At 64.8% G+C, this 57,671-nt stretch carries 50 protein-coding genes (2 of these 50 only partly in view); 18 read left to right on the top strand and 32 right to left on the bottom strand.

What is annotated here, in order from left to right:
* A protein-coding gene (locus tag H7J73_RS21360; RefSeq protein WP_264069668.1) for an SDR family oxidoreductase crosses the window boundary here: on the bottom strand, nt 1-220 show its start. The gene continues 671 nt to the left of window position 1, outside the view; only the first 220 of its 891 coding nucleotides appear in the window; it begins with the start codon at nt 218-220; its stop codon lies off the left edge, out of view.
* 41 nt (nt 221-261) lie between these two features.
* Entirely contained in the window at nt 262-978 is a 717-nt protein-coding gene (locus H7J73_RS21355) for a TetR/AcrR family transcriptional regulator (protein ID WP_435405552.1), read from the bottom strand.
* A gap of 52 nt (nt 979-1,030) precedes the next feature.
* Between H7J73_RS21355 and H7J73_RS21350 the strand changes: the two genes are divergently transcribed.
* On the top strand, nt 1,031-2,509 hold the full coding sequence (locus H7J73_RS21350; RefSeq protein ID WP_264069667.1) for a cytochrome P450: 1,479 nt from the start codon (nt 1,031-1,033) through the stop codon (nt 2,507-2,509).
* A gap of 70 nt (nt 2,510-2,579) precedes the next feature.
* Nucleotides 2,580-3,047 carry a cupin domain-containing protein gene (locus tag H7J73_RS21345; RefSeq protein WP_264069664.1) on the top strand — a complete coding sequence of 156 codons (468 nt, stop codon included), beginning with the start codon at nt 2,580-2,582 and terminating at the stop codon, nt 3,045-3,047.
* Here H7J73_RS21345 and H7J73_RS21340 read toward each other — a convergent pair whose 3' ends face one another.
* Nucleotides 3,048-3,548, bottom strand: a complete 501-nt coding sequence (locus H7J73_RS21340; protein ID WP_264069663.1) for a 2-isopropylmalate synthase — start codon at nt 3,546-3,548, stop codon at nt 3,048-3,050.
* Nucleotides 3,549-3,785: 237 nt separating this feature from the next.
* On the opposite strand from H7J73_RS21340, the gene H7J73_RS21335 reads away from it, so the two are divergent.
* From H7J73_RS21335 to H7J73_RS21290, 11 genes are all read left to right on the top strand, one after another.
* Nucleotides 3,786-4,142, top strand: coding sequence for a hydrogenase maturation nickel metallochaperone HypA (locus H7J73_RS21335; protein WP_264069661.1), 357 nt, complete (start codon nt 3,786-3,788; stop codon nt 4,140-4,142).
* A 248-nt stretch (nt 4,143-4,390) separates the two neighbouring features.
* Nucleotides 4,391-5,446 (top strand): NADH-quinone oxidoreductase subunit B family protein, encoded by a 1,056-nt coding sequence (locus H7J73_RS21330; RefSeq protein ID WP_264069659.1) that lies wholly within the window; start codon nt 4,391-4,393, stop codon nt 5,444-5,446.
* A 48-nt stretch (nt 5,447-5,494) separates the two neighbouring features.
* Entirely contained in the window at nt 5,495-7,291 is a 1,797-nt protein-coding gene (locus tag H7J73_RS21325) for a nickel-dependent hydrogenase large subunit (RefSeq protein ID WP_264069658.1), read from the top strand.
* A 3-nt stretch (nt 7,292-7,294) separates the two neighbouring features.
* The gene (locus H7J73_RS21320) at nt 7,295-8,182 is read left to right on the top strand and encodes a NifU family protein (RefSeq protein WP_264069656.1); all 888 of its coding nucleotides are present in this window, start codon (nt 7,295-7,297) and stop codon (nt 8,180-8,182) included.
* The gene (locus H7J73_RS21315) at nt 8,182-8,796 is read left to right on the top strand and encodes a DUF5947 family protein (protein ID WP_264069655.1); all 615 of its coding nucleotides are present in this window, start codon (nt 8,182-8,184) and stop codon (nt 8,794-8,796) included. Before H7J73_RS21320 ends, H7J73_RS21315 begins: the two co-directional genes overlap by 1 nt.
* Nucleotides 8,793-9,431 carry a DUF6084 family protein gene (locus H7J73_RS21310; protein ID WP_264069654.1) on the top strand — a complete coding sequence of 213 codons (639 nt, stop codon included), beginning with the start codon at nt 8,793-8,795 and terminating at the stop codon, nt 9,429-9,431. The genes H7J73_RS21315 and H7J73_RS21310 overlap by 4 nt, the downstream gene beginning before the upstream one ends.
* Nucleotides 9,428-10,774 carry a hypothetical protein gene (locus H7J73_RS21305; protein ID WP_264069652.1) on the top strand — a complete coding sequence of 449 codons (1,347 nt, stop codon included), beginning with the start codon at nt 9,428-9,430 and terminating at the stop codon, nt 10,772-10,774. Before H7J73_RS21310 ends, H7J73_RS21305 begins: the two co-directional genes overlap by 4 nt.
* Nucleotides 10,762-10,881: a DUF6893 family small protein gene (locus tag H7J73_RS34025; RefSeq protein WP_435405551.1), complete on the top strand. Its 120-nt coding sequence runs from the start codon at nt 10,762-10,764 to the stop codon at nt 10,879-10,881. The genes H7J73_RS21305 and H7J73_RS34025 overlap by 13 nt, the downstream gene beginning before the upstream one ends.
* On the top strand, nt 10,882-11,346 hold the full coding sequence (locus tag H7J73_RS21300; RefSeq protein WP_276031592.1) for a hydrogenase maturation protease: 465 nt from the start codon (nt 10,882-10,884) through the stop codon (nt 11,344-11,346).
* Nucleotides 11,347-11,349: 3 nt separating this feature from the next.
* Nucleotides 11,350-11,610 carry a HypC/HybG/HupF family hydrogenase formation chaperone gene (locus H7J73_RS21295; protein ID WP_264069649.1) on the top strand — a complete coding sequence of 87 codons (261 nt, stop codon included), beginning with the start codon at nt 11,350-11,352 and terminating at the stop codon, nt 11,608-11,610.
* On the top strand, nt 11,607-12,353 hold the full coding sequence (locus H7J73_RS21290; RefSeq protein WP_264069647.1) for a DUF6390 family protein: 747 nt from the start codon (nt 11,607-11,609) through the stop codon (nt 12,351-12,353). Before H7J73_RS21295 ends, H7J73_RS21290 begins: the two co-directional genes overlap by 4 nt.
* On the opposite strand, the gene H7J73_RS21285 is transcribed toward H7J73_RS21290, so the two are convergent.
* Nucleotides 12,350-13,171 (bottom strand): class I SAM-dependent methyltransferase, encoded by an 822-nt coding sequence (locus H7J73_RS21285; RefSeq protein ID WP_264069646.1) that lies wholly within the window; start codon nt 13,169-13,171, stop codon nt 12,350-12,352. The genes H7J73_RS21290 and H7J73_RS21285 overlap by 4 nt on opposite strands.
* Before the next feature lie 108 nt (nt 13,172-13,279).
* Between H7J73_RS21285 and H7J73_RS21280 the strand changes: the two genes are divergently transcribed.
* Nucleotides 13,280-13,954 (top strand): winged helix-turn-helix transcriptional regulator, encoded by a 675-nt coding sequence (locus H7J73_RS21280; protein ID WP_264069644.1) that lies wholly within the window; start codon nt 13,280-13,282, stop codon nt 13,952-13,954.
* Between the two features lie 2 nt (nt 13,955-13,956).
* Here H7J73_RS21280 and H7J73_RS21275 read toward each other — a convergent pair whose 3' ends face one another.
* From H7J73_RS21275 to H7J73_RS21255, 5 genes are read right to left on the bottom strand one after another with little or no spacing between them, the layout of a single operon-like run.
* Complete coding sequence (locus H7J73_RS21275) at nt 13,957-15,336, bottom strand: neutral zinc metallopeptidase (RefSeq protein WP_264069643.1); 1,380 nt, start codon at nt 15,334-15,336, stop codon at nt 13,957-13,959.
* A gap of 15 nt (nt 15,337-15,351) precedes the next feature.
* The gene (poxB, locus tag H7J73_RS21270) at nt 15,352-17,085 is read right to left on the bottom strand and encodes a ubiquinone-dependent pyruvate dehydrogenase (protein ID WP_264069642.1); all 1,734 of its coding nucleotides are present in this window, start codon (nt 17,083-17,085) and stop codon (nt 15,352-15,354) included.
* A 53-nt stretch (nt 17,086-17,138) separates the two neighbouring features.
* The gene (locus H7J73_RS21265; protein WP_264069640.1) at nt 17,139-18,542 is read right to left on the bottom strand and encodes a FadR/GntR family transcriptional regulator; all 1,404 of its coding nucleotides are present in this window, start codon (nt 18,540-18,542) and stop codon (nt 17,139-17,141) included.
* 10 nt (nt 18,543-18,552) lie between these two features.
* Complete coding sequence (locus tag H7J73_RS21260; protein WP_264069639.1) at nt 18,553-20,718, bottom strand: acyl-CoA dehydrogenase family protein; 2,166 nt, start codon at nt 20,716-20,718, stop codon at nt 18,553-18,555.
* A gap of 42 nt (nt 20,719-20,760) precedes the next feature.
* Nucleotides 20,761-21,519, bottom strand: a complete 759-nt coding sequence (locus H7J73_RS21255) for an SDR family NAD(P)-dependent oxidoreductase (RefSeq protein WP_264069638.1) — start codon at nt 21,517-21,519, stop codon at nt 20,761-20,763.
* Nucleotides 21,520-21,686: 167 nt separating this feature from the next.
* Here H7J73_RS21255 and H7J73_RS21250 point away from each other — a divergent pair, with 167 nt between their 5' ends.
* Nucleotides 21,687-23,228, top strand: a complete 1,542-nt coding sequence (locus H7J73_RS21250; protein ID WP_264069637.1) for a molybdopterin-dependent oxidoreductase — start codon at nt 21,687-21,689, stop codon at nt 23,226-23,228.
* A 17-nt stretch (nt 23,229-23,245) separates the two neighbouring features.
* Nucleotides 23,246-24,775, top strand: coding sequence for an ATP-dependent DNA ligase (locus H7J73_RS21245; RefSeq protein ID WP_264069636.1), 1,530 nt, complete (start codon nt 23,246-23,248; stop codon nt 24,773-24,775).
* A 118-nt stretch (nt 24,776-24,893) separates the two neighbouring features.
* On the opposite strand, the gene H7J73_RS21240 is transcribed toward H7J73_RS21245, so the two are convergent.
* The 7 genes from H7J73_RS21240 to H7J73_RS21205 form a co-directional block, all read right to left on the bottom strand.
* A complete protein-coding gene (locus H7J73_RS21240) occupies nt 24,894-26,531 on the bottom strand; it encodes a hypothetical protein (protein WP_264069635.1) in 1,638 nt (545 codons plus the stop codon).
* A gap of 118 nt (nt 26,532-26,649) precedes the next feature.
* The gene (locus H7J73_RS21230) at nt 26,650-30,867 is read right to left on the bottom strand and encodes an AMP-binding protein (RefSeq protein ID WP_435405550.1); all 4,218 of its coding nucleotides are present in this window, start codon (nt 30,865-30,867) and stop codon (nt 26,650-26,652) included.
* Nucleotides 30,854-31,087 (bottom strand): acyl carrier protein, encoded by a 234-nt coding sequence (locus tag H7J73_RS21225; protein WP_264069910.1) that lies wholly within the window; start codon nt 31,085-31,087, stop codon nt 30,854-30,856. Before H7J73_RS21225 ends, H7J73_RS21230 begins: the two co-directional genes overlap by 14 nt.
* 4 nt (nt 31,088-31,091) lie before the next feature.
* Nucleotides 31,092-32,684: a fatty acid--CoA ligase FadD10 gene (gene fadD10, locus H7J73_RS21220; protein ID WP_264069634.1), complete on the bottom strand. Its 1,593-nt coding sequence runs from the start codon at nt 32,682-32,684 to the stop codon at nt 31,092-31,094.
* 27 nt (nt 32,685-32,711) lie between these two features.
* Nucleotides 32,712-33,278 (bottom strand): FcoT family thioesterase, encoded by a 567-nt coding sequence (locus H7J73_RS21215; protein WP_264069633.1) that lies wholly within the window; start codon nt 33,276-33,278, stop codon nt 32,712-32,714.
* Nucleotides 33,275-34,144, bottom strand: coding sequence for a (3R)-3-[(carboxymethyl)amino]fatty acid oxygenase/decarboxylase (gene scoE / locus H7J73_RS21210; RefSeq protein ID WP_264069632.1), 870 nt, complete (start codon nt 34,142-34,144; stop codon nt 33,275-33,277). Before scoE ends, H7J73_RS21215 begins: the two co-directional genes overlap by 4 nt.
* A gap of 94 nt (nt 34,145-34,238) precedes the next feature.
* Nucleotides 34,239-35,696: a PPE domain-containing protein gene (locus tag H7J73_RS21205; protein ID WP_264069909.1), complete on the bottom strand. Its 1,458-nt coding sequence runs from the start codon at nt 35,694-35,696 to the stop codon at nt 34,239-34,241.
* A gap of 183 nt (nt 35,697-35,879) precedes the next feature.
* Here H7J73_RS21205 and H7J73_RS21200 point away from each other — a divergent pair, with 183 nt between their 5' ends.
* Complete coding sequence (locus tag H7J73_RS21200) at nt 35,880-36,686, top strand: class I SAM-dependent methyltransferase (protein WP_264069631.1); 807 nt, start codon at nt 35,880-35,882, stop codon at nt 36,684-36,686.
* A 14-nt stretch (nt 36,687-36,700) separates the two neighbouring features.
* On the opposite strand, the gene H7J73_RS21195 is transcribed toward H7J73_RS21200, so the two are convergent.
* The 14 genes from H7J73_RS21195 to H7J73_RS21130 form a co-directional block, all read right to left on the bottom strand.
* A complete protein-coding gene (locus tag H7J73_RS21195) occupies nt 36,701-39,580 on the bottom strand; it encodes an MMPL/RND family transporter (protein ID WP_264069630.1) in 2,880 nt (959 codons plus the stop codon).
* Entirely contained in the window at nt 39,577-40,518 is a 942-nt protein-coding gene (eccE, locus tag H7J73_RS21190) for a type VII secretion protein EccE (protein ID WP_264069629.1), read from the bottom strand. Before eccE ends, H7J73_RS21195 begins: the two co-directional genes overlap by 4 nt.
* Complete coding sequence (gene mycP, locus H7J73_RS21185; RefSeq protein ID WP_264069628.1) at nt 40,515-41,897, bottom strand: type VII secretion-associated serine protease mycosin; 1,383 nt, start codon at nt 41,895-41,897, stop codon at nt 40,515-40,517. The genes eccE and mycP overlap by 4 nt, the downstream gene beginning before the upstream one ends.
* Nucleotides 41,894-43,321, bottom strand: a complete 1,428-nt coding sequence (gene eccD / locus H7J73_RS21180; protein WP_264069627.1) for a type VII secretion integral membrane protein EccD — start codon at nt 43,319-43,321, stop codon at nt 41,894-41,896. The genes mycP and eccD overlap by 4 nt, the downstream gene beginning before the upstream one ends.
* Before the next feature lie 15 nt (nt 43,322-43,336).
* A complete protein-coding gene (locus H7J73_RS21175) occupies nt 43,337-44,176 on the bottom strand; it encodes an ESX secretion-associated protein EspG (RefSeq protein ID WP_264069626.1) in 840 nt (279 codons plus the stop codon).
* A gap of 38 nt (nt 44,177-44,214) precedes the next feature.
* Entirely contained in the window at nt 44,215-44,502 is a 288-nt protein-coding gene (locus tag H7J73_RS21170) for a WXG100 family type VII secretion target (protein WP_264069623.1), read from the bottom strand.
* Nucleotides 44,502-44,795, bottom strand: coding sequence for a WXG100 family type VII secretion target (locus H7J73_RS21165; RefSeq protein ID WP_264069621.1), 294 nt, complete (start codon nt 44,793-44,795; stop codon nt 44,502-44,504). The genes H7J73_RS21170 and H7J73_RS21165 overlap by 1 nt, the downstream gene beginning before the upstream one ends.
* A gap of 75 nt (nt 44,796-44,870) precedes the next feature.
* Nucleotides 44,871-45,185, bottom strand: a complete 315-nt coding sequence (locus tag H7J73_RS21160) for a PE family protein (protein ID WP_264069620.1) — start codon at nt 45,183-45,185, stop codon at nt 44,871-44,873.
* Nucleotides 45,182-49,138 (bottom strand): type VII secretion protein EccCa, encoded by a 3,957-nt coding sequence (gene eccCa / locus H7J73_RS21155; protein ID WP_264069619.1) that lies wholly within the window; start codon nt 49,136-49,138, stop codon nt 45,182-45,184. The genes H7J73_RS21160 and eccCa overlap by 4 nt, the downstream gene beginning before the upstream one ends.
* Nucleotides 49,135-50,640 carry a type VII secretion protein EccB gene (eccB, locus tag H7J73_RS21150; protein WP_264069618.1) on the bottom strand — a complete coding sequence of 502 codons (1,506 nt, stop codon included), beginning with the start codon at nt 50,638-50,640 and terminating at the stop codon, nt 49,135-49,137. The genes eccCa and eccB overlap by 4 nt, the downstream gene beginning before the upstream one ends.
* A complete protein-coding gene (gene eccA, locus H7J73_RS21145) occupies nt 50,637-52,484 on the bottom strand; it encodes a type VII secretion AAA-ATPase EccA (RefSeq protein WP_264069617.1) in 1,848 nt (615 codons plus the stop codon). The genes eccB and eccA overlap by 4 nt, the downstream gene beginning before the upstream one ends.
* Before the next feature lie 223 nt (nt 52,485-52,707).
* Nucleotides 52,708-53,295: a DJ-1/PfpI family protein gene (locus tag H7J73_RS21140; RefSeq protein WP_264069615.1), complete on the bottom strand. Its 588-nt coding sequence runs from the start codon at nt 53,293-53,295 to the stop codon at nt 52,708-52,710.
* Nucleotides 53,296-53,479: 184 nt separating this feature from the next.
* Entirely contained in the window at nt 53,480-53,698 is a 219-nt protein-coding gene (locus tag H7J73_RS21135) for a heavy-metal-associated domain-containing protein (RefSeq protein ID WP_264069614.1), read from the bottom strand.
* Nucleotides 53,695-56,028, bottom strand: a complete 2,334-nt coding sequence (locus H7J73_RS21130; protein ID WP_264069908.1) for a heavy metal translocating P-type ATPase — start codon at nt 56,026-56,028, stop codon at nt 53,695-53,697. Before H7J73_RS21130 ends, H7J73_RS21135 begins: the two co-directional genes overlap by 4 nt.
* Before the next feature lie 94 nt (nt 56,029-56,122).
* On the opposite strand from H7J73_RS21130, the gene sigC reads away from it, so the two are divergent.
* Nucleotides 56,123-56,677, top strand: a complete 555-nt coding sequence (sigC, locus tag H7J73_RS21125; protein WP_264069907.1) for an RNA polymerase sigma factor SigC — start codon at nt 56,123-56,125, stop codon at nt 56,675-56,677.
* Here the strand turns inward: sigC and H7J73_RS21120 are convergent.
* Both H7J73_RS21120 and nicT read right to left on the bottom strand, forming a co-directional pair.
* Complete coding sequence (locus H7J73_RS21120) at nt 56,667-57,149, bottom strand: hypothetical protein (protein WP_264069613.1); 483 nt, start codon at nt 57,147-57,149, stop codon at nt 56,667-56,669. The genes sigC and H7J73_RS21120 overlap by 11 nt on opposite strands.
* Nucleotides 57,150-57,188: 39 nt before the next feature.
* Nucleotides 57,189-57,671 carry the 3' portion of a Nickel transporter NicT gene (gene nicT / locus H7J73_RS21115; protein ID WP_264069612.1) on the bottom strand. Its footprint extends 642 nt past the window's final position, so only the last 483 of its 1,125 coding nucleotides appear in the window; the start codon falls outside the window, past its right edge; the stop codon is at nt 57,189-57,191.

Raw genomic sequence — 57,671 nt, 5'->3', positions numbered from 1 at the left:
TCGCCACGGCGTCGTAATCGGAGATGTCGAGAGCCCGGTAGGCAGGCACGTCGGCACCCAACGCGCGGACGTCCGCAACGGTCTGGTCAAGCCCGGCGGCATCCCGGTCGGTCAGATAGAGCTCGGCACCTTCGCCGGCCAACCGCAGCGCCGTCGCCCGGCCGATTCCGCTGGCCGCACCCGTCAGCAAGAACCGCTTCCCCGCAAACGTCTGCGCCATGACGGTGACGATACCGTCGGGTTCAGGAGGGCAGGTACCGGTCAGTGGGCCGTGCCGCCCCACAAGCCGTTGAGCCACAACGCCTCAAGCACCCGCACCGCGCGCCCGATGTCCCCGTCGGGACCCAGGAAGGTGGCATCCCCGGAGAGCATCAGCGCCGTGGTCACTCCAAGCGTGCGGACCAAGGCGGGGATGTCCTCGCTGATCGGATTGGCGGTGCCGGCCTTCTTTTCTTCTTCGACGATCGTGATGATCTGATCGATGACGGTGTCGATCTGCTGATCGAGAATGTGGCGGATCTCGGCGTCGGTGTTCCTGGCGTCGTTACAGGCCGACATCACCGGATCGTTGTGCGCGTAGACCAGGGCAGCGCTGCCGACCATCCGCTTGGCGAATTCCGACGGTGATTCCTCGGCGCCGCGAGGTGCAAAGTAGTGCGTCAGCTCCTCGAGCTCCTGCAGGACTTCCCCGAGAATCTGGGCCAGCACGGCGTATTTGGAGTCGAAATAGAAGTAGAAGCCGGACCGGGCGACGCCGGCGCGATCGCTGATGGTGCTGACCGACAGGTCCGCGAACGGCTGCTCCTGCAGCAGCTCGCGAACTGCGGTCAGGATGGCGTGCCGCTGCTTGTCACCCCGGCGCCGGGGAGCCGGCTCGGCATCGTCTGACTGCGGTTGGACGCTCACCAGTCCACCTTGCACCACGCCGACACCGGAACGAAACTTGACAGGCGTCAAGTTTGGACGTGAGGATGTCATCAGTGGCCTAGGCCACAGCCCACCACCGTGTTCAGTCCGCGAGGAGTCACCGATGGCGACGATCAGTACACCCCGTTACCTGCTCGACCAGGCCAAGCGCCGCCTCACTCCCACGCCGGTCACCATCCCCGGTATGGGGGCGATCGAGAAGCGGCTACTGGACAGGGAATGGGACCAGTTCCCGCTGGCGCCGGCCCCGGCGGGCAGCGACTTGAAGCCGATCTCGGGCGACGGCGGCCTGCCGGTGCTCGGCCACATGATCGAGATGTTTCGTGGGGGCCCGGACTTCGTCCTGCACACCTACCGCAAATACGGACCGCTGCACTACGTCTTCTCCCCCGTGTTGCCTGCGGTGCTGGCCCTAGGACCCGACGCGACGCAGGCGGTGTTCTCCAACCGCAACAAGGACTTCTCGCAACGCGCCTGGGATCCGGTGATCGGGCCGTTCTTCGAAGGTGGCCTGATGCTGCGCGACTTCGACGACCACATGTTCCACCGCCGGATCATGCAGGAGGCGTTCACCCGGTCGCGGTTGTCGGGCTATGTCTCCCACATCGACGCCGTCTCCAGCCGGGTGCTGGCCAACGACTGGGTGGCCAACGACAAGCGTTTCCTGTTCTACCCGGCCATCAAGGAACTGACCCTCGACATCGCGTCGGTGGTGTTCATGGGACACGAACCGGGCAAGGACCGGGAACTGGTGACCACCGTGAACCGTGCGTTCACCACCACCACCCGTGCGGGTAATGCCATCGTGCGCAAGCCGGTACCGCCGCTGAGCTGGTGGCGCGGGATCAAGGCACGGGAGACGCTGGAGAACTATTTCAACGCGCGGATCGGCGACAAGCGGGCCGGCGACGCCAGCGACATGTTCAGCGTGCTGTGCCGGGCCGAGGACGAGGACGGTCAGCGTTTCACCGACGAGGACATCGTCAGCCACATGATCTTCCTGATGATGGCGGCCCATGACACCTCGACATCGACGATGACGACGATGGCTTATCACCTGGCGGCCAACCCGGAGTGGCAGGAGCGGTGCCGCGACGAATCGGCCAGGATCGGCGACGGGCCGCTGGACTTCGAGTCGCTGGAGAAGCTGGAGACCTACGACCTGGTGATCAACGAGTGCCTGCGCATGGTCACACCGTTGCCCTTCAATTTCCGCCAGGCCGTGCGCGATACCGAGTTGCTGGGGTACTTCATCCCAGCCGGCACGAATGTGATGACCTGGCCGTCGATCAACCACCGACTCGAGGAGCTGTGGACCGAACCGGACAAGTTCGATCCCCTGCGCTTCGCTGAGCCGCGCAACGAGCACAAGCAACACCGCTATGCCTTCGCCCCGTTCGGCGGTGGCGCGCACAAGTGCATCGGCATGGTGTTCGGCCAGCTGGAGATCAAGACGGTCATGCACCGTCTGCTGCGGCGGTACCGACTGGAGCTTCCCCACCCCGGATACAAGCCGACCTACGACTACGGCGGCATGCCGGTCCCCGTCGACGGCATGCCTATCGTGCTGCGTCCGCTGTGACCCGACACTGATCGCCGAGCGCACGTAAGCTGATGCGGAAGAATTTCTCCGCATCAGAGATGAGTCGCTCATGAGCATGGCGTACCTGGCGCAACCCGATCAGCAGCAACAACTCGAATGGCTCGACGGCGGCACGCTGGCCATGCTGCTCGACGGGGCCGCGACCGACGGCCAATTGATGGTGGGCCGGTTCGACGTCAGCCGGGGTGAGGCACCGCCATATCACCTGCACACCCGCGAAGACGAGGTCTTCATGCTCATCAAGGGCACCGCCCTGGTGTGGCACGACGATCAGGAAATGGAACTGGCCGAAGGCGGAATTGTGTTCCTGCCCAAGAATATCCCCCACGCCTACCGCATCACCTCGGCCACCGCGGACCTGCTGATGATCAACACCCCGGCCGGTATCGAAGGCATGTTCCGCTACTCGGGCCGTGACCGGTCCACACCACGCCCCGACGGTTTCCAGATCTCGCCGGAACGGATGGCCCAGGGCGCCAAGGACTACGGGCAGGTGATCCTCGGGCCGCCGCGCTGATCAGTCAGCACAGAGGCGGTTTGCGCAGGCGATGACCGCCCGCAGCGCCGACAGCGTCGAATCATCTGACCAGCCCACCGCCCATTGCGCGCGGATGCCGTCGGTCCCGCGGATGAAGGTCGCGGTGTGCTCGCCGGAGTGCAGTTGATGGAACCTGAGCATCTCCAGCGCGATACCGTGGTTGTGCAGCATCTCGGTCAGGGCGGCCACCGGTCCTGCGGCCGCCGCCGTCGAGGTGGTGATGCGGTCGCCCATCGCGATGGTGGCCTGGTAGTGACGCGCCTGCGGACCAAGCCTGCTGGCCGGACGGTGGACATCGGTGCATTCCCAGTGCCCGAGTCGCAATGGCCCTGCGCAGTGCCCGTATTCGGCGATGACCGATTCCCAGCTCATCTCGTTCGCCTCCTCGCGGATGCCGCGCGGCAGCGGTGCGTCGAACCGGTCGCAGATACGCGTACCGATACTGGAACGCTGAGGCGCGGTGGTGGTCGGGAGTGTCATGTGCCGGTCTTTTCTTCTCAGAGGAAGCGACCGACAGGTAGTAGCATCCGACCCACAGCGGGGGGTCGGTCTGGATCAGACCCCGCTGCGGGTACTGGCTACTACGAGATGTGCACGCACGTCGGCGACTGTAGTCCTGCTCGTCGCGCCGACGCAACCCTCTTTTTCAGCGCGGTGTTGGCGCAGGCAAGACGCATAACGCGGCGGCGGTCACCACTTCGGAGGCACCATTAGACGGTGCATGAATTGTCGCTGTGCGAGGCGATCGCCGGCGTCGTGCGCCCACACGCGGTGGGCCATCACGTGGACATCGTGCGGGTTCGCGTCGGTGCACTGCGCCAGGTCGTGCCCGAATCGCTGGAGTTCTGCTGGTCGCTGATCCGCCAGTACGAGTCGCTGCCCGACGCCGAGCTCGAGCTGGAGCTCATCGCCGCCGAGGTGGTATGCCGGTCCTGCGCACAACAGTCCGAGATCGAATCGCGGTGGTCGCTGCTCTGCCCGGTCTGCGGGAGCGCCGACGTCGAGGTCACCCACGGCAACGAGTTTCTGGTGACGTCGTTAGAGGTTCACGACAAGCAGGCTCATGACGACTAGGCAGATAGCCGAAACATAGTGCGCCACAATGCGTTCCCAGCATCAGCAAAGTTACCTTGGCGTCAATGGCGATCTCCGGCCGACCGCTGCAGCTGTGAAGACAATGAGACCTGGCAGGAAGTCCGTAGCAACTCATTGACAAGCAAGTGTGACCTGGGCCACTCTGGGTTTAGCGACGCGCAAGTGGGCCGAAGGGCGACTCCTGCGCCGTAGGGATCCTCGCCCGGATCCCGGAAAGCTGCGCCAGCATGCTCACAGAAGCAGCAGTCAAAGCGGAAGAAACATTGATTCACGTGCTCTGGATCAATGCCGGGCTGAGCTGCGACGGCGATTCGGTCGCACTGACCGCAGCCACGCAACCCAGCATCGAGGAGATAGCCCTCGGCGCCCTGCCCGGCCTGCCCAAGATCGCCGTGCACTGGCCCCTGATCGACTTCGAATGCGGCCCCGCCGGGGGCGCGGACGACTTCCTCGAATGGTTCTTCAGGGCCGACCGGGGCGAACTGGAACCGTTCGTGCTCGTCGTCGAAGGCTCGATCCCCAACGAAGCTCTGCACGACGAGGGCTACTGGTGCGGTTTCGGCAACGACCCGGCGACGGGTCAGCCGATGACGACGAGTGAGTGGCTCGACCGCCTCGCCCCCAAGGCGACCGCGATCGTCGCGGTCGGAACCTGTGCCACCTACGGCGGTATCCACGCCATGGCGGGCAATCCGACCGGTGCGATGGGCGTACCCGACTACCTCGGGTGGGACTGGAAGAGCAAGGCGGGCATACCAATTGTGTGCGTGCCCGGGTGCCCGGCCCATCCGGACAATATGGCCGAAACGCTGACCTATCTGCTGTACATGGCCACCGGTCAGGCGCCGATGATCCCGCTCGACGAGGAGCTGCGGCCGACGTGGCTGTTCGGGAACACCGTGCACGAGGGGTGCGACCGGGCCGGCTACTACGAGCAGGGCGACTTTGCCACGGAGTACGGATCGCCGAAATGCATAGTCAAGCTCGGCTGCTGGGGCCCGGTGGTGAAATGCAATGTGCCCAAACGCGGTTGGATCAACGGCATCGGTGGCTGCCCCAACGTCGGCGGTATCTGCATCGGCTGCACGATGCCGGGGTTCCCGGACAAGTTCATGCCATTCATGGACGAGCCCCCCGGCGGCAAGATCTCGACGACGGCGTCAGGTCTGTACGGGTCGGTGATCCGCAACCTCCGCCAGGTCACCGGCCGAACCGTGGACAAAGAGCCCAAGTGGCGGCACAAGGGCAAAGAACTCACCACCGGTGCTCGCCGCACCTGGTAGCTGCCTGCGGCAGAACGTCTTTCACTAGTCAATAGAGAGCGAAGCCTGATGACAACGATCATCCCTGAGCCGTCCCAAGTGAAGCGAGACCCGGGTTCCCTGGTAGAGATGGCCTGGGACCCGATCACCAGAATTGTCGGCAGTCTCGGCATCTACACCAAAATCGACTTCGAGAATCGCGAGGTCGTCGAGTGTCACAGCACCTCCTCGATCTTCCGTGGCTACTCGATCTTCATGAAGGGCAAGGATCCGCGCGACGCGCACTTCATCACCAGCCGGATCTGCGGTATCTGCGGCGACAACCACGCGACCTGCTCCTGCTATGCCCAAAACATGGCCTACGGCGTCAAACCGCCACACCTGGGCGAATGGATCGTGAATCTGGGCGAAGCCGCCGAGTACATGTTCGACCACAACATCTTTCAGGAGAACCTGGTCGGCGTCGACTATTGCGAGAAGATGGTCGCCGAGACCAATCCCAGCGTGCTGGCCAAAGCCGAGAACACCCGTGCGCCCAACTCCGACGCCCACGGCTATCGGACCATCGCCGATATCATGCGCTCGCTCAATCCGTTTACCGGCGAATTCTATCGGGAGGCACTGCAGGTCAGCCGGTGGACGCGAGAGATGTTCTGCCTCATGGAAGGTCGACACGTCCATCCCTCGACGCTCTATCCCGGCGGCGTCGGTACCGTCGCGACCATTCAGCTGATGACCGATTACATGACCCGGTTGATGCGCTACGTCGAGTTCATGAAAAAGGTCGTGCCCATGCACGATGACCTCTTCGACTTTTTCTACGAAGCGCTGCCCGGGTACGAAAAGGTCGGCCTGCGCCGCACTCTGCTCGGCTGCTGGGGGTCCTTCCAGGATCCGGATATCTGCAACTTCGCCTATCAGGACATGGAGAAGTGGGGCAACGCGATGTTCGTGACGCCGGGCGTCGTGGTCGACGGCAAGCTGGTCACCCACTCGCTCGTCGATATCAACCTCGGTATCCGGATCCTTTTGGGCAGTTCGTATTACGACGACTGGACCGATCAGGAGATGTTCGTCAAGACCGATCCGCTGGGCAACCCCGTGGACCGGCGCCATCCGTGGAACCAGCACACCAACCCCAAGCCGCAGAAGCGCGATATGGATGACAAGTACAGCTGGGTGATGTCACCACGCTGGTTCGACGGCAAAGATCATCTGGCGCTCGATACCGGCGGCGGCCCGCTGGCCCGGCTCTGGTCGACCGCGCTGGCCGGTCTCGTCGACATCGGGTACGTGCAGTCGACCGGTCACAGCGTGAAGATCAACCTGCCCAAGACGATCCTCAAGGGGCCGGTCGAGCTCGAGTGGAAGATCCCCGAGCACGGCAGCAACACCATCGAACGCAACCGCGCCCGTACCTACTTCCAGGCCTACGCCGCTGCCGCAGCGCTGCATTTCGCCGAGAAGGCGCTGGTGGAGATTCGCGCCGGGCGCACCAAGACCTGGGAGAAGTTCGACGTTCCCGACGATGCCATCGGGTGCGGCTTCACCGAGGCTGTCCGCGGAGTGCTCAGCCATCACATGGTGATCAGGGACGGCAAGATCGCGAACTACCACCCGTATCCCCCGACACCATGGAATGCCAACCCGCGCGACAGCTTCGGCACACCGGGACCGTACGAGGACGCGGTACAAGGCCAACCGATCTTCGAGGAAAACGACAGAGAGAACTTCAAGGGAATCGACATCATGCGGACCGTCCGCAGTTTCGACCCGTGTCTGCCCTGCGGAGTGCACATGTACCTCGGGGACGGTAAGACGCTGGAGAAACTGCACTCACCGACCCAATCCGTCACCGGCGAGTGATGCATGGCAACACCCGAGTGGCGCGCGGCAGGCGATCGGATCCAGGTTTTGCTGGACGCCAGCTCCACAGGTGGCCCGGTCGCGCGTGACCGGGCAGAGCAGCTGGTCAGGGAAGTGGTCGAGCTGTATGGCGCTGGCCTGCAACGCATCCTGGAGATGTCAGGCGAGCCCGGGCTGATCGAACGGTTGGCCAGCGACGACCTGGTGGCCAGCCTGCTGTTGGTGCATGGGTTGCATCCGCACGACCTCCACCGGCGCGTCGCCGACGCACTTGAGCGCGTCCGGCCGTACCTGGGTTCGCACGGCGGTGACGTCGACCTGTTGGACATCACCGACGATGTGGTCCGGTTGAGGTTCGCGGGCAGCTGCCGAAGCTGCCCCTCGTCGGCAGTGACCCTGGAGCTCACGGTAGAGGATGCCATTCGCGCCGCCGCCCCGGAGATCACTTCCATCGAAGTCATTGCTGCGCAGGAAGATCCGATGCCGACGATGATCCCGGCCGAGACCCTGTTGCGTCGGGTGCACGGCGGCGCCGAGTGGCATCCAGTCCCGGATCTGGCCGCATTGGCGTCTGGCGAGGTCGGTGGCTTCCTGGTCGCCGGGACGACGGTGCTGGCCTGCCGGATCGACGACGAACTGTTCGCATACCACGACCGGTGCGGTCGCTGCGACGCCTCGTTGGCCGGCGCGGCGCTGCACCGGCTAGTACGCGCCGGGCAACGTGAGCTGGTGCTGCGATGCCCCCGTTGCCGCTCCCATTTCGACGTCAAGCACGCCGGCGCGGGTGTCGACGAGGGCGTCGGTCCAGAGATACATCTCGACCCGATCCCCCTGCTGCTCCGTGAAGGCGTGCTGTCGATGGCGATCCTGGCGACACCCGCGGTGCTCTGATGGAGAGCGCCTACGACGTGCTGGCCCGCATTCGGGCCGCGAAGGCGCCGCAGCCGCCCGGTGAACGTTGCCAGATGTGCTCGGAGGACATCGCCGACGAACATCAGCATGTGGTGAATGTCGAAGGCCGGCAATTGATGTGCGTCTGCCGGGGCTGCTACCTGTTGTTCACCGACGGCGGCGCCCAGCTGCGCTACCGGTCGGTGCCGGACCGCTACCTGCGCTTTCCCGATCTCGCTCTCGGGCGCCGGGAATGGGAGGTCCTGCAGATTCCGGTCGGACTGGCGTTCTTCTTCCGTAACTCGGCGCTGGACAAAACCGTCGGCTTCTATCCAGGCCCGGCCGGCGCCACCGAATCCGAACTGGACATGCAGACCTGGCAACTGATCACCGCCGCCGATCACCGGGTGGCGACGATGGCCGACGACGTCGAGGCACTGCTGGTCCGGATGCCCGACGGCGACGAACCTCCGGACTGTTTCCTGGTCCCCATCGACGCCTGTTACGAATTCGTCGGGCGGCTGCGGATGCTGTGGCGCGGGTTCGACGGCGGCCAGCAGGTGCGCGCATACATCGATGACTTCTTCGGTCAGATTGCGCGCCGCGCTTCATGACCGGGGTGCGGTTCACTGTGGTGGATGTGGCGCCGGAGCCGTACTCGGTGACACCGCGGCTGATCGCCCGGATCGACGTAGCGGCCGACGGTGACGATCCGGTGCACGCGATCGCGTTGCGCGCCCAGGTGCGCATCGAGCCGCTGCGCCGGCCGTACAGCGACGACGAGGCGGCGGGGCTGACCGATATGTTCGGTCCTCGGTCGCGCTGGTCCAACACACAACGAACGTTCCTGTGGCAGCACGCCGCGGCAATGGTCCAGGGTTTCGCCAGCCGCACCGAGGTGGTCCTTCCGCTGGATTGTACCTATGACTTCGAGGTCACCGGATCGAAGTATCTGCACGCCCTGCGCGACGGCACCATCCCCCTGCAATTCCTGTTCAGCGGAACGATTTTCACCAGAGGCAAGACGGGATTCGCGGTCACGCAGGTGCCCTGGGACCAGGAGAGTCAGTATGACGTGCCGGTGAGAATCTGGCGCGACCTCGTGCACCAGCACTACCCCAACAGCGGCTGGGTCCGGCTGGGGCATGACACCATCGCCGCGCTGGCCGAGTACAAGTCGGTCAAAGGCATGCTCGATATCGACGAGGCGGTCACCTCGCTGTTAGACGGCGTCCGGGAGCTCCGATGACCGCCGGCTGGGACCGGGCCCGTACCATCGCCGACGCAGTGCTCTACGAGGGCTATCTCCTCTACCCCTACCGCGCGTCCTCGAGTAAGAACCAGTCACGTTGGCAGTTCGGCGTTTTGGGACCACCAGGCGCAGCCGAGAGCGCATTCGGCGAGGACGACACGGTGTCGGCCCAATTCTGCGTCGAGGGCGACTGTGCGACGATCACCCTGGTGCTCCGATTCCTGCACCAGCAGCGCCGCTGCGTCGAAAAGAGCAACGGCGACGGCGATTTCGAGCCGGTGGCCGAGCTCAGAACCGATACCAACGCCTGGCTCAGCTGGGATGAGGCGGTCGAAACAGAGCTCACCTTCGGGCCATTGGAGCTCGGCCACCTCGGGCAGTCGTGGACCTTCCAGCTGTCGGCTCCGGCGGACCGGGCCATCGAAACCGTCGACGGCGGACGCCTCCTGCGCTCCCGACGCACCCTGCACGGACGCCTCACGGTCACGAGTGAACCCGGCGACGGACTACAGCGGCTCACCATCGTAGTCCGAAACACCACCGCGTTCGCCGGCGGCAAGGACGACGCGATCGCCACCTCGATGATCGGCACGCACCTCATCGCCGAGGTCAGTGACGGGGCATTCATCTCCCTGCTCGAGCCACCCGAATGGGCGACGGCGGCAGTGGACCGGTGCCGGCAGCACCGCTGCTTCCCGGTGCTGGCCGGCCCGCCGGGTGACCATGCGCTGCTGTTGATCTCGCCGATCATCCTCTACGACCATCCTGAGATCGCCGAACAGAGCCAAGGCGCACTGTACGACTCGACCGAGATCGACGAGATCCTCACCCTGCGGGTGATGACGATGACCGACGACGAAAAGGCCCAGGCCCGCGCCACCGATCCGTTGGCCGCGCAGATCATCGACCGTTGCGACTCGATGTCGCCGCAGGCGTTGCAACGGCTGCACGGGGTGCTGCGTGACCCACATGCCGGTCTCATCCCCGAGATCCCGGATGGGGTCGACTGGTGGGACCCCATCGCCGACAACGCCGTTGCACCCGATACCGACGCAGTCCTGGTCGACGGGGTCCGGGTGGCGCGCGGCAGCAAGGTCCGGCTGAGACCCGCACGCCGCGCCGACGCCCAGGACATCTTCTTCGCCGGCAAGGTCGCCACCGTCACCTCGGTGCACGAGACCGTCGATGGCGATCACCAGATCGGCGTCACCGTCGATGACGACCCGGCGGCCGACCTGCACGACTGGTACGGCCGCTACCTGTACTTCGCACCGGATGAGCTCGAGCCGCTGACGACACCGGAGTTAGGCACTGAAAGGAGTTCGACATGGCAACAGTAGGTTGGGTGGCCACCATCGCGGTGGGCGTCGTCATCGTTGGCGGGGTGGTGGTCGGCGTCAGCTCGCTACCGGATATCCGCCGCTATCTCAAGATGCGGAGCATGTAACTGCCTCGCGTGCTGATTGCCGGCATCGGCAACATCTTCCTGGGGGACGACGGCTTCGGTCCCGAGGTGATCAACCACGTCCCCTGCCCCGACAACGACACGGTCTGCGTCACCGACTACGGCATCCGCGGCATGCACCTGGCCTACGACCTGATGGACGGGTGGGATGGACTGGTACTGGTCGACGCGATACCCACCCGCGGGGCGCCGGGAACGGTGCATGTGTTCGAGGCTGATCTCGACACACTCCCCGCAACCAGTGGTCTCGACGCGCACAGCATGGATCCGGGCGCGGTGTTCGCGAGTCTGACCGCACTCGGCGGCACCGCCCCCCGCACTGTCGTGGTGGGGTGCGAGGTGCGCACCGTGCAGGACGGTATCGGTTTGAGCGAGCCGGTGAGCGCCGCGGTTCCCGAAGCAGTCCGCGCGGTGGCGGACGCGCTGGCGATGCTGCGGGAGGGCTGAGCGATGTGCCTGGGAATCCCGGGACAGGTGATCCGGATGCTGGACGGTTACGGTGGTCAGCTCGTACTGGCCGAGGTGGCGGGTGAGCACCGCAAGGTCAACATCGGGATGCTGCCGGAGGAGACGTTCGGGCCGGGCGATTGGGTGATCATCCATATGGGCTTCGTGGTGGAGAAGACCGATAAAGCAGGCGCCGACGAGGCCATGGCCGGTCTGCAGTTGATGGGCTCGGGTCTCGACGAGACGGACGGTGTACCGCCGTGACCGCGCCGCCCCGCATACCCACGGCCGGTCGAGAATTGTTCGCCGCATTCGCCTTCCCGCCCAACGAACTCGGCTACTGCGGACCGCCCGACTCGTCGGTGCTGCTCGACGGTGACGGTCCGGCCGCCATCGACCGGCACGCCAGGGGGTTCGAGGGTGCGTGGCCCTACCTCGAGGAGATTGCCGCCGCCACCGGTCGCGACGATCCGCTCGACCCCGCGGTGGTCAGCGCGTACTGGGTGGGCGGTCCCCTACTCGACCGGGTCGACAGCTCCCGCATGGTCGACCGGCTCCGAACCGCACTGCCCGGGCAGCCCACCGGCCTGCTCGATCACCTCGACGGCCGGGCAGAGGTGCTGGCCCACCACAGTTTCCACGTGTTCGTGGTCTACCCGTGGGTCCGGTTCCTTCGGACCGACACCGCCGATTCCGGTCATCCGATCCGAATTCTGCAGTCCTGCCGGATCCGCTGGGGTGTCGTGGACGCGGTGGACGACGACCACGTGATCATCGCGTCGCACCCGCTCCGATTCGAGGATGGCCGACTCATCCTGGCCGACCCGGTGCCCGAACGAGTGCGCTGGCGTCGTGATGGTGTTTCCTTGGCGCCGCGGCCCGCGGTGGGCGAGACGGTGGCCGCACACTGGGACTGGGTGTGCGGGACCCTCGACGAGACCCAGCGCGATGCACTCTCCGCCGCCACGTCGTCGACGCTGAGCTTGGTGAACCGGGTCCGTCGTTAACAGCGAACAGCGCTGAGTACCAAGTACTCCCACTCCATCCCGGATGCGCCGGCCAGTGCGCGGTCACCGAGATCGGCCAGCGCAGCATCGAGATCGGCCACCTGCGCCGGATCGGCAATGCCGGCATAGGCCGCGATCGTCGGGCCGTAATTGGCCTTGAAGTAGTCCCGGAACGACGCGCCATCGGCGAACTCGTGGACGGGCAGGCTGCGGCGCTCCGTGCGGAGTTCGGTGACCCGGTCCCCCAACAGTCCGGTGACATGCTCGACGCTGCCCCACAGCAGTGGTGGCGGCACTCCCGGCGGCGGCGCGGGTGCATACGGCTTCATGGTGGCGAACATCTGACCGATGAAACCCTCTGGCGTCCAACTGATCACAGCGATAGTCCCGCCGGGACGACACACCCGGGTCAGCTCATCCGCCGCCTGCTGGTGATGCGGAGCGAACATCACGCCGATACAGGACAGCACCACATCGAAGTCGGCGTCGGCATACGGTAAGGCTTCGGCATTCGCTTCCTGCCAGGACAATTCGACACCGCGGACCGCCGCGATCGCCCTGCCCTGCGCCAAGAGTCCGGGCACCAGGTCGCTGGCGATGACCTCGGCCCCGGTCGCTGCCGCTGCAATGGCGGCACTACCCGTGCCGGCAGCCACGTCGAGCACCTTCGTGCCCGGCCCGATCCCGGCCGCGGCGACCAACTCCGGGCCCAATGGGCCCACCACGTCGGCGGCGACGGCGCCGTAGTCACCCAGGCCCCACAGCGTGCGGTGTTTGGTTTCCAGTTCCCGGTCCACCGGGATGGTCATTCTGTTCATCTGCCGATCGTGGCGCCGAGGCTGAACCGGATCCAGTGCCATATCTGAATCACCACCGATACAGAATCTGTACTAGTCATCGCGCCGTCGGTGGCGTGTACTGGATGCATGTCGACATACGGTCAGTTCTGTCCGCTGGCGAAGGCTATGGAGGTGCTCGACGAGCGGTGGACGATGCTCATCGTGCGTGAATTGCTGCTGGGTAGTTGCCATTTCAATGATCTGCGGCGCGGGGTGCCGAAGATGTCCCCGGCGCTGCTGTCGAAGCGGCTGAAAACGCTGAGCCGGGCCGGTGTGGTCAAGCGTGACGAAAACGACGGCCGCACAACCTATTCGCTGACCCAGTGCGGGCAGGAGCTCGCCGGTGTCGTGCAGGCGCTGAACACCTGGGGGATGCGCTGGGTGGGCGAACTCGGTGACGACGACCTAGACCCGCATCTGCTGATGTGGGATATGCGCCGCACCGTGCCGATCGCCGAGTGGCCGCGCACGCGGACGGTCGTCGAGTTCCACCTCGCCGGTGTACCGGTGAAGGCGTCGCACTGGTGGATGGTGGTGTCCGAAGGGCACGCCGACGTGTGCGATTTCGATCCGGGCTTCGACGTCACCGCCACCGTCGACACCAGCCTGCGCGCCCTGACCGAGGTGTGGCGCGGTGACACCTCGTGGTCCAGAGCCCTCCTCGAAGGCGAGATCACCGTGTCGGGACCGGCCGATGTGCGACGGCTGATCCCGGCCTGGTTCGGTCAGGGTATCGCGGCGGGGGTCGCCCGCCCCGCGTGAACTCACGTCAGGTCAAGGCACGGCTCGGCGCCGTTGATGACGCCTTCGCGGAAGGCGCGCACGCGGTTGTAGCCCGCGCCTTGGCGCTCGACATCTCCGTCACCGCGGAAGATCAGCAACGCCGTGATTCCTTCGTCGAGATCTCCGGGCGAAATGTGGAAGGTGCTGGTGGCTTCCCGGTTGTAGAGGATCACACTGGCCGTATAGGCCCCGGCCAGGCAGTCCCCGCGCAGTGTCTGAGTCTTCTCGTCGGAGGTGTCGTCGAGCCGGGTCAGGGCTGCGAGCCCGTATTGGGTGGCCAGCAGGGTGGCCACGGCGTAGTCGCCGCCCTGGGCGTACACCTCCGGCATCTCCTTGACGTTGTCCCACCCGATGTAATCGTCGGGCACGCAGTAGAACAGCGAGTAACCGTCGGCTGGGGTGCCGCCACATTGGGGCGGGCTCGACGGATCGAAGGGTTCGAGGCCCTTCAGCGGCGGCCAGGCCCTGCCATCGGCGATCTCCGGGTAGACCTGCGTCCAGTAGTCCTCCAAGTCATAGGGCACGCCGTTGACGATCGAGTCATACGGTGCGTCACCCCCGCTCTGTTCGTCCTGGGTGTCGTTGAACGGCAGCTCGAGGACCATCGGGTCGCCGTCTTCGTAGCCCTTGCATTTGTCGGAGCCGCCGTCGAAACCGTCCTGGAACGCGCTGACCCGGTCGAACCCGCTGCCGTGGGCGTTGGGATCTTCCGCACTGCTGCCGGGTGTGTCACGCAGGTCCAAGATGCCGGCCAGGGCGCTGTCGAGTTCGGCGGCGTTGACCTTGAAGACGCCGGATTGTTTGGCGTGTGCCGACCAGGCGCCGGCGAAACAATCCGCCTGCAGCTCGCTGGTGACGGTCAGCTTGTTCTGGTCGAAGAAGCCGGAACGGTGCTGCACGGCGTGTCCCCACTCGTGTGCCAACACCACCGGCACGACGAAGTCGCCGAACTTTCTCTGCAGTTCGGGGAGCAATTCGGCGGCATCCCAGGCGACCGAATCGTCATCGAAGCAGTAGAACGCGTTGCCCTCGACATCGCTGTAGTCGGCCCCGCACTGGGATGCGCCCTCGACATCGGGGGTCATCCCGTAAAAGCCACCCGCAACTGGCTTCCAGTCCTGCCCGTAGAGCGTGGGGTATTCGTCGGTCCAGTACTTCTGCAGATCGGAGATGGCCTGCATGGCCAACTTGTTGGCCGCCAGTTTCTCGTCACCGGTGATCGCGATACCGCTGCCATCCGGCGTCTTGCCCTGTGCCGCACCATTCGTCGGCGTCGATATCACCGGCTTGGGCCCACCACACGCTGACAGCGCCACCACTGACATGATGGCAATCGCCACCGCCCCCACTTTGATGTGCATGGGCAGACATTATCGTCAGTCGAGTATCCGCCTGGCCACGTTGGCACTGAACAGGTCGAGCAGTTCCTCACCACGACCGGCGAGGACGGTGCGGATTGCGTAGAGCGAGAACCCTTTCGCCTGTTCGACGGTGATCGCCGGCGGAACCGACATCTCCTGCCGCTCGGTCACCACATCGATCACCGCCGGACCGTCGTGGGCGAAGGCTGCAGTGAGAGCCGAGTCCAGGTCCGATGGATGCTCGACGCGCCTGCCGAACATGCCCATCGCCACTGCGACGTCGGCGAAGTTCGGGTTCACCAGATCGGTGCCGAAGTTGACGATGCCGCCCGCCTTCATCTCCAACTCGACGAAATTGAGCGAGGAGTTGTTGAACACCACCACTTTCACCGGCAAGCGGTTCTGGCTCAGCGTGATCAGCTCACCGAACAGCATGGTCAGGCCGCCGTCACCGGCGAACGCGACGACCTGACGCTGCCGGTCGACGGTCTGGGCGCCGATCGCCAGGGGCAGCGCGCACGCCATGGTGCCGTGGTTGAACGATCCGATCAGCCTGCGTTTGCCGTTCATCTTCAGATATCGCGCCGCCCACACCACCGGGGATCCGACATCGACGGTGAACACCGCATCGTCGGCGGCCAGCCGACTCGCCTCTGCAGCAACATATTCCGGCCTGATCGGGGTCCGATCCCGATCGTTGACCGCCAGCGCGTCCAACGATTTGCGGGTCTTGCCGTAGTGGGTCAGGCAGCGGTCGAGGTGCGTGCGGTCACGTTTCTGCAGGAGCAACGGTTGCAGAGCGGCCAGCGTATCGGCCACCGTCCCCACCAGACCGACGTCGATCGGGGTGCGCCGCCCGAGATTACGGCCCCGGATATCGACCTGGATGATCGTCGCCGTCTCCGGATAGAACTGCTGATACGGAAAATCGGTGCCGAGCATCAGCAACACCTCGGCTTCCTTGATCGCCTTGTATCCCGAGGCGAAGCCCAACAACCCGGTCATGCCGACGTCGTACGGGTTGTCGTACTCGATGTACTCCTTGCCGCGCAGCGCATGCACGATCGGCGCCTGCAACGTGGCCGCCAGGCGGAGAAGTTCGTCATGCGCGCCGGCGACACCGGCCCCGCCGAGGATCGTGATGTTGTTGGCGCCGTTGAGGATTGCCGCGGCTGAGGCCAGAGATTCGTCATCAGGCCGGACCACCGAGCGGGTCGGCAGCACCGGCCGCAGCCACGCGGAGTCCGCCATCTTGGCCAGGAACACCTCGCCGGGGATCACCACCACTGCGACGCCGTTCTCCTCGACGGCCGCCCGCATCGCCATCTCGAGGATGCGCGGCAGCGTCTCCGGAGTGCTCACCAGCTCGCAATACACGCTGCACTCGCGGAACAGGTCCTGTGGGTGCGTCTCCTGGAAGTACTCCGAGCCGATCTCCGAGCGCGGGATGTGCGCGGCGATAGCCAACACCGGCACCCGGCTGCGCTGCGCGTCGAACAGTCCGTTGATCAAGTGCAGGTTGCCGGGTCCACAGCTGCCCGCACACACTGCCAGCCGGCCGGTGATGGCCGCCTCGGCCCCGGCGGCAAAGGCCGCGGTCTCCTCGTGGCGGACGTGTTCCCAGGTCACGTCCCCCGCGCGGCGAATCGCATCGGTGAACCCGTTGAGACTGTCCCCGGGCAGCCCGTACACCCTGCGGACTCCGCTGAGCTTCAGGGCCGAGATCACATGATCGGCAACGGTTGCCATCGGTACTCCCTCGTTGATGAGCGCGCGCTCTACCTTAGCTACTGCCACCACATCTAGAGCCACCACGAGGAGAGCGCTTCGAGATGCCTGCGCGCGCGGTGCGCGGCCATGCTGTCATCACCGTCGAGGATCGCGTCGAGGATCCGGGCATGCGCGCGGTGCACCTCCTCGGCGTCCTTCACCTGCGGCATCGGTTGCATGGTCGAGGTCCAGTGCCTGCCGAACAGTTCGACCAGGATCCGCAGGAACAGATTCAGCGCCCGGTTACCCGCGAGGTCGGCGAGGTCGGTGTGGAAGAAGTATTCGGCCAGACCGGCGGCCTCGCCGGGGTCGCGATCATCCGTCGCCCCGGCGGCGCGGCGCTGGTCGGTGAGGAACCTCACCACATCGCTGTCGGCTCGGCGGCTCACCACTGTGGCGACATTGTTGATCTCGATGGCGTCGCGGACCAGCCGCAGGTCTTCCCGGCTCGGCCTGCGGTATTCCAGATAAAGGGCGATGGTGTCGACGCTGGCCTGCGGCTGCGGTTCCGTGACGATCAGCCCGCCGCCGGGCCCACGACGCATCCGGGCAATCGTGTGGTACTCCAGTAGCCGAACCGCTTCGCGCAGAACGGGTCTGCTGACACCGTAGCGTTCCAGCAGCTCCTGTTCGGCGCCGAACACCGATCCCGTCTGCCAGCCACCGGCCACGATGTCCTGGTAGACCACCGCGGCGAGCACCTCGGCCCGCTTGCTCTCCGGTGCGCCTGGCGCCGTCGTGCTTGTACGCCGCGGTTCCCGCTTCGGTCGGTAGTGCTGGTCCAGCAGGGCGGTCACCGTTTCGACGTGTTGTTCGGTCAACGTCTTGGCCCGACCGGAATCGCCTGCGGTGACGGCCTCGACGATCGCAGTGTGGTCGACTACCAGCCGGTCGATCGCCGCATCGACCTCACCGGGCGGGGGAATTTCCGAATCTGCTGCGTACCTCGCGGTGAGACGGCTCAGGACGTCGATGAACAACGCGAGCACAGGGTTTCCGGCCAGGTCACCGAGCACGACGTGGAAATCGTCGGCGCTGGGCTGCGGGCGGTGGGTGCCTAGCAGAGTCCGTAACCGGGCAATACCCGCTTCGTCGATCCGCTCGGCAGCCAGGCCGGACGCCAGCGGTTCGAGTAACAGCCGGGCTGCGAGGAGCTCCTCCATCGTGGTACCCAGGTATTCCAGGTAGATGACCACCGCGCGGGTGGCCGGGCCCGCGTCGGGAACGGTGACGATCAGCCCACCGCCGCGTCCCCGGCGCATTCGTGCCACCTGGTGGTGTTCTACCAGCCGAATCGCTTCGCGTAACACCGAGCGGCTGACGTCGTAGCGCTGTTGCAGCGACTGTTCGGAGCCCAGCGACTCGCCGATCGGCCAGTCGCGGCGGATGATCTCCGCCTCGATCTGCCCGGCGATCTGTGCGGCCCGTTTGTCCAATTCCGTCGGACTATTTGATGAGCGGATCGCGCGGCATGCCGAGGATGCGCTCGGCGATCTGGTTCCTGGTGACCTCGGAAGTGCCCCCGGCGATCGCCATCCCCCGCGCCCCGAGCGTCAACAGCACCGCCATCGCGGCCGGCCCCTCCATCAACGCAGCATCGGGCCCGAGCAACGCGGTCGAGATCGCGGCATGTTCACCCATGTGCTCGGCGAGTTTCAGTTTGGTGATATTGCCTTCCGGGCCCGGGCCGGCGCCCTCGATGCTGCGGACCGCCCTGCGCAGATTCAGCAGTCGCAGCGCATGCTCGTCGGCCAGGAAGTTGCCTACCCGAATTCGCGCCCCCGCCAATCGATCTCCGTACTGCTCGACCAGTGGTATCAACCCGGCAGCGGGGACCGAACCGGCTCCGGAGCCGCCGCCGATGCTGACCCGCTCGTTGCCCAGCGCGGCGCGGGCGACGGCCCAACCGGTGTTGGGTTCACCGACCACATCCTCGTCGGGGATGAAGACATCGCTGAAGAACACTTCGTTGAATTCCGACCCGCCGGTGATCATCCGCAGCGGACGCACCTCGACCCCCGGCGCTGTCATATCGATGATGACGGTGGTGATGCCTGCGTGTTTGGGTACATCGGGATCGGTTCGGACGGTGGCTAATCCGCGCGCGCAGTAGTGCGCACCACTGGTCCACACCTTCTGGCCGTTGATCTTCCAGCCACCGTCGACCTTGACCGCTCGGGTCTTGATACCTGCCGCGTCGGAGCCGGCCTCCGGCTCGGAGAACAGCTGGCACCAGATCTCTTCTCGCCGCAAGGCCTTCTCGACGAATCGTTCGATTTGCGAGGGCGTTCCGTGCTGTACCAGAGTGAGGATCACCCAACCGGTGATCGAGTAGTCGGGTCGTTTGATACCGGCGGCGGTGAACTCCTCATCGATCACCAACTGCTCGACGGCGTCGGCGGCACGGCCCCACGGCCTCGGCCAATGCGGCATCGCGTAGCCGGTGCTGATCAGCTTGTCGAGCTGGGCTTCATCGGCGAGGGCGGCGATCTCGGCAGCATCGGCGCGGATCCGCACCCGCAACGTCTCGGCCTCGGCGGGCAGGTCGAGGCTGTTGGCGCGGGTGACCCCGGCAGCGGTGGCGTCGAAGACGTCCGCGGCGGGCCCGTCACCGCCCAGCAACGCCCGCAGGGTCAGCGCCCGGCGTAGATGCAGGTGCGCGTCGTGCTCCCAGGTGAATCCGATCCCGCCGTGCACCTGGATGTTCAACTCGGCATTGCGGACATAGGCCGGAAAGGCTTGCGCCGCAGCGGCTGCCGCGATCAGTTCGAACTGGCGCTCGTCCTCGGCCTCCGCCCTGGCCGCATCCCAGACCAACGCGATCGCGGACTCGGCGGCCACCACCATGTTCGCGCAGTGGTGCTTGATCGCCTGGAAGGTGGCGATGGTGCGGCCGAACTGTTGCCGTACCTTCGCATACGCGACGGCGGATTCCACGCAGTCGGCGGCTCCGCCGATCGCCTCGGCGGCGAACAGCGTGCGGGCCCGCGCCAGTGCCGAGGCCGCGGCACCGGTGAGCACATCGGCGTCGGACACCGTCACGTTATCGAGCACCACCCGCCCGGACCGGCGGGTCGGGTCGAGACTGTCGGGCACGGTGACGGTCACCCCAGCGCGGGTCCTTTCGATCACCAGCACATCGTCGCCCGCAACGAGCACCACCAGATCCGCCAGCGCCGCCCCCAGGACGACACCGGCCTCGCCGGTGGCACAACCACTCTGGACAGTGATGCCGGCGTTGACGCCGACACCTGCTGTCACGGAGCCGTCGATCAGCCCCGGCAACAGCCGCGTCTTCTGTTGCGCGGTGCCGTTCTTCGCGATCACGGCCGAGGCCACGACGGTCGGCACGAACGGTCCGGGCGCCACCGCGCGGCCGAGTTCCTCGATCACGACGATCAGCTCGGGCAGCCCGTAGCCGGAACCGCCGTACTCCTCGTCGATGTGCAGACCCAGCCAACCGAGGTCGGCCAGGTCGGCCCAGAACAGTGGGCGCGCCTCCTCCGGTGCGTCCAGCAGGTCGCGGGCGGCGGCCCGTGCCTTCTGTGCGGTCAGGAATCCCCGGGCGACCTCGCTGAGCTCGCGATGATCATCGGTCAGTGCAATGCCCATGAAATTAGAGTGTACTTATTGGGCCTGACCGCCCACCGGCGATTACTTCGGCGCGAAGCGCTGCCCGGCGTCCAGCCGCAGGCACTGACCGTTGAGCATCGGGTTGTCCACGATGGCCGCCACCAGTTTGGCGTACTCCTCCGGCCGGCCCAGCCGCTTGGGGAAGGCCGCGTCTTTGGTCAACGCGTCGGCGAATTCGTCGGGGATGCCCTTGGTCAGCCCGGTCGCGAACAGGCTCGGTGCGATGGCCAGCGCCCGGATGCCCAACGACCCGAGATCACGGGCCATGGTCAGGCACATCCCCGCTATACCTGCCTTCGCCGCGGTGTAGGCGACCTGGCCGATCTGACCTTCGAAGGCGGCGATCGACGCCGTGTTGATGATGACGCCACGCTCTTCGTCCTCGGGCTCGTTCTTGGCCATGTGCGAGGCGGCCAGCCGGCTAATGTTGAACGACGCAACGAGATTCAGGTCGATGGTCTTGCGAAACGTGTCCAGGCTGTGCGGACCGGCCTTGCCAAGCGTGCGCTCCCCGATGCCGCCACCGGCCGTGGTGACGACCACGTGCAGTCCACCGAGTGCCTCGACGGCGGCGGCCAGCGTCTGCTCGGTGCCTTCGAAGTCGGTGACGTCGACGGTGTAGAAGCTGCCGTCCAGACCGTCGGCGACCTCTTTCCCGTCGGAGCCCTCCCTGTCCAGGATGGCGACGCTGGCACCCTTGGCCGCCAGCAGCTCCGCCGAGGCCCGGCCCATACCGGAGGCGCCTCCGATGACGACGACCTTCTTACCGTTGATCTCCACTCAAACCTCCTCGATCGGTTCCTTCCGAGCCTGCCCGTCCAGCAGAGTAACTGGCCGCCGAAATTGAGTAACCCTTATCCCCCGCGAAACAGATCGTCACAGATCTGTAAGGCCACGAATTCGGTGCAGCGCCGGTGTCCAGCAGGCGGCCCAGGTACCTTGGCTGCATGGCTAGATCCGCTAAAGACATGCGGATGTTGTGCGGTATCGCCGCGGCAGCGGTGGCCCTGGGTGTCACGCAATTGGCCGCGGTGCCCTTCGGTCCCGCTGCAGACTCGCGAACGTCGGTCGGCTCGGCCGTCATCGATCTGACGCCGGGTCCGGTCAAAGAACTCGCGATCCGACTGTTCAGCACCGCCGACAAGCTTTTCCTCGCAGTGGCGGTGCTCATCGCAATTGCCGTCATCGCCGCGCTGACCGCCGCCTACGAAACCCGCAGGCGGCCGGTCGGCAGTATCGCCATCGGACTGGCCGGTCTGGCTGGCGCCGCGGCGGTTCTGTCCCGGGCCGAAGGCACGCTGCTCGACGTCATCCCGACGGTGATCGGCACGGTGTGCGGGATAGCGGTGCTGCGGCTGCTCACCTCGGGGCGGATCGGCGACGGCCAGGAGGATCCCACCGGTACCGATCCGGGCCGGCGACTGTCGCTGGCGGTACTGGGCCTGCTCGGCGTCGGCGTAGCCTCCGGCGTCGGCGGCGCGCTGTGGAGTCGACGCCTGCACTCCGTCGCCGACGACCGGCAGACGTTCGTTCTGCCCCGCCCCACTATCCCTGCGCCACCGATCAATCCGGCCGTCCAACCGGCCGGGCTGCCGAAGCCGACGTTCATCACGAGCAACGCGGACTTCTACCGGATCGACACCGCGCTGAGTGTTCCGCAGCTCAGCCAGCAGGAGTGGCGGCTGAAGATTCACGGCATGGTGGACCACGAAATCACCTACGGCTTCCAGGATCTGCACGATCTGGAGGTCATCGAGAAGGTCGTGACGCTGACGTGTGTCTCCAATCCCGTGGGCGGTGACCTGATCTCGAACGCCACCTGGACCGGGTACCGAGTGCGGGATCTGCTCGCGAAGGCGGGCATTCACCCGCAGGCGGACATGGTGCTCTCGACGTCGATCGACGGCTTCACCGCCGGCACACCGGTCGAAGCCCTGACCGACGGGCGCGACGCGCTGTTGGCGATCGGCATGAACGGCCAGCCGCTGCCGATCGAACACGGCTATCCGGCCCGGCTGGTGGTCCCCGGCCTCTACGGTTACGTCTCGGCCACCAAATGGGTCGTCGACCTGGAGCTCACCAGATTCGATCGGGCCAAGGCGTATTGGACGAGGCTCGGGTGGTCAGAACGCGGGCCCATCAAGACCGAGTCCCGTGTCGACGTGCCACGCAGTGGTCAGGACATGGCCGCCGGGCCGGTGACGTTCGGCGGGGTCGCCTGGGCTCAGACCCGCGGCATCCGCACCGTCGAGGTGCGGATAGACAGCCCAGCGGGGCAAGGCATCTGGCAGCCGGCTCAGCTGGGTGCGAGCTATTCGAACGACACCTGGCGGTTGTGGAGTTTCCCGTGGCAGGCCAGCACACCCGGTCAGCACACCATCACGGTCAGGGCCACCGACAACACCGGCGCCGTGCAGACCGCAGACATCGCCGACCCGGTCCCCGACGGTGCGAGCGGCTGGCACGGGGTTGACTTCACCGTCACATGACGGGACACGGCGCAGCGATGCCACTCAACGAGATCGCCACCGCATCCATCGATGTGGGTTCGGCGTCATCACGGCTGGCCAAGGTGGCTCGGATCGCCGGGCTGCTGGGCAGCGCCGACCTGGGAGCCGCGGAGATCGCGATCATCGTGTCGTGGCTCTCCGGTGAACTGCCGCAACGCCAGATCGGTGTCGGCTGGGCCGCCCTGCGATCGTTGCCCGCCTCCGCGACCCTGCCCACGCTGACCGTCGCGGATGTCGATACCGCGTTCACCACGATCGGCGCGGTGGCGGGTAAGGGCTCGCAGGGCCGGCGCGCCCAGCTCCTGGCCGACCTGTTCGCGGCGGCCACCGACATCGAGCAGACCTTCCTGCGGCGGCTGCTCGGCGGTGAACTACGCCAGGGTGCGCTTGTCGGACTGATGTCCGATGCGGTGGCCAAGGCGGCGGACATCCCCGCCGCGGCGGTACGGCGGGCAGCGATGCTCGGCGGCGACCTGCCCGCGGTGGCCGCCGCGGGTATCACCGGCGGCACCGCAGCGCTGTCGGACTTCACCTTGCGAGTCGGCCGCCCCGTCGGCCCGATGTTGGCCCAGACCGCAACCGACGTATCCGTTGCTCTCGAAAAGCTGGGCGGTACAGCGATTTTCGAGGCCAAGCTGGACGGCGCGCGAGTCCAGATCCACCGTCGCGGCGACGACGTGACGGTCTACACCCGCAGCCTCGACGACGTCACCGCGCGCCTGCCCGAGGTCGTCGCGGCCACCCTGGCCCTGCCGGTGCACCACCTGATCGCCGACGGTGAGGCCATTGCTATGCGCCCGGATGGTCGCCCGCATCGCTTCCAGATCACGGCGTCGCGGTTCGCGCAGCGCGCGGCCAGAGACGAGGAGCAGCCGCTGTCGGTGTTCTTCTTCGACCTGCTGCACCTCGACGGCACCGATCTGCTGGACGCGCCGACCACCGACCGCCTGGCCGCCCTGGACTCAATCATCCCGTCCACCAATCGGATCGACCGGCTACAGACCTCCGATGCTGTTGCTGCGCAACAATTCCTGGCCGCAACACTGGCCGCCGGCAATGAGGGTGTGATGGCGAAATCGCCGACGTCGGCATACGAGGCCGGTCGCCGCGGTGCCGGCTGGTTGAAGGTCAAACCCGTCCACACCCTCGACCTGGTGGTGCTCGCCGTCGAATGGGGATCGGGGCGGCGCACCGGCACGCTGTCGAACATCCATCTCGGCGCACGCGACCCGGACACCGGTGGCTACGTCATGCTCGGTAAGACGTTCAAAGGGATGACCGACACGATGTTGGACTGGCAGACCACACGATTCACCGAGCTCGCCACCGCGGGGACCGACGGCTATGTCGTCGAAGTCCGTCGCGAACAGGTCGTCGAGATCGCCTTCGACGGTGTCCAGGCGTCATCTCGGTACCCCGGCGGGTTGGCACTGCGGTTCGCGCGGGTACTGCGCTACCGCGATGACAAGGGTCCCGCCGAAGCCGACACCATCACAACCGTGCGGGCGATGTACGACCAGGCTTGACGCCGCGGCGGGTGACCGCCAGGGCCGTCCGGAACGGTAAACGACGGATGGGCCGTCGGCCACAGCGGCTCGACGGCCCATCCCTCATCACGTGCGTTTCTTCATGCGAATGTCGATGCTACGAAGCATTCGACCCTTTGTTCCCGGCGCTACCGCTACCACCGGCATTGCCGCCGATGCCGCCGCGACCACCGGCGCCTGCCGCGCCGCCGGTCTCCTTGCTGCTGCCACCACTGGACTTGGCGTTGCCACCATTGCCGCCTTTACCACCGGCATTGGTGATGCCGCCAGCACCGCCAGTGCCACCGGCACCGCCCTTGGCGTTGCCCGACGAGGTGGAGACGGCGCTGCCGCCATTGCCGGCGTTACCGGCGTTACCGCCGGTCAGCGAGCCCCCACCGGTACCGCCGGCGCCCGCGGTGGCATCGCCCTTCCCGTTGGCGTTGCCGCCATTACCGCCATTACCGCCATTACCGAACGGCGTGGCGCCAGCGGCCCCGCCGGCGCCACCGATAGCAGTCCCAGCGTTGCTGTTCTGGCCGGCAGTTCCACCATTACCACCGTTACCACCGGTACCATCGGACCACACCCCGCCGCCGGTACCGCCGGCTCCAGCGGTGGCGGTGCCTGCGTCGGCGTCGGCGCCGCCTCCGTCGCTCCCATTGCCGCCGGTGCCACTGATACTGCTGCCGCCGCTTCCGCCCTTTCCACCGGTGGCGTTGCCGTACTGCGAGGAGGCATAGCCGTTGCCGTAGGACGGGAATGCAGGATTATTGGTGCCGCTGCCGGCGATGCCAAAGGTGCCGTTGCCACCGTTGCCACCATTGCCGCCAAAGGCGTCGGCTGCCCGGGTGACGACATTGCCGTCCGCATCCGTCTCGGTGACGTAGCCCTTCGCCAGGGCATAGCCACCGTAGCCGCCGTTGTTCGTGACAAAGAGCCATCCGTTGAAGAATCCCGGCACCAGGCCTGCCTGCCCGCCGTTACCGCCGCTACCACCGACCGCGTTCAGGTTGGTGACATCGCTGATTCCACCGTTGCCGCCGCTACCGCCGTCACCGATGAAAAAGCCTGCGCGGCCACCGTTGCCGCCATCTCCGGCCTTGCCGCTGAGAGCCGTCCCCCCGGTCCCGGTCGCGTTACCACCGTTGCCTCCGTTGCCCCCGCTGCCGTAGATCAAACCGCTGTTGCCGCCGGCGCCACCATTGGCGGCTGCGTGGTACACACTTTGCGTCAGGCCCGTGGTCGGATCGGTAACCGTAACGAACCCCGCATCGAGCCCCTGGCCACCAGCACCGCCGCTACCCCACAACAGCCCGCCGTTACCCCCGGCTTGCGCCTGGTGGAGGACTCCACTCGCATCGACGTAGGCATTGGCCCCATTGAGTCCATCTCCGATCAGAAGCCCGCCTGGCCCAACCAGCCCGAGAAACGCACCACCGGGGTTGCTGAGAGTGGGAATCGTCAGTGCCGCGGACTGCACGCTACTTTTGGCACTAGCAGCTGAGTCGCTTGGGAAATTGCCGCCGACCCCGAACAGATAGAGATAGGCCGGATCATCCACCAGTGGCTTTTCCCCGGACGTCAAGGTGTAGGCGATGGTCTTTGACTGGTCGGCCATGACGGTCGACGGCGCCCCGTCGTGCTGCGCGAGCAGGACGGCCGCCACACCCGCGAAAGCCAACCCGCCCATCATCAGTGGCATAACCGGCCAGATGCGGCCACCTCGTGTCGTTGACGCGTCAGCTTTGAGCATCCTTAAATTCTCCTTTGGAAAACCTGGGTAGAGCCTGTCGTAACAAGGGTCGTCCGCGGAGGCACCCTGGTTCCCGACGGGTTTGGGGGAGAACATGATTGAGTCCGCAACTCTCGGATCAGCACACGACTTCGGAGACATCGTGGGAAAGCCCGCACGTCAACAATGTCCGAAGTGAATGCGGTGTCGTGTCAAGATCATCGACGGCTTCGATGCCGAGGTCGACGGTCGGATACTCGGCCAGGTACTCCGAATAGGTTCGGGTACCGAGTCTCATCCCCAGAGTGATCCAGGCATCGATCGCCGACCACCGTCTCGGATTTCGCTTCGCCCAGTCGCTTTGATCCAGTCGCTCCTTCCACTGCGCGACATCGACTTCGTCGTCGGTGAACGCACTGAGAAACTGTGCGTAGTTCACGGCCGCACCGCGTACCACCGTGATTCCGCGTCCTAGCTCAACCGGGCCTGCCACCTCCGGCAACAGCCCCAGGATTCCCGCCGCGGCCGCCCGTCCGGTGGTGACCTGCTCGATCAAATTCACGGCAGGATAACCCCGCAACGCGATACAGGCGTCAACGATCGAGGCCAAGATGTCAGCGGAATCGCGCAGTTGATCCGGTTCACCCAGTACTCGCGGCAAGCGCACGATGGTGAAATCGAGCTCGTGCGGCGATCGCGCCACGACCAATTCCGCAAGCGATTTGGATGCGGCATAGGGATACGGCGCAGATCGCGGATCGGTGACTCGCGGCGCGGTCACATCCGAGTTGACAACGAACGTCGACAACTGCACCAACCGAGCATCCCAGCTGGAGCAGGCCTCGACCATCGCGGAAACAAGCTTCACATTTGCCGACCGAAGATCGCGATAGGGCACCACCACATTGGTGTTGCCGATGCAGTTCACCACGGTTCCGGCACCCACGTCACCGATCAGCTCGCCCAGTTCCTCAGGGCTGAACCCGGCGGAGATCTGCTCGACCCGCACCCCGTCGACATCTCGCAGTGTTACCCACGGATCGCGCTCTGGGAGTGCTGATCTGGTGGCCAAAACCACCTCGGGAACCCAGACACCTGCCCGTCGGAGTTCCAGGACCGCCTGGGCAAATCCCGTTCCGAGTATTCCCGAGGCGCCGAGCACCAGGATTGCTTGGTCCGCGGGGTGATTCGAGGCGCGCTTGACACTCCCCCCGTCAGGAACCGATTGCGTTGGTAGCGAGCCGAAATCATGTTCGATCTCAGCAGCAGTGCCGGCATCCATCCAGGTGTCGACGTGCGGTTCGTCGTCGACGAGGTTGGCTGCGGTGTCCGCACTGATCAGATCGAGGATCAACAGGTGCCGGCCCAGATAAGCGCGCGTGTCGGGGAGGATCCTGATGAGATCCAACGACCCGATCCCCTCGTCGACCAGAGAGGAGTCCGGCTCGATGACTCTTCCCAGATGACGGCTCCAGATCTGGGCGAGACCAGCCGCCTTTTCGCCGGACCCGGCATCACCCTGGATGGCCTCGAGCTGTGTTGTTACCCAGAGACTCTCGCTGTCGACTTTCCCGTTCGCTTTCCGGGGGATACTCGGCACTCCGAGGACGAAGAACGACGACACCCTCAAGCTCACCAGAATCAGCCTGATACGCGTCGCCGCCCCGGGATCGTCGACTCCTTCTCGGGTGCGGTGCGTTTCGAACCACACCCCCAGTCCACCGTTGTGCAGCGCCACGGCGACATCGGCGACAGCGGGGTCCTCAGAGATGCGCCTGGTCACCTCGGCGGTATCGACACGCTTGCCCGAGATCTTGACGATGGCGTCCCGTCGTCCGGCGAACACCGGAAACCCCTGCTCGTCAACAATCACCCGATCCGCGGTGGCGAAGGCACGACGGCGTGAACCGTCAGCGGTGTGTACGGCGCCGAAACTGCCTCCGGCCGAGCCGAGATAGCCCGATGAGACCAGATCCCCGACGATGACGACCTCACCGAAGGCGATGAAGACGGTGTCCGGTGTGATCGGCCGACCCAGCCGGAGTCGGGCACCAGCCGGGATGGCCGAGCCGTCGCAGACGACCGGCAGATAAGTGACGACGACGGTGGCCTCGGTGGGGCCATACGTCGACAACAGTGACATCCGCTGCGAAGCAGCAGAATCCATCCACTTGTCGACGGCGGCCGGGCGGATCGCTTCACCGCCGATTACGATCTGACGCAGGCGAGAACGACCGACCATCTCCATCGCGTCGACGTCCTCACACAACAGATGCCACACTGCGGTCGGCAGGTCGACGACCGTCGGGCCCTTGTCGACGAGATCTGCTGCGAGCGAGGGCAGGTCGCCCATCTTAATCGCCGTCGATCGGATGAACTCCGACCCACAGAACGCGCCGCAGAAGATCTCCTCGACGCTGATATCCGAGGTCAACGGCGCACACTGCAGAATCGTGTCCTGCGGCCCCCACCCATAGGAGGCCCTGATCGCGTCACAAAAGAGCGCTAAGGACCCGTGCGAAACCCGGACGAGTTTGGGCGCTCCGGTCGAGCCCGAAGTCGCCATGATGTAGGCGGTCTTGCCGGCCAGCTCGGTGTCGTGGGCAACCTGTTCGATACGTCTGTCGGCGATTCTCCGACGCTCGCGGTCCAGACCCGGCGACAGCACGGTGGCGGCGACAGCCACAATATGCGTGGCAACGGCGCCGCCCTGCTCGGCAATCGAGTTCGCACGCTTCCCAACCTCATCCGCGGTGTCGCAGACACTGTAGCCACAGCCGGCCAGGTGGGAGGCGATCAGGAGATCGACGGTCTTGTCGGTGTCGTCATCGGTGAGCACCACGACATCACCGGGCTCGGCGCCGTTCTCCGCCAACCAGGCCACCCAGCGGTATACGCCAGGGCGCTTCTCAAGAGTGTGGCCGACTCCACCGCTACGATCCAGAAACCACGCAGATATCGGCGTCTGCTCTGTGTGGTTTGTCGAATCACCTTGGTCAATTTGCCCTTCTGCAGTGAGCCCGAACCACTCGCCGACCGTCATCGCGAGGGGGCTTTGCCACATCGCCGGCATCGCTTCGAGCACCGCAGACATCCGTTCGGCGATTCCGACGTGGGATGTGCTCTCGGGCAGGTCGGCCCGGCTCCAGATACTGAGATTGAGTGTGCGCTGTTCCTCGTCCAATACGGATGCCACCGTCAGTCCCTCTACCGGACCGATATCGGTGGTCACCGGCGACTCGGCCATGTAAGGGCGAAGCTCGGGGGCACACGGCTCCCGCAGGAAGTTGAGCGCCAGCGCCTCTACATGAGATGTCCGGTTGATCGCCAGATACCTCCGGCGGTAGTGCTCCTCACGCAGCCACCGGCGTCTCAACGCCTTGACGTAGCCCCGGTCAAGAATTCGAGCGACATCCGCCACCGACGCGAACGCAGGAAACCGCACCACCTGCGCCACCGAGTTGACCAGGCATGTTGCAACATTCAGATCGGGTTCGCCGAACCGGTTATCCACCGCGTGAACCAGCAGGCTCTCGGCACTCTGCCGAAGACCGGCGTCCACCGCGACTGCCGCGGCAGCAACCAGCACGTTGAGCGGGATCTGCTCGACCTCCGAGAGCGTGACGATCGCGTCGTATGCATCCCCGGAGATCCCGACAGATTCGCGCAGGACCCCCTTGGCCACTGTCCCAGGAGTATCGCTCGAGTGTTGGCCGTACCCGCCGTGGCGCGCCTGGTCTTCGAGCTCACGCTGCACCATCTCGGCGAGCCGCTCCAGCGATTCCGCCACCCTGGTCGCCTCGCGCTGGTGCGCCTGGGTCAGCCTGCCCAAACCCTCGATGGCACTGGGAAGCTCGACAGAGCGACCGGTTCCCAGGTGTCGCGCCAGATCAGCTTCGATGAGCCCCGTCGCGCCGCCGTCAAGCAGGATGTGATGCGCGTGAACGTCAAGGCCCGACACATCACCGCGGGGGTCGGTCCGCACCGTGTAGCGCACGAGCGGTTTCGCGATGATGCCAGACTCCCACGTGCGGCTGAGCTCGACGTCAGTGGAACCGCGCTGGCACTGCGCGTCCGATTGCTCACGCACGACGTCGCGCAACTGCAACCGCGGCACCAGATCCGGATAGCCGAACTCGGTCTGCGACGCCTCGAGAACACACAGCTGAACGGGGTTCTCAAGCACCGTCGCTCTCAGCGCGGCCAGGAATGCCGGCCGTTCCAACGGGTGGAATCGGTAACGCCGCCCGATGAGATACAGCGAGGGGTCGCCGTCCTGCAGCACCCCGTGGAAAATGTTCTGTTGAGACCTGCTTAACGGAACTCGCGGCCCGCGAGCGTCGTCAGCGGATGTCACGCAACTGCTCCAGCTCCCGAACCCAGCCCGCGATCGACAGGTTGTCGGCCAACCGGGCCGGCAGTTCGGATTCGCGATCCACACCGAGCTGTTTCATCAGGAGTACGAATCGAACAGAATCCAGCCCGAGATCTCTGAGATCGGTTGCGTCGCCGTCGATGAGGTCCGACTCGTCGATATAGAGCACCTCCGCTATGGCAGCGAGGATCCTCTCGCGCAGCGTCTCAGTCACGAACTACCGCGCCACCGGCGACGGCCGCAGCCAGCGATGCCCGCATGACTTTCCCGGACTGAGTTCGCGGAATATCGGCAACGATCACAATCGACGACGGACGCGCCATCGACTCGGACTCCCGCCGATAGCGTGCCGCAATCGCGTGCTTGAGTTTGCGGACTTCCGACTGCTCGAGGTCTGTCGCCGGGACCACGGCCAGTCCCACTAGTGCCCCGAACTCAGAATCGGGGATTTCGTAGCACGCAGCCTCTCGGACACCAGCAACATCCTCCGCAATGCGGTCGACCTCATCGGGGGCGATGTTCACTCCACCGGAGATGATCATCTCCGACGCTCGCCCCTTGATGTAGAAGAAACCATCCTCATGGCGCTCCAGAAGGTCGCCGGTGTTCACCCATCCGTCGACCAGAACCTCTTGAGTACGTTCCGGATTGTTCCAGTACCCCAGCATGTTTGCCGGTGACTTTATCCACAAGGTGCCGGACGGCGCTGACGGAGCTCCATCGGGCTGAGCGGGCGATCCGCCGCCATCGGCGAGGTACGCCTCCACACCGGGATACGGGCGTCCGACTGCACCCTTCTCGATTTTGGATATCGAGTCATCACCGGTTGGGAGACACAAAGCGGTGCAACCGGTCTCACTCAATCCGTAGACCTGCGCAGTACGGATACCGGCCGCTTCGACGAAGCTGATATCCGAGGCGATCGCCCGGGAACCGCCGTATCCAACCAGACGCAGAGACGACGGAAGCGCCGCGCCGGCCTTCACTTCGGAAACCAGCCTGGAGACAAGAGTGGGAACCAGGCATGTCGTTGCGACCTCATTCGCGGTGAAAGTCTCCGTCAGCAACGAGGTGGCCTCGCCGCCGGTAACGCACACCCCGCCGTGCATCAAACAGTTGAGGATCCACCAGAGTCCGCCGATATGCGTTGCCGGCAATGGCGAGTACGTGGTCTCGCCGATGACCCAACTGATCCAGTTCAGGCCTTCCTCCTGCAAGATATCTGCGACGGCGAAGAAGGTGCGATTGGGCAGCAGCACGGCCTTTGGCTCGCCGGTGGTGCCGCTGGTGAAGATCATCGCCAGTGGAGTTTCCGGACCCTGGTCTACGGAACTATCGGCTGAATCCGCAGCCGCAGTCAGGGAGCTGCTGGAATCATCTGCGCCAGAGGCGATATCGACCCAGATCGCCGGCGTCGCGCGGAGAGTCCCCGGCACGTCGGCAGGCCCGATCCGAATTCCCGACGCGACGAGAACCGCGCTGGGATCAGTGATCTGCGAGAAGCGGTCGATGGTAGCGGGTGGCAGATTGCCATCCACCATGACGGCGATTGCCCCGAGCTTGGCACAGGTCAGCACCGACAGATATGTCTCGGGTCCGTTGTCCGATATCACGAGCACCCGCGATCCCTGTGACACCGAGTGCGCCCGAAGCTCGGCGGCCAGCCTGTCCACCTGGGCTATGAGCTCGCCATACCGAATGGCGCTGGCACCGTCGCAGCGGCGTAAGGCTATCGCCTCAGGCCGCTGCCGCGCCTGCACCAAGACCCGACCCAGCACGGTAGGCGCTGACTGGGACATACCTATGACCTCTTCCCTGGCGGTCGATTACGGAATATTGAGGGCTGCGAGTTCGACATCACCTGATGCAGCCCCACCGTCCTCGTCCCAGAACTCGATGGTGCACGGGACCTTCAGATAGCGCCAGGTTCGTTCGACGATCTCAAAATCCTTGCACAGCAGGCGTGCCGAGAACTTCGGTGCGTTGATCGGGCGCCGGAAGCGCAAGGATGACGTCTTGATCAGCATGCTGGGAAGCTGGTAGTCGAAGTAATCTGCTATCGACCACCCCCTCAGCACCGGAATCTCCTCGTTGAGGATCGCCGGCGCAAAGGCGCTGTAGGCAAGTTGATTGAAGGCAATCAGAAACTCTGCCGCATTGAAGTGCCCGGTGCCGCGAATGTAGGCCGACTCGGTGATGCTGAAGTTCCCGAGCGCGAAGACCGAATCCTCGGTGGCTTTGTACTGGGCGTCCAATAGGTAGCGGCAGTCCTTGTACGAGTACGGCTCGAGCACTCTGACGAGCAGATCCTCATCGATCGGGGCGGTCTCGGAGACCTGGGCCTCGGGCCCGGCAAAGGCGGCAGCGGCGGGCGTCAGATCGGCGGTACTCATACGGCGTACCCCGGCGTCGTGAGGCCGTCCAACATCGTCAGGCGGTAGGTCGTGAGAGTGCCCGACGCCGTGCCGTGTTTGGCGCGATGCATGAGAACGCGGTTGTCCCACAACACGATATCTCCGACCTCGTAATGCTGGGTGTGGATGAACGGCGAACTAAATTCGGGATCGAGTTGCCCTGTGGCGGTCATCAGTTCGTTCAGTATCGCTGGGTCGAGAACGTTTCCGTCCTTATCCTCAATTTTACTGGTGCCAGACGCGCAGATGTAGAGGATCTCTTCGCCGGTCATCGGGTGCCTGATCACCGTGGGCCACTTGATGGGTGGCGTGGTCTTGCTGATCTCTGCCCACACCTCCCCGATCGGCTTGTACACATCGCTTGGCCGGATCTTGATGTGGCGCCGGGGATCATGGGTACTGAATGTTCCGCGAGCGGGTTCCTGCTGAGCCGGGGAAAGCGACTCCCACACCTTGTTGAGATCGATGAAGTAGGTTCCCCGATCACTTCCGGGAACTGCCAGAGGCACCACCATCGAGAAGGCGAACGGTTCCGGCATGAACATGTAGTCGATGTGCCAGAACGCACCAGTTTTCGGAACACCCTGACCTTGCTCGGTGGACGAGACGAAGATCTCCGGAAACTCTTTGTGGTGATAGATCGGCTCGTAGTAGGTGACGATATCGCCGACTATCCGGCCTAGCTCGAGGAACTGTTCCGGGCTCGGATGGACATCTTTGAGGACAATGAGCTTGTTGCTGTATACGAGTTCACGAATCTCGTCTCTGGTAACACTGTCCAGGTTGTGCGGATCGATCCCGGTGACTTGCGCCCCCAGACCCTCGCCTTTCACATTGAGAGACATCTACCCTCTACTCCTCGTTTCTCTTTTTTGCTGCTTCGGTCAGGCTCGAGCGCACTCCGATCACGAGGACAGCGCCAACTCATCAACAGTCGAATCACGGTGGTGAAAAGTTCCCTCCGCTGGGGTCCCGGTTTTCCTTGTCGTCAATTGACCAGTTGGCGGGGAGTAGGGGGAGAGATTCCCTCGTGCTGTCGGTGGAAAGCTCGGTCAATCCGGCCGCAGAAACTTCCGCTGCGATCGGCGCGGCGCCGGCAAAGCCGATGGGTCCCGCACCATGACTACCCGCTGAGGTGGACGCGTGTTGAGCTGTGCCCGAGGGATCACCGGGTTTCGCGGACGGTGTTGCATCAAGGAATTCGTAACGATAGCCGCGCGCCCGTCCCCGGTTCTTGCTGGTGTGTTTCTCGCGGCGGCGGGCAGCGGCCGACGCTCTGGCAGCGGCGAGGGCGCTGACCATGTCGACGGCGACGTCGGATGACTTCGCGCCGGTTTTGGGACCTGAACCCACGCCGGGCGGTGCCAGACCCGGCACGAGGTAGCCGATGGTGGGCGACGGTGCGGGACTGCCCGCCGGAGCCGAAGTGGGTGAATTCGGAGTGGGGCTGCCGGCCTGCGAGCCTGCACTTGGGCTGGCCGAGGGGGCCAGCGTCACCCCAGCATCCAGGCTTGAGCCGGGCTGACGAGCAGGGCTGGATTCAGCCGGCCCCGGCGTCAGTCCGGCCGGCAGCGGATCCCTGTTGAGCAGTAGGCCGAGCGCACTCAGGGCGCTCAGTGCGCTCAGTGCGCTCAGCGCTGGCGCGAAGAAGGGTAGAAGCAAAAGGGAATACGACAGATAGTAGGGAATCCAGATCACCTCGTACAACGCCGCGGCAATACCGGTCAAGATCAGGGCGACCTCGGGGCTGAATCCGAGCCCCTGGAAAAACTGCAGAAAGTACTTGTACGGATCGGCGATAAAGTCCGCAATGTCCTTGATGAGCTGTTCGATCGAACCCACCACGTTGAGTTGGCTGCTCGAAACCTCGCCACCCGGAGCGAGAATGGGTGGTGCTGGTTGCACAGCCGGTACCGCCGAGGTGGCCATCTCTGTGACAACCTGGTAAGTACCCATTGTCTGCGCGGCCTGAATCCACATCCGGACGTAATCGGCCTCGTTGAGCGCGATCGGGATGGTGTTGATGCCGAAGAAGTTGGTGCCGAGCAACGCTCCATGAGTGATGTGATTGGCGGCCAGCTCAGCCAGCGTAGGCATGACGGCTAAGGCAGTGCTGTAGGCGGCGGCGACCATGTCCTGCTGTGTAGCGACAACGGCGCTGTCAACAGCGGCCTGCTCAAGCCAGGCCAAATACGGAGTATGCGCCGCAACATACTGTGCTGCGCTGGACCCTTGCCAACTGCCGGCCTGCACTTCGGCCAGCAGTTGGGTCAATTCGGCTGCAGTGGAACTGTATTGATAACTAAGCTGGCGCCATTGCTCAGCGGCAGCGAGCAATGATCCCGGACCGGGACCGGCGCTCAACAGAGTCGAGTGCGCTTCCGGCGGAACAGCCATCCAGATCGGGGCTGTCACATCTAGATCTCCCTATGCAGGCTCGACGGTGCGGTGCTCGGTGTTGCGATATCTCACCTATGAGTTAGTCGGACGGGGAGACGAAGAGTTCCCGACATGTCAGTGCCTGAGTCCTGCTGCGCTTCAGAGATACTCGGCGAGGACCACTACGAGTACGGTGACTCCATGCCAGTCATCGACGCCCGTCACCTTGCCGGGATATCCGAAACCGCGCTGCTCACCCTTCATCAGCGGGCAACCGAGGCCGCTCGACCCGACGGCATCATCGACGACCCGATCGGTATCGCCCTGCACGAAAGCCTCGACTACGACTACCACCACTTCGGCCGGCTACACCAAGCGACCGCCCTTCGCGCACTGGCCTTCGACAACGCCACCCGCGACTATCTCGATACACATCCGCGAGCCACCGTTGTCGCCTTGGCCGAGGGTCTGCAGACTAGCTTCTGGCGCGTTGACAATGACGAGATATCCTGGCTTTCAGTCGACCTCGAACCAATCGTGCAGTTGCGTCGAGAACTCCTTCCGACGTCGGATCGGCTGCACTACCGCGCCCAGTCTGCCCTCGTCCACTCCTGGATGGACGACGTCGACGACACCAAAGGAGTGTTGATCACCGCCGAGGGCCTGTTCCAGTACCTGGACCACGACGCGGTTTTCGATCTGATCGCCGCCTGCGCCAAGCGATTTCCTGGTGGTCAGCTGATTTTCGACAGCATTCCTCGGTTCTTGAGCTCGTACTCGCAACGCGGCATCAAACTCAGCGAGCACTACACGTCGCCCCCGATGCCGTTTTGGTTCACGGCAAACCGATACAAGGAGCTGTGTGCACTCTCCGGCGTCCGTTCGGTCCGCGAGTTGGGGATGCCGCTGGGGCGCGGACGGGTTTTGCGAATCCTCACTCCGCTCGTCTATCAAACGCCGTTCCTCGAACAGCTCCGAGCGCCGACGAACCTGGTCGAATTCGACTGAACGCCAGACTCTGGTCAGTTCTGCGCCGGCGCGGGGTGCCCCGAGTCCTCCTCCAGTTCAGCTGTTTTCGGCTTCGACCACGGGGACGGTACCGGCCGTGGTCGGACCAGTTTGGGCCACCAGAACCATCGCCCGAGCAGAGCGGCGATCGACGGCGTCATGAATGACCGGATCACCAAGGTGTCGAACAGTAGGCCGAGACCGATCGTCGTGCCGATCTGCGCCACCACGGTGAGCTCACTGACTGCCATCGACATCATCGTGAAGGCGAACACCAGGCCGGCCGATGTCACCACCGAACCGGTGCCGCCCATCGCCCGGATGATGCCGGTGTCGAGCCCGGCGTGCATCTCCTCTTTGAATCGCGCCACCAACAGCAGGTTGTAATCTGCGCCGACGGCCAGCAGGATGATCAGCGACATCGCCATCACCATGAAGTGCAGCTCGACACCGATGATGTGCTGCCACAACAGTATCGACAAGCCGAACGACGCTCCCAACGACACCACAACGGTGCCGACGATCACCGCGGCAGCGACCGCACTTCGAGTGATGATGAGCATGATGATGAAGATCAGGCACAATGCCGCGGTTCCAGCAATCACCAGGTCGTAGTTGTTACCTTCCTGCATGTCCTTGAACAGCGACGCTGTGCCCCCGATGTAGATCCTCGAGCCCTCCAGCGGGGTCCCCTTCATCGCCTCCTTGGCCGCCTGCTTGATGGCGTCGATGTGCCCGATGCCTTCCGGGCTCAGCGGATCGCCGTCATGGGTGATGATGAACCGCACCGCGTGACCGTCCGGCGAGAGAAAGCTCTTCATCCCGCGCTTGAAGTTTTCATTGTCGAATGTCTCGGGTGGCAGATAGAACGTGTCGTCATTCTTGGAATCGTTGAAAGCCTTGGCCATTGCCGCCGAGTTATCCTGCATCGCAGCCATCTGCTCGAGTATCCCGTTCTGGGTGGCATACGTGGTCAACATCATCTCTCGCATCTTATTCATCGTCTCGATCTGAGCGGACATCTGCTGCAGTAGTTCTGGCATCAGTGCATCGAGTCGATCGATGTCGGGCAGAAGATTCTGGATGTCGTTGGTCAATCTGTCAGTACCGTCGAGCGTGTCGAAGATGGATCGCACCGACCAGCACACCGGGATGTCGTAGCAGTGCGGTTCCCAGTAGAGGTAGTTGCGCATCGGCCGGAAGAAATCGTCGATGTCGACGATATGGTCCCGCAATTCCGCCAGGTCGTCTGACATTTGGCGGGTGCTGTCGACCATGCTGTGTGTGGTGGCGCTCATCTCCGACATCAGCGTCTGCATCCGGGTCATGGTCTCGATGGTGCTCTGCATCTGATCGGCCTGGGTCCGCATGTCTTCGATGCGGTCTTGCAGGTAGCCGCGGTTCAGCGTCTGCAGACTGCCCTGCATGCTCAGTTGCGCCGGAAATGTGCTGAATTCCAGGGGCGCCCCGTCCGGCCGGGTGATCGCCTGTACTCGGCTGACCCCGGGCTGGCCCACGATGTTCTTGGCGATCTTGTCGATCACCAAGAAGTCCGCCGGGTTGCGCAGATCGTGATCCGACTCGACGAGGAGCAGCTCGGGGTTCATCCGTGCAGTCGAAAAGTGCCGTTCGGCGGCGGTGTAGCCCTCCATGGCGGCCAGGTCCAACGGCAGATACTTGCGCTCGTTGTAACTGGTGCGGTATCCGGGCAACGCCAACAGACCGATCAGTGTGGCCGCAACGCTCACTGCCAGCACCGGCCCTGGCCACCGGACGATGACCGCACCGAGCTTGCGCCAGCCCCGGATCCGCATCGCTCGCTTGGGCTCGAGGCGGCCCGACCGACTGGCGACGGTGACGACCGCAGGCCCCAGTGTCAGGGCAGCGAGCATGGCGACAACCATCCCGACCGCCAGCGGGATTCCCAGCGTCTGAAAATACGGCAATCGCGTGAAGTGCAGACAGAACGTCGCACCGGCGATGGTCGAGCCGGAGGCCAGAATCACGTGCGCTGTCCCACGAAACATCGTGTAATACGCAGCTTCCCGACTCTCGCCGACTGTCCGGGCCTCTTGGTAACGGCCCACCAGGAATACCGCGTAATCGGTAGCGGAAGCGATCACGAGCGTGACGAGAAGGCTGGTGACGAATGTCGTCAGGCCGATGAATCCGTGGAAGGCCAGCGCGGCGACCACACCGCGGGCGGCCGACAACGCGACGAAAACCATCGCCAGAACGACCAGCGCGGTGCCGATCGAGCGGTAGACCAGGAGCATCATCGTGATGATGACGGCGAAGGTGGCGATTTCGATGATGCGTGCGCTGCGCTCACCCGCGAGCTGCTCATCAGCCGCCAGCGCCGCCGGGCCGGTGACAAATGCCGTCACCCCGGCCGGGGCCGGGGTGACCTCGACGATCTTCTTGACGGCCTCGACCGACTCGTTGGCCCGCGTTTCACCCTGGTTACCGGCCAGGTACACCTGTACGTAGGCGGCTTTACCGTCGGTGCTCTGTGCGCCAGCTGCGGTTAGCGGGTCGCCCCAGAAGTCTTGGACGTGCTGCACATGCGTGGTATCGGCATCGAGCTGTTCTACTATCGAGTCGTAGTAGTGATGCGCTTCGTCACCGAGCGGCTGCTGGCCCTCCAGCACCACCATTGCCATGCTGTCGGAAGTGAATTCACCGAACACCTGGCCGATGCGCTTCATCGCAACCGTCGATGGCGCATAGTCCGGGCTCATCGACACCGAGCGCAACTTGCCGACAACCTCCAGCTGCGGAGCCGTCACGCTCAGCACAGCGACGAACACCATCCAGCCGATGATGATCGGGACGGCAAGCCGCCGAATCCAGCTGGCCAGACCCGAGCGCTCCGGGTGGCCGCCGTGACTCATGTCCTGACCGGCACACCGTTGGCGGGCCACCGTACGGCCGACAGCTCGCACAGCGGAACCACCTCGGCATCAAGCTGTTTCGTCGACGTCGGGGCCAGTGCGTGCAGAGCTTCCCACTGGGAACCCCGCTGCAAGGTCAGCCCGACCAGCGGCGGTGTCGCCGGCGGCGCGACCTCCGTACGGATCACACAGCCTGCGGCCACTCCTGCTGCACCGACCTCGATCGCGGTCCACACCTCGCCGAATCGTCGCGACCACAGCTCGGTCAAGGTGTCGGGCAGTCCTTGGGCGGCAACGCTATAGGCCGCCACGAAACCGTTGCTGCCGTCAGCCACCGCACGCCACTGCTCCTTCGCGTCCGGACCCAGCAGGTCCGGGACGAAGTCGTCTGAAGTGGTGAGCGACCAGCCGCACTCGCGGAGCTGATCAGCGAGCCGACGCAGAGTGATCTCGGCAGTCTCACGAAGCGGAATATGCACCGACCGCGCCTGCAGCGCAGACAGATTGGCCGCAGCAGACATGGTCAAGCCAATCCAGGTGGTGCGCCCCGTCTCGGTATCCCGACTGGTGACCCGCAGCGACTCACTCTGCACACCGTAGCGATCGAGGTAGCCGGCGATCAGGTCCAACGGCAGATCAGAATCGGGGCTGTCCAGCACCCGTAACACGACCGTCTTGCGCGCATCGACGCCGGCGTGGTCTACCAGCTGACTTATTCCGCCAACACGCTTACCGCGGAGCAACAGCGCCAGCCGGCGCCGCACAATCGTCGTCAGCCGCAGCCCACGCCACCACCCGAACAGCATCACTACCACCGCGATCGCAACCCCCAGAATCCACCTCTGGCCCACGGTGTGCCACGGGTAGGCCATTGCGGCGGGTGCGACAGCCGACAACGCCAACGTGATTCGACCGCGGCCGGGCATAAGGGTCCTCATCTGTTCTGTTCCTTTCGGCGACTGACCACGACTGCGGCCATGACCACGACCAGCGCCAGCGCCGCCGTACCCGCGAACGCCATCGTGCGCGGTCCGTTGTCCTGAGGTGGCGTGGCGGCCGGAGCTGCGATCCTCGTCGGCGCGACATCGGATTGGTCGACTACCGGCCCGGAAAGCTCCCACGTCAGTGCAGCGACCGGGTCGACCGTGCCGGCGCCTACCGCGTTGGACGGATCCTGCGCACCGTTGTGCGCGGTTGTCTGCAACCGCAGGATCACCTGCGCCGCGGTCAGGTCAGGAAGGCGGCTGCGAATCAGCGCTGCCACACCCGATACATAGGCAGCGGCGTAACTGGTGCCGTCGAGTGCCGTCCACTTTTCACGCGGGCCGGGAATCCCGTTCGCCAACCCGCCGTCCTCTCCATTGCTGACCGACACCACGTTCTCGCCCGGCGCCGCGATACCCACCCAGGGTCCGGCCATGGTGAACGCGGACGGCTGACCGGTGGGCGTCAGCGATCCGACCGAGAGCACGTAGGGCTGCCACCAAGACGGCACCGACACCGAGGTGACAGCGCCCCAGTTCCGCGGGTCGCTGGGATCCGCAGACGGGCTGATCGGGTTGGACCGGCACGCGGCGCCCCCGGAAAGCCCCGCGGGACCGCTGTCTCCGGCCGCCGCGACGATCACCACATCTTTGTCAAGGGCCGCGTAGCGCAACGCCGCCCCCAATCCCTGCTGGTCCACTGCGCTGTCGGCGGGCAGACATGTCACCGCCGAGATATTGATGACCCGCGCCCCCAGATCGGCGGCGTGGACGACGGCACGGGCCAGCGAGGCGACATCGATGGTTGCTCTTTCCTGTTCGGGATCGTCGCTTTGGTCCCGCGGTGAAAACGCCGCTGAGGTAAGCCGGATCGACAACAGCCGAGCCGCCGGCGCCACACCAGCGAACGCGTCGCCGCCCGGTTGCCCGGCGATGATCCCGGCCACCAGGGTGCCGTGTCCGTCACAGTCGGACAGCCCATTGGTGTCGCCGACATAGTCACCGCCCGCTTCAACGTTGGGCAGTCTCGGGCCGGGAGTAACGCCTGTGTCGATGACGGCAACCAGCTGCCCCTCCCCCTGCGAAAACCGCCACGCGTCTGCGAGATTGAGCAGCTGCTGGTTCGGCGACTCCGCACCTGGCGCACTTCCGGGAATGATCCCGGTGGACACGCACTGCGTACGCTGCGCCATCGACACGGAGGATCCGGTGCTGCCAGTCGGCGGACGATCACCGGGGTCGACGGACGGCGGACTGACAGCCCACGCCGAGGGGCTCGTCAACAGCACGACAGTCGAAGCACCCGCGGCCATCCGTAGCCTAGCGCGGATCATCGATTGAGCACCCAGGCGAACAGGCCGACGAGGTAGGCCATTACCGGGATCAAGGACACGTCCAGCGCTGCGGCCAAAGCCCCGAGCAGCCGCCGCATCGGGAGTGAATAGCTCTCCGGTGCAGCAAGGTTCGGGTTTGTCGCAACGATCGATACCCCGCCGGCGAGGATACCAAGGGCAACCAGAACGAGCACGGCCGCCAGGTAGCGGTGTTGGCCGACGAAGAGCGCCAGCAAGCAGACCGAAATTAAGAACGGTTGCGCCAACAACCAAGCTTTGCAGGCCGCGGTGTCCCAAACCCGGGCGCGCAGCATCGCCGCCGCCGACGTCGCGATTACGCCATACCAGGCCCACGCGCCAGGTGCGGCCGGCTGGTCCGCGATAGCCAGCGACCCGATCACAGACAGCACCACCGCACCGGCGATGAACCCGGTCTGGTGCGCATCGCTGATCTGGACGCGACGGGGAAGATCCTCGAGTATCCGCATCCCGGGCGGACTCGGAGCCGGATCTCCCGGGGCAGGAATGACCGGTAGCGGCAGCCGGGCCCACACCGCGGACAGCTGGGCTGCCTGCACCGTGACCAGCAGCGCGAACACGATCAGACCACAACCGAGGGTAAGCGTCGGAAGTTGCCAGATCTGGGCAACTGCTCCGGCCATCAGCAGAGCCACACCGATGACCGTGGTGGCGGTGAACAGAGCAAGGCAGTGTTCGGCGAGGATGGTACAGATCAGCGACCAGGCCGTCACGGCGGCCGCCGCGAGCATCAGCTGCGCCGGACCAAATGCACCAGGTACCGACAACGCACCCGCGGCCGCGACCGGTACCAAGGTGACCACCGACATTTCGACGGCGGGTGCGCTTGAGCGCGCACGCAGCAACAGCGCGGCTACCACGGTGATCGCGGCAACCACGCTCACGGCGTACAGACCGACCGTCTCACTTGTGGCAATGCGGTGCGCGACCGCGAAACACGTAGCTGCCAATAGCACTGTGACGACGGCAGCTCGCGCGAGCAGCTGAATCTGGGCGCTCCCCCACGGCTGCGAGCGGGATCGCGAAAAGATCACGGCGGCATCGGCGATGTCCTCGACGATGCCGGGGGCCGCGGGGCCCACGGGAACCGGTTGCAGCGCAAGGAGATCTCCGTCGACGACGCCAACGGTGTCCAGGCTGGCATCCAGCGAGAACGGTGCACCACCAATCGGCGCCAGACTCAGGCGGCGTGGCGCTGTAGCGTCCGGTGCCGTGCCATTCAGCGCAGCGGCAGGGGGTAGCAACCGGTGCACGGCGGGCAGGATCTCGCGCAGCGGCAGTTCGGCGGGCAGCGCCATATCAGCAATCCGGCCGTCGGCGAGGATCGCCACCCGCACGATCGGCAGAACCGGAGTGGCGCTGATTGTCCCCGAGAGGTCAGTCATGTGCTCGTTCTCATTTCAGCATTTTTGAGTGGTGAGATCCCGGGTTCGCCGGGCCGACGGAAACCATTGGCCCTCTGGCAGCGAGGCACTGAGGCGTTCGAGAGCAAGAGCCGCGGCGATTGTGGTGCCCGGGGTGAAGGTGGACACCCACTCCCCATCGAAGGCGCGCGCCGGACTGACCAGCACACGACCAACTGAGGTGTCGACGACGGCAACTCCGACGTCGGTGATCTGGCGGGTGGCTCCGTTGCGCTGGCCGGCCACTACCTCGACGTAGCGTCGCGGACCGTCGAACACCGCACGCACGACGTCACGCGCCGATGCGGGGATATCGAGATGATCCATCAGAGCCGAGAGGTCTGCGCCCTCGCGTATCTGCCTATCGGCTCTGGCGCCCACCCGAGTCGGTAGCGCGAACTCCTCGAACGATGCGGGCGGTCGGTCTCCCAGCCCTGCGGTCACGACGCGCGCCAGCGTCCGCGGATCGTCGATGTCCAGAGCGGTGAAGGTGACAAGCTGCGCATTGCGCAGTGCAACCACGGTCTGACCGGTGCGACGCGCCACCAGACCACGAAGCAGATCCCCCGACGATGTACTGGCGACGTAGCGCAGCTCCAGCCAACGCTCAGGATTGCAGACTATCTGAATCCATTGCCGCACAGAAGGAATGAGCGTGCCGTCGGTGATCACCTGCAAACGTGCCAATTCGGCAGTCTGTTGGGATGCGAACGCCGCACGTTCGGACGCATCGCGGTACGGCGGGGTGATCGCCAGCACACACGGAAAGGTGCCCGCTCCGACCTCATCCGCGATGAACCAGGCTGCGCCGACCGTCAGTTCGACTGCGTCAGACACGAGGCCGGTCTCGTCGTCGAATAGGCCTCATTGTCCGGCTAGCCCCACTTCGCGCCTTCGGCCTGATCCCGCGCCTGCATCGACATTGTGTTCGTCTCGTGTGTCGTCGACATCGCCATGTATGCGCGCACCAGATCCTCCATGGCGGTGTTCCACTGCGCCTGCCAGGCCTGATAGGTCATACCCGTATCGCCCTGCCAGGTGCCCTGCAACGCCGCCTGCTCGGCGCTGATGTCAGCACCAACCGCCTGAAGGGTGCCTGCGTAGCCGGCCATATCGCCCGCATGACCAAGCATCGCGGGATAGTTGTACATGATCTGAGACATCAGAAACCTCCGTAAGTGCTGGCAGCGGCGGCATCCTGAGCCACATAGGTGGCACCGGCCTCACCGAGATTGACCTGAGCGATGTCGAGCAGCGAGTTCACTTTGGCCGCGGTCTCAACGAACCGCGCGTGCGCGGACTGAAAGGCGGCTGATGACTCGCCCATATGGAATGCCTGTGCGGCCATCGCGGCCTGCTCAGCCTGCGCGACGGTACTGCGCATCAGCGCAGTCTTGACACCGAACGCCGATTCGGAAGCGATCAGCTGCGGGATGTGGGCGTCGAGAAGACTCATGTTCGATTATCTCCAATCACTTTGAGCAACAGTTTGATTCGTTCGAGAACTAGGTTCGTTCGACATCCTCTCCACTTAAGACCCTCCGCGGCGCGCCAGGTAGGACAGCGCGGCGGTGGTGTCTCCGGTGAAGTAGCTGGTCGCCGACTCACCTACTCCGATCCCGGAGCGACCCAGCTCGATGATCCCGTCGGCCGCGGCGCCGGCATGTTCGGCGCCATGGACACCGAAGGATAGGGACGCCTGCAGCGAAACCGGGTCGGCCGCAGGTGGAACAACTGCCGTGATGAATGGCGACGCAACCACGTGTGCGGCGGCCAGTCGTGCGGCCAGTGCCTCGACCGCAGCGCTTGCGGCCGCCAGGCCTTCCGGCACAACCCGAAGTGTCATGGCAGATTCCTCTCCTTGGCATCCGATACTGCGTGCCTACCGGCCAACGGATTGACGAGTTGGACATAGGTCAGAGAGTCAGTGTCATCGAGCAACACCCCGCGACCTGGTATCTGGCGCGCGAAGCGGTGTCCGCGGATCTTGCCGCCGTCTTGCGGATTGCCGGACAGCATCAGGGTGGTCGCTTGCAGATCGTTCATCCGCCGGAGTAGTGGGTTGGTCATCAACGCATGCGCCGAGCCCGTGGCACGGGCCGAAACGATCACTCGCAATCCCAGATCGGCTGCCTGGGAGAGCAACCCGATCAGCGGCGTCCATGGTCGCTGTCCGACATAGGGCCCCGACAGCACCGGGTTGTCCGGAATCTGGTCGACATCATCGATGAACAGGTAGTGAGTGTGGCCCGCATAGGTCCAGCCCGTCATCTCGCGGGCAGACATCCCAGCCGGAGGGCGGCGGGCCTCGAGGATGGCCGAGAGTCCGAGCATCGCCGGAACGATCCGGTCGATGTTGGCGGTGTACTCGTTGTCATCGAAGAGGGGCTCATCGACCAACTGGAGCCGGCGATCGAGCACGGTGAAGGCCACGCGGTCCTGGGCCGAGTTCTCGCGGATCGTCCGGATGAGATGCCGCAGCAGCGTCGTCTTCCCGGACTTGCTGTCCCCCAGAATCATCAGCAGGGGTTGGCCGGAGAAGTCGAGTGCCACCGGTGAAAGATCTTCTTCGCGTTGACCAATCACCACCTGCTCCGTGCCGAGGTAAAGCGGCGCGACGTCGGCGGGCGTGAGTTCAGCCGGCAGCAGCCGCACCTGCGGCGCTGATTGGCCCGGATAGCGCGCGCTGAGCACCGGGGTCTGTCTAACATCGGGGGCTGCGAACAGGAAGTGCTCGGCCGCCATCGTGAGACCGCGACCCGGCTGGTCATAAGGCACGTTCTCCGCCGGTCGTCGCAGTGCACCGGCCACGCGTACATTGCTGTCCCGCGGATCGGGCAGCCGCAACTCCAAGCGCAATCCCAGCCCATCGCGCATCGCCAACGGCACCTCGAGCCAGTTCGGCGTGGTGATCAAGACATGGATGCCGTAGGACAGGCCACTGTTGGCCAGCTCGGTGACCTTTGCCAACAACGGGTTTCGCGTGTTGAACAAATCGGCATTGTCGCGGCTGAAGCCATAGAGGTTGTCGATCACCAAGAACACATGCGAGTGGACGGTGCCGTGTCCGGCGCGCTGCCTGCTGGCAAGTAATTGCTCGAACTCCCCGAAGGTGCGCCGAATCCGCTCGGGTTCCAGTGGTGTAGCAACGCTACCGACGTGGGCGAGGTCCTCAAGTTCTCGCAGCCGGCCACCGCCGTAGTCCAGACAGTAGAACGACACATCGCGCGGTGAGTGCAGTGCAGCGGCCGATAGGATGAACGTTTGTAGCGCAGTCGATTTGCCGGACTTGGCGCCGCCGTGAATCAGCATGTTGCCCGCCGCTGAGTTCGCATCGAACATCAGCGGATCGCGTCTCATCTCGAAGGGCCGGTCGATCTCGCCGAGCGGCCAGCGCAACTGACCTTCCCGGACGCGGGCACCGACGAGCACATCGGCCAGCGGGATCGCATCGTCGAGCGGCGGCAACCACAGTCGGGGTGCGCGTGGGCCATAGGCGCCCAGCTGGTCTCCGATGGTTGCGATCAGCTTCTTCGGCGGCCCAACTGGAGCGTCGTCAAGGTCATCTGGCATCGCGACGACGTCCTGGTCGAGCTCGACCACTGAGGCTGTGAACCACCGGGGCCTCGGATCTGCGCGAACCACATACGATTTCAGTCGCCGTGGTGGATCGTAGATCCCGTCGACGTAGGTGCTGCGGAACTTGACCGGTTCGGCGCCGGGGGCAGGAACTAGGAAGCCAACGCCCTTGTGCTCTTTGCCAGATTCGATGTGATAAGCGTCCTCGACGCCGATGATCTGACGCGATACGGACGGGCTGGCGACCTTCAGACCGATCCGGTACGACGTGTTCTTGTCGATATCTTTGATCCTGCCGACGTCGAGCGTCTGTGATGCGAACAAGATGTGGATGCGAAACGAGCGGCCCTTGCGGGCAAGATAATCGAACAGTTCCGCGTAGTCAGGGTAATCCGCCAGCATCAGAGTGAATTCGTCGGCGACGACGAACAGCGTCGGTAGGGGTGGCAGGTCTTCAGTGCCCGGCGCGCCAGAATCGCGAGCCGCCTCGTACTCGGTGACCGAGTTAAAAGCGCTGCCCTGGATTCGGCGCCCAGATTCGCGGAGCAGGGTCTCGCGCCGTGCCACCTCCCCGCGCAGGGTATCGGCGAATCGATCGGCCAGCGATTTCTTCTCGGCCATATTGGAGATCACCGCGACGACCTGCGGGAAATTCCGGAAGATATCGGCGCCGGCCTCACCCTTGAAGTCTGCGTAGATGACGATCAGACGCTCGGCTGAGTGGGTAGTGAGCAACGCCAACAGAATTGACATCAGCGTCTGGGACTTGCCCGATCCCGTCATACCGATCATCAGGCCGTGCGGGCCCATCCCGCCTTCGGCCTCGTCCTTGAGATCGAAGTACAGCGGCTCGCCGGTGGTGGTCACACCGATCGGCACCCGCAGCTCATCCTCGCGCCTGCGCGGCGCCCAGAGCGCGGGCACATCGAGCTGTGCTGCGTCGTCGATGTTGAGCAATGTGCTAAATGTGGCACCGGTGGTGGCCGCTGAACGCAACCCGACATGGGTGGGGTTGGAGTCCCACCGCGATAGCCTGCGCGCCAGATGCGTTGCCTCGTCGACGGATAACTGGTCGGCGTGGTCCACATAGGGCTGCCAACCACCGCTTGCCCAGCGCGCAATACGCCCGTCGGAGACCTTCAACACCGGCCGATCCGGGTCCATATACTGCTCGCGATGTGGCTCGGATTCGGCGATCTGAATCACGGTGACGCCTGCCAATCCGGCCGACAGCACTGATGCCGACAAGTCGTAGCCCGGATCGTCGACCACGAGAAGCAGGTGCCTCAGACCACTCTGAGTCCCACCGTCGAAAAGCGGGCGCTCGGCCACCACCGGTCCGATGCGTGAGATGAGTTCGTCTGTGTTGACGCTCAGGTGGCGAGCCGGACCGGCCCCATCGATCTTGCCCGAGATATCAACGTGGGGAAGCCATTTAAGCCAGGACCAGTCTTGTGACTCAAGGTGGGGGCTAGCCAGCGCGATACCCAGCACCCCTGGGTCATGCCACGTGACCGCTTGGGCGACCCAGGCCCGGACCGCCGCGTGAACATCGTCGCGGTCACCGAGTAGCGTCAGCCTCGAGACCCTTGCCAAGTCGATGCACGTCGGCGCGCCGTATACGGTGCGCTGGGTGTCCAACAACCCACGAAGCGCGCTGTGCGACACGGGTTCCAGGTCAACTTCGTCGACGGTGTCTTTGACGCGCAGTGTGGTGTCGAGCGGCACGTCGTGCAGTCCGGTGCGCACCATCAAGAAGTCGGAGTCGCCCAGGTCACGTTCCCACTGCCGCGAGGAGCCAGGCACTACACCGAGTGCGCTGGGCTCGGGATGAGACCACTGCAGTGCGGCGCGTTGATCAGCTGCCTGAGCGCGAATATTGTCCCGCACCACCGACAGGTAGCGCAGATAGTCGGCGCGCTCGGCGTCAATCTCCTCGGGCCGCAGCTTGTTGTCGTTACCGCGGTACAACGCCGTGGCGGCGAGCAGCAGCACGAAGGGGAAGAACAGGATCTGCGGCGAGATCAACCGCATCCCTGTCGCGAGCAGCGCGACGATCATGCCGACAATCAGGATCACGATCAGATACGGAAGTGCCCGACGTAACAACGAGGGCGGTACGACGCGCGGCAACTCGGGGGGCGCTTCGATGGTGATTGTACCCTTGCGCACCTCAGGTCGAGGCAGCCGCTTGTGTGCCTCGAAGATCAGCCTGCTCATCGATTTCCCACTCCCGTGAATACGGTCAGCGCATCGGCCTTCGACAGCGCCGGCCCAGGAACAAAGAGCGCCAGCACTGCCCAGGGAGCCGGCATCGCAGGCTGGTTCAAACCCAGTGCTGCAACGGTTTTAGCCACCTCATCCGGATTGGCCGCCTCGATCCCGTAGCGCATTCCGGTATCGGAAATCCAGAACAGTGAACCCGCGGCGGGCGATGCCGGCTCCTGGCCGACCGTTTGCACGAAATAGCCGGTACCGGTCGGCACCGCCACCCGAGATGCAGTCGTGCCACCGGGGGCACCCAAAAGATCCACGGTGCCGGCCCCGTCGGCGATCGGCAGTGCCGCACCGGACAACAACGTCAGCGAGCTCGTACTGGCATCCGCAGCCTTGGCCCATCGCACACACGTGACAGGTGAACTCACCGCATCGACGACGTCTATCCGCTCCGCGGGGTATGCCGCGGTGTCGATCATCCTCGATACCGGAGCACGGGCGATCTCATCGGCATCCAGCCGCGGTGGCTGCTCCAGTCCGTAGGAATTGGTGTTGCGCAACAATGCGGCAAGCACGGGTGACACCGGCTGCAGACCATCCGGCAACACCGCGTAGTAGAGCATCGTGCTGTCAGTGCCGTAGGCCACCACGACCCCACCCACCGGGACCGGAACCGGGAGGGGGAACTCCGGCGGGGCGCCGGCACCGGGAAAGACGGGGGCCCGCAGCGGCATGCCCTCCGGTATCGCGTTGAACAGTCCGGCGGAGATGCGGCGGACACTGGGACTGTTCGAGCCGAATCCGAGGGCGCTGGTGACAGCACGGTCCCCCAGGTCGATCGGGCTGCGCCGGCCGTCCCACAGCAGCCAGTTCATCGGCGCCCCTGGCGGACCGCTATCGACCAGCACCGCCGTGGCCGGCTTCAGTGCGGAGGCACGCTGCCCGCCCTCAGTCGGCCGGCCGCCGATCACTGTGACACCGGGGTACACCGGGCCCGTGCTGTCACACACCGTCCAGTCGGCGTCACGAGTACTGTTCTGCACCATACGTTCTGGGGCGCCGGGGATACCGACCATCGCCCCGCGTGCAAACTTGTCCAACGCCGCAGGACCGACGCCGGCGGGCTGCACGGATCGTCCGGCGATCAGACGCGCCGAGGTCAGGTTAAGCACCGGATGCAGCTGATCGTCGATGCGGACGTAGAGTGCCGAGCTATCGCGATCGGCCACCACGATGTTGTTGCCGACCGTTCCGCTGGGCCTGATCAACGAGAAGATGAAGCAGCCGATCAACCCGGTGATCACGATCAGCGCACCCATCAATACCGAACGGGATTGCGTCCGAAGCGGATCGACGAGCATGCGGGTGTCGTGTAGGGCTATCCCCGAAGCGATCCGGCGCATGACGAATCGCCAGCCGGTCACCTGATGTCGGGTGACGAAACCACGGCGGTAGCTGACCTGATCGGGATTCTCGTTGACCGGTGTCCGCGATGCGAAGTTCATCTGGACTCCGCCAGGCCGAGGCCGCGCAACAGCGGCACCACTGCAGTGCGGACGTCGGCGGCGGTGATGGTCATGAGGTCCTCGTCGGTGAACGTCTCTGTACCAGCTTGTTCAGAATGGTCCAGCCGGAACTCCCGCTCCTCCTCCGAACGCTCGACGACGTTGCGGACGAAGCGGCCATTGCCCGCGATATCGAGGCTGCGTCGCTCGATGCCTGCGGCGTCGGGATTCGACGACGCGGCCAGGTGACCGAACAGGGACTGCAGATCGTCGAGGGCCGCCTGCTCGAAGATGCTGTCCCGTTGTCCCGCCATGGCATTGGCGATCTCCACCAGCTCGGCCGCGCTATAAGACGGGAAGTCGATGCTGCGGGTGAAGCGTGATCGCAGACCCTCGTTGGTATCGAGGAACCGGTCGAGGTCGGCGCGATAGCCGGCGATGATGACTACCAGCCGGTCGCGGTCGTTCTCCATCCGGGCCAACAGGGTGTCGATGGCCACCAATCCGAAATCGTTCTTGGCGCCGGTGGCCACCAAGGCGTACGCCTCATCTAGGAACAGCACCCCATCGAGCGCACTGTCGATGATGGCGTTGGTCTTCGCCTCGGTCTCGCCGATGTGCTGACCGATCAGATCGGCTCGGTGCACCTCTTTGACGTTCTCCTTCTTCAACAGCCCGAGCCCGCAATAGATCTTCGCCACAACCCGGGCGATGGTCGTCTTACCGGTGCCGGGCGGGCCCGCGAACACCAGATGGTGCGAACGCTGAGCGACCGCTAGTCCACGCTGCTGGCGCAACAACGCCATCGCCACCGAGCTCTTCAGCCGCGACACCTGATCCTTGACCTCATCGAGCCCGATGAACTCACCCAGCTGCTCCTCGGCCTCCGCGAGCAACACCGCCTTACGCTCATGAGCACACGGATCGACGAAGTTGGCCTCGTTGGGTTCGGTCTCGATGTCCCAAGGGTCTGTACGTGCGTCGATGCGGGCGGCCGAGGTGGTCGCAATACCGTATGACGGATCCGAGAGTGCCTGCTCGACAGCGGCGTTCTCCGGATTGGCCGCATAGAGCTCCTGCAGCACCTCGGCGGCAGCCTCCTCCTCGCCTTGCGCACGCAATGCGAGTGCCTTGGCCAACGCACCGTCTACGGCGGCCAGTGCCAATGGTCCTTGCGGTTCGCCCAGATATGACAGCGCAGGGGCGAACATGCCGAGGTGGGCCAAAGCTGTCCCTAGTGCCGTCCTCACAGCGTGCGCGAACATCTCGTCGTCGTTGTTGTCGTTGACGACCGGGGTCAGTAGTTTGATGACGTCGGCCCAGCGGTGAGCACGAAAGTGGATGGCGGTCGCGACCCAGCGGGCGTCCCGGGATTCGGCACTGCGGGCGGTCACCTCGGAAACAATCACATCAGCCTCGGCGAACCGGCCCGCTACGGACAGCGCCGCCGCGTAGGCCAGCCGGAAGTTGTCCGGATCCGTTGCGCGGAACTGCAGATACAAGCCGGTGTCATAGGTGAAACCAAGCACTTTGGGCGCCAATTCGATACTGCGGATCAACACACCCGCCGTATGGCGCGTGGCTGCGACGGCTTCAAGCACCGCCAAAGAGGTATCCCCCGCGGCTGCCAGCCCCGTCCAGGCATCGCAGTGATCGTGAGCAAGGCGCGTCAAAGTAGCGAAACCTGTTCGGGCGGCTACAGGATCGGCAGGGCGGTGGCGGTCGTACACTGCAAGGCCCAGTGCTTTACAGCACGTTGCGAACCGACTGACGATCTCGCCGTCCACCCGGCCCGGCGGCCGCGCACCGGCCTGCACCACGTGGGTGGCACTACCGACTGCCATCACCCGGAGACAGCCGCCGGATAGTCGCTGACCGGCCTGTTCAGGCGGTTAGGACGTGCCGCTTCACGACGGAGGCCACGAATCTCCGCAGACGGGCTGCCGGGCCACCGGGCATACTCCAGCCCGAAGATCACGCTTCTCACATCTGAGGTAGTCGGCGACCGGACGTGAATAGTTCCATCGAGGTCGCTGCGGTTCCCACCCCAGCCTTCGACAGCAAGGACTACACGGGCGGTTCTGGCTCGTACTGGATCGCGCGCTTGACCTGTCGGGCCCGGTCCACTCCGGCCAGTCGGACAACTAGATGCAGCGCCATATCGATGCCGGCGGATACGCCTGCAGCGGTGATGATGTCGCCGTCATCGACGTAACGCTGATCGCGGCGCACGTCGATGGTGGGGTCGAGTTGAGCGAGGACGTCGAGCGATCCCCAGTGCGTTGTTGCCGGCCGGTGGGAGAGCAGGCCGGCTGCCGCGTATACCAGCGATCCAGTGCACACACTGGTCAGCAACGGGACAGTAGCTCGCTGGCCGCGTACCCAGTCCAACTGCGCCTCATCGTGCAGCTGCGGGCGGGTGCCCTGACCACCCGGATAGACCAGCACGTCCAGAGGTGGTGCGTCGGCGAACGAATGATGCGCGTTCACCTCCAACCCCTTCGCGCACCGCACCGGCCCCCCGGGGGCGGATAGGCAGGACACTGTGTAGCCGTCGTCCGGGAAGTAGCGCGTCCACGATGAGAGCACTTCCCATGGTCCGATCGCGTCGAGTTCCTCGACATCGGGGAACAGCACGATGCCGATGTGTTTCATTGACTCCACCTCCTTGACGGGGGCTGGACCGGTGGACACGTTGATGTCTCACTGTCGTACATGCCCCGCAGTTGAGCTCGACCGATCTCACCTCACACCACAGAAGCACCCGGAGTGCTACGGATACCATTCTGCGACACAGCTTTTGACGATCGCCATCCACCCCTCAAATGCAAAGCCGCAATCAGCCGACGATTGCGAAGTTGCCCTTGCTACCAAGAAGCGACTGGACAGCGTCGCGGCTGACAGGTGGTTCTGCCTCGACAGTCACGGTCGAGGTGCCGTCGGGGTCGAGGTCGACACCGACAGAGCTCACCGTCGGCAGACTACTGAGCGCATCCGTGACCGTGTCGACACAGCCTTCACAGCGCAGACCCGTCACGGCGAATTCCTGAATTGTCATTGTCTCCCTAGCACTTCGGACTCTGGATCCACACTTGTTGGCATTGAGGTCATCCCGGTGGCCGGGTCGAGCCGACCTGCGCCGGAGGCGATGTCAGCCCGCGCGAAACTTCTCAACCGCAGGCTGTTGGACACCACGAAGAATGACGAAAAGGCCATCACGCCACCGGCAATCAACGGATTGAGTAGACCGGCCGCCGCAATGGGGATGGCCGCGATGTTGTAGCCGAACGCCCACACCATGTTCACCCGGATGGTGTGCAAAGTGGCCCTCGCCAGCGCGAGCGCCTGCGGAACAGTCTCCAGGCTCTGACGCACCAAAATGATGTCGGCAGCGCCGATCGCCACGTCGGTGCCGCGCCCGATCGCCAGGCCCAGATCCGCGCTGGCCAGCGCGGGCCCGTCGTTGATGCCGTCGCCGACCATCGCGACGATCCGGCCCCGAGCCTGCAGTTGATCGATAACGGCAACCTTGCCGTCGGGCAGCACCTCGGCGATGACCTCGTCGATGCCCACCTGGTCGGCGATGCTTTGCGCCGCAACCGGGTTGTCGCCGGTCACCATCAACGTGCGCAGCCCTCGCTCCCGCAATTCCCTGATCGCCGCCGCCGCGGAATCCTTGACGACATCGGCCACCCCGATCGAGCCGCACACCACGCCGTCGATCGAGACGAAAACCACTGTCTGGCCGGAGGCTTCACCGCGATGGCGCGCGTCGACGAGTTCGCGGGGCACTTCGCGATTACGGGCGACCCACGCCGGCTTGCCGACCTCGACCTGGCGGCCGTCCACGACTCCGCTCGCACCGCGGCCGACTGCAGACCGGAAACCCGTCACCTCCGACAGCGACAAAGGTTGCGCCGCACGGACGATAGCGATAGCGACCGCATGCTCGGAGGCACTCTCGACGGCAGCTGCCGCGGCGAGCACGTCGTCTCGCTCCCAGCCGGCGGCCACCGACACGGCGGTCATCGTCAGCTGTCCGGTGGTGATGGTGCCCGTCTTGTCGAAGATGACGGTGTCGACATTGCGCACCGCGTCCAGGGCCTGGTGCCCCTTGAGGAAGATCCCCAACTGCGCCCCTCGCCCCGAGGCCACCATGAGCGCCGTCGGCGTCGCCAGTCCCAAGGCACACGGGCACGCGATCACCAACACGGCCAGCCCGGCGGATATCGCGCGGTCGACGTCGCCGGCCATCAGCAGCCACGCGGCAACAGTCACCGCCGCGATGGCGAACACAACGGGAACGAACACCCCGGCGATCCGGTCGGCGAGGCGTTGTGCGTCCGCCTTGCCTGATTGAGCCTTCTCCACCAATCGCATCATCGCGGCGAACTGGGTATCCGGCCCCACTGCGGCAGCCTCGACAACCAGCCGACCATCCAGTGCCAGCGTGCCACCCACCACGGCGGATCCAGGACCCGCCTCCACGGGTTGAGCTTCTCCGGTCATCGCGCTCATGTCGACGGCGGCCTGGCCGCTGACAACAAGGCCATCGGCAGCGATGGTCTCGCCCGGGCGCACCACGAACTGCTGTTGCTCCTTGAGTTCACTGACCGGGATCCGCAATTCGGAACCGTCGGCCAGCACCACCGAGACATCTTTGGCGCCCAGCGCCGCCAAAGCGCGCAGCGCCCCGCCGGCCTTGGACTTGGCACGGGCTTCGAAGTACCGCCCCGCCAGGATGAACACCGTCACACCGGCGGCAACCTCGAGGTAAATGGAGTCCGCACCCATGATCGCGTGCCACACCCCCGGCTCGGCGGCCGCGCGGGGTCGCCAGAAGATGGCGTAGAGCGACCACAACGTCGCGGCGGTAATACCGGTGGAGATCAAGGTCTCCATGCTGGCGCCGCCGTGTCGCAGGTTCTTCACTGCCACCCGGTGGAACGGCCAGGCCGCCCACGTCACAACCGGTGCAGCCAGCACCACCAGCAGCCACTGCCATCCCGGGAACCGCGTGCCCGGCATCGTGGCGAACAAGATCGACAGATCGGCGAGCGGGACGAACAACACGATGGCAACCACGAGACGGCGGAACAGGCTCCTGGCTCGATCCGACTCCGGATCATCAAGGCCGTCCGGGAGTGACGTCCGTTCGCTGGCTGGATAACCGGCCTGTTCAACCAGCTCACAGAGTTCGCCGGAGTCGACGGCGGGCTCGGCATCGATCGTGGCGACCCCCGTCGCGAAGTTGACCGACGCGCGGACACCAGGAACTTTGTTGAGGGTCCGCTCCACCCGGCTGGCACAGGCCGCGCACGACATTCCCGACACCGCCAGCTCGATGCGCCGCACCTCATGGACGCTGTCGTTGTCGCTGTCCACCATCGTCGTCACCGTCGTCCTCCTTGGTCACTGCAGTTGGTCGGCCATGCCCGGCCCAGAGTTCCCAGTGGGCCGTCAACAGATAAGGTCCTTAATCGTGACCTCCCGCGGCGACGATGACCAAGTTACCGCTTTGGCGATTGCTGCAGGCCACGGCGATGCGCGCGCGCTGGAGGATTTCATCAGGGCTACCCAGCGCGACGTGTGGCGCTTCACCGCGCACCTCGCGGATATCGCGAGCGCGGACGATCTGACCCAGGAGACTTTTCTGCGGGCGATCAAGTCATTGCCTCGCTTTTCCGGCCGATCGAGTGCCCGGACGTGGCTGCTGTCGATCGCGCGCCGTGCCGCTGTCGACCAGGTCCGCTACAACCAGGCCAGGCCCCGGATAACCCACGGTGCCGACCTTGAACAGGCGGCCAACCGTCAGCGCTCCCCACGCGGATTCGAAGACCTCGTCGAGGTGAACGTTCTCCTGTCGGGCCTCGATAGCGACCGTCGGGAAGCCTTGCTGCTGACCCAAGTCCTCGGGCTGTCCTACGCGGAGGCGGCAGCGGTCTGCCAGTGTCCGGTCGGCACCATTCGATCGCGGATCGCCCGCGCCCGCGAGGATCTTCTCGGTTCGGCCCAACAGGACGATCTCACCGGCTGACTCGGCGGTCGGTAGCCACCCTCATATCGGGCTGTGAGCGATCCAGCGGTATCGCGACGACGCTGGACCACGCGAGCCCCAGCGCGGTCGCGGCCAGAACGCCCATCGGGGCCCACCAGGACAGGCCGCTGGGACCTGTCTGCTGCGACCACACCGCCGCCAAGCCTGTCACCAAGGCAAGCGCATCGAAATAGAGCGCGAGGCAACTCCAGCGAAACCGCTTGCGCGCCAACGCACACAGCGAGACCCCGCATGCCATTACGAAAACCGTCGTCGCGACTACCGAGAGCCAGTCACCGTTGAGGCCGTCGCGTGCGGAGCGAACACTGAACCGACCGCCGAGAAACGCCGACGTCGCCAGCACCAATACTGCGGCTATGACGACGAGGCGCAAGATCCGACCGATGTACACGTCTTCGAGAACGCGACGCTCGATCGAGCGAAACGTCCGCGTGAACTCATCTGCCTGCACGGGCATTAAGTCGGGCAGAACTAGCGAAGAGTTCCCGCGCTAGGACGCACCTCCGGATGGCGTGGCCTGCCAACGCTTCTCGACGCCGGCGATCTTCCAGTAGCTCACCGCGCACAACCAGGTGATGACAAACAGTCCGACAATCGCAAAGCCGGCGTTGTTGAGATCGATCGCGCTGACCCAGTTGGTAACCGGGTCCTGCAGTTCTAGGTCGTCGTGCAGAACTGAGATCAGTTCGATGCTCCCGATCAGCAATGCGACCGCCACCGAGAGCCCGGTGATGGTCATGTTGTAGTAGATCTTGCGGACCGGATTGGCGAACGCCCAGTCGTAGGCCACTGTCATGAAGAGTCCGTCCGCGGTATCCATCAGGCTCATGCCTGCGGCGAACAGTACCGGCAGCACCAGGACCGCATACCAAGGCAAACCGGCCGCGGCTCCGGTGCCGGCCAGCGCGAGTAACGCGACTTCGGTGGCCGTGTCGAAGCCGAGACCGAACAGGACACCGACCGGGTACATCTG

Source organism: Mycolicibacterium komossense, from assembly GCF_025822605.1.
In the GTDB taxonomy this organism is placed as follows: domain Bacteria; phylum Actinomycetota; class Actinomycetes; order Mycobacteriales; family Mycobacteriaceae; genus Mycobacterium; species Mycobacterium komossense.
Note: the sequence above shows the minus strand (reverse complement) of the source record. Positions and strands in the feature narration are given on the sequence as shown.

What these genes read in the sequence shown, in the direction of transcription:
- H7J73_RS21245 (WP_264069636.1), top strand. Translation starts at nt 23,246, where the DNA reads ATGCCACTCAACGAGATCGCCACCGCATCCATCGATGTGGGTTCGGCG.
- H7J73_RS21205 (WP_264069909.1), bottom strand. Translation starts at nt 35,696, where the DNA reads ATGGCTGTTCCGCCGGAAGCGCACTCGACTCTGTTGAGCGCCGGTCCC.
- H7J73_RS21310 (WP_264069654.1), top strand. Translation starts at nt 8,793, where the DNA reads ATGACCGGGGTGCGGTTCACTGTGGTGGATGTGGCGCCGGAGCCGTAC.
- H7J73_RS21165 (WP_264069621.1), bottom strand. Translation starts at nt 44,795, where the DNA reads ATGAGTCTTCTCGACGCCCACATCCCGCAGCTGATCGCTTCCGAATCG.
- H7J73_RS21140 (WP_264069615.1), bottom strand. Translation starts at nt 53,295, where the DNA reads ATGAAACACATCGGCATCGTGCTGTTCCCCGATGTCGAGGAACTCGAC.
- H7J73_RS21215 (WP_264069633.1), bottom strand. Translation starts at nt 33,278, where the DNA reads ATGAGTACCGCCGATCTGACGCCCGCCGCTGCCGCCTTTGCCGGGCCC.
- H7J73_RS21280 (WP_264069644.1), top strand. Translation starts at nt 13,280, where the DNA reads ATGTCGACATACGGTCAGTTCTGTCCGCTGGCGAAGGCTATGGAGGTG.
- H7J73_RS21240 (WP_264069635.1), bottom strand. Translation starts at nt 26,531, where the DNA reads ATGCTCAAAGCTGACGCGTCAACGACACGAGGTGGCCGCATCTGGCCG.
- H7J73_RS21305 (WP_264069652.1), top strand. Translation starts at nt 9,428, where the DNA reads ATGACCGCCGGCTGGGACCGGGCCCGTACCATCGCCGACGCAGTGCTC.
- H7J73_RS21275 (WP_264069643.1), bottom strand. Translation starts at nt 15,336, where the DNA reads ATGCACATCAAAGTGGGGGCGGTGGCGATTGCCATCATGTCAGTGGTG.
- H7J73_RS21345 (WP_264069664.1), top strand. Translation starts at nt 2,580, where the DNA reads ATGAGCATGGCGTACCTGGCGCAACCCGATCAGCAGCAACAACTCGAA.
- H7J73_RS21315 (WP_264069655.1), top strand. Translation starts at nt 8,182, where the DNA reads ATGGAGAGCGCCTACGACGTGCTGGCCCGCATTCGGGCCGCGAAGGCG.
- eccCa (WP_264069619.1), bottom strand. Translation starts at nt 49,138, where the DNA reads ATGAGCAGGCTGATCTTCGAGGCACACAAGCGGCTGCCTCGACCTGAG.
- H7J73_RS21260 (WP_264069639.1), bottom strand. Translation starts at nt 20,718, where the DNA reads ATGGGCATTGCACTGACCGATGATCATCGCGAGCTCAGCGAGGTCGCC.
- H7J73_RS21250 (WP_264069637.1), top strand. Translation starts at nt 21,687, where the DNA reads ATGGCTAGATCCGCTAAAGACATGCGGATGTTGTGCGGTATCGCCGCG.
- poxB (WP_264069642.1), bottom strand. Translation starts at nt 17,085, where the DNA reads ATGGCAACCGTTGCCGATCATGTGATCTCGGCCCTGAAGCTCAGCGGA.
- H7J73_RS21130 (WP_264069908.1), bottom strand. Translation starts at nt 56,028, where the DNA reads ATGGTGGACAGCGACAACGACAGCGTCCATGAGGTGCGGCGCATCGAG.
- H7J73_RS21350 (WP_264069667.1), top strand. Translation starts at nt 1,031, where the DNA reads ATGGCGACGATCAGTACACCCCGTTACCTGCTCGACCAGGCCAAGCGC.
- eccE (WP_264069629.1), bottom strand. Translation starts at nt 40,518, where the DNA reads ATGAGGACCCTTATGCCCGGCCGCGGTCGAATCACGTTGGCGTTGTCG.
- H7J73_RS21170 (WP_264069623.1), bottom strand. Translation starts at nt 44,502, where the DNA reads ATGTCTCAGATCATGTACAACTATCCCGCGATGCTTGGTCATGCGGGC.
- H7J73_RS21195 (WP_264069630.1), bottom strand. Translation starts at nt 39,580, where the DNA reads ATGAGTCACGGCGGCCACCCGGAGCGCTCGGGTCTGGCCAGCTGGATT.
- H7J73_RS21330 (WP_264069659.1), top strand. Translation starts at nt 4,391, where the DNA reads ATGCTCACAGAAGCAGCAGTCAAAGCGGAAGAAACATTGATTCACGTG.
- eccD (WP_264069627.1), bottom strand. Translation starts at nt 43,321, where the DNA reads ATGACTGACCTCTCGGGGACAATCAGCGCCACTCCGGTTCTGCCGATC.
- H7J73_RS21135 (WP_264069614.1), bottom strand. Translation starts at nt 53,698, where the DNA reads ATGACAATTCAGGAATTCGCCGTGACGGGTCTGCGCTGTGAAGGCTGT.
- scoE (WP_264069632.1), bottom strand. Translation starts at nt 34,144, where the DNA reads ATGTCTCTCAATGTGAAAGGCGAGGGTCTGGGGGCGCAAGTCACCGGG.
- eccB (WP_264069618.1), bottom strand. Translation starts at nt 50,640, where the DNA reads ATGAACTTCGCATCGCGGACACCGGTCAACGAGAATCCCGATCAGGTC.
- H7J73_RS21355 (WP_435405552.1), bottom strand. Translation starts at nt 978, where the DNA reads ATGACATCCTCACGTCCAAACTTGACGCCTGTCAAGTTTCGTTCCGGT.
- H7J73_RS34025 (WP_435405551.1), top strand. Translation starts at nt 10,762, where the DNA reads ATGGCAACAGTAGGTTGGGTGGCCACCATCGCGGTGGGCGTCGTCATC.
- fadD10 (WP_264069634.1), bottom strand. Translation starts at nt 32,684, where the DNA reads ATGTCCCAGTCAGCGCCTACCGTGCTGGGTCGGGTCTTGGTGCAGGCG.
- H7J73_RS21285 (WP_264069646.1), bottom strand. Translation starts at nt 13,171, where the DNA reads ATGAACAGAATGACCATCCCGGTGGACCGGGAACTGGAAACCAAACAC.
- H7J73_RS21200 (WP_264069631.1), top strand. Translation starts at nt 35,880, where the DNA reads ATGCCAGTCATCGACGCCCGTCACCTTGCCGGGATATCCGAAACCGCG.
- mycP (WP_264069628.1), bottom strand. Translation starts at nt 41,897, where the DNA reads ATGATCCGCGCTAGGCTACGGATGGCCGCGGGTGCTTCGACTGTCGTG.
- H7J73_RS21295 (WP_264069649.1), top strand. Translation starts at nt 11,350, where the DNA reads ATGTGCCTGGGAATCCCGGGACAGGTGATCCGGATGCTGGACGGTTAC.
- H7J73_RS21340 (WP_264069663.1), bottom strand. Translation starts at nt 3,548, where the DNA reads ATGACACTCCCGACCACCACCGCGCCTCAGCGTTCCAGTATCGGTACG.
- eccA (WP_264069617.1), bottom strand. Translation starts at nt 52,484, where the DNA reads ATGGCAGTCGGTAGTGCCACCCACGTGGTGCAGGCCGGTGCGCGGCCG.
- H7J73_RS21160 (WP_264069620.1), bottom strand. Translation starts at nt 45,185, where the DNA reads ATGACACTTCGGGTTGTGCCGGAAGGCCTGGCGGCCGCAAGCGCTGCG.
- H7J73_RS21320 (WP_264069656.1), top strand. Translation starts at nt 7,295, where the DNA reads ATGGCAACACCCGAGTGGCGCGCGGCAGGCGATCGGATCCAGGTTTTG.
- H7J73_RS21325 (WP_264069658.1), top strand. Translation starts at nt 5,495, where the DNA reads ATGACAACGATCATCCCTGAGCCGTCCCAAGTGAAGCGAGACCCGGGT.